Genomic DNA, 56,520 nt, shown 5'->3' on the forward strand with positions numbered 1-56,520 from the left:
TTGTCGCCGCAGGGGCTGGTCAAAACGACTACATCGGTGGAACCATCGCGATTCTTCTTCAAGCGATCGCGGTCGCTGAGCGAAAGCCGCGGCGCTTTGTCATCGATCACAGAAGTTTGGAACGGCTTTTTTCGTGTGCGCCCAGCATGGGCGCAATCTTGGAGGTGCGAGTCCTCCCGTGAGTTGACCACAGCGAACGAAGCGAAGCGCAACTGCGTGAGGGTGACCGAGCGTGGGGAGGAAGCGTGGAGCGAAGCCGCGAGCCGATGGACAAGAACCGGATAGAAGGCGGTGCCGATCAGGGCGAGCAGGCACGAAACTGCGAAGCTCTCGTGGTCAAGGATCAGGTGCTGTAGATCCGGCGGTTGTGCGGTGAAGGATTGCGTTCTTACCTGGGGAGATCTCGCCTCGTGCCTGAAAGGGCGACGGCGTCGAGTCGGAGCGAGAAGTCAGCAGAGGCCGTACTAGTCACAGGATAGGCCGGTGAGGCTSAAGCGAGTGATGAAGGGCCGAACGAGAAGGAGTGTTCAGCGTCATGTCGATGTGGCAGGCATTGCGTCAGATGCCCGTGCAAACGGGGCGAGCGGGAGTAGCGCGCGGTGAAGCTGCGCGTGTACCCGTGAGTGACGAAGCTTGCCGCCCGCGGCATGAATCCGGGAACACAGGGTCGGCGCTGCTGGAAGCGGCGTTGACGAGAGAGAACCTGAAGCAGGCGTTTAAGCGGGTACGGGCAAACAAAGGCGCTGCGGGTGTAGACGGTCTGGATATCGATCAGACCTCCCGACACCTGGTGACGGTGTGGCCTGTGATCCGCGAGCAATTGCTAAAGGGGACGTACCGGCCGAGTCCGGTACGGCGAGTGACGATYCCGAAAGCGGACGGAGGCGAGCGCGAGCTGGGCATCCCGACGGTGACGGATCGGCTGATCCAGCAAGCACTGCTGCAGGTGTTGCAGCCRATTCTGGACCCTACCTTCAGCGAGCATAGCTACGGCTTTCGGCCCGGGCGCAGTGCGCACGACGCGGTGTTAACCGCGCAGTCGTACGTGCAGTCTGGGCGGCGGGTTGTGGTGGACGTGGATCTGGAGAAGTTCTTCGACCGGGTCAATCACGAAATTCTGATCGACCGCTTACAGAAACGCCTTGGCGACGCCGGAGTCATCCAGTTGATCCGGGCGTATTTGAACAGCGGCATCATGGATGACGGGGTGGTGCAGCAAAGACATCAGGGCACGCCGCAAGGCGGGCCGCTATCACCATTGCTGGCCAACGTGCTGCTCRATGAGGTGGATCGGGAATTGGAAAGGCGGGGTCATTGCTTCGTGCGCTACGCCGACGATTCGAACGTGTATGTTCGTAGCCGCCGTGCAGGTGAACGAGTGATGGCACTGTTGCGACGCTTGTATGGTCGGCTGCGCTTGAAGGTCAACGRGACCAAGAGCGCGGTGGCGAGCGTGTTCGGCCGCAAGTTTCTGGGCTACAGCTTGTGGGTAGCTCCGGGCGGTGTAGTGAAGCGCAARGTAGCGGCCAAACCGCTCCTGGCGTTTAAGCGTCGCATTCGTGAACTGACCCGCCGTTCTGGCGGGCGCAGCATGAAGGAGGTGGTGGAACGGTTACGGCCTTACGTGTTGGGGTGGAAGGCATACTTCAGGATGGCGCAAACGCCCGGTGTGTGGTCGGCACTGGAGCAGTGGATGCGTCACCGGCTGCGCGCTATCCAGCTTAAACACTGGCGCCATGGCTTTACCATCTACCGGGAACTCCGTGCGTTGGGTGCATCCGCTGAAACAGCGCGCCAAGTGGCGGCGAATAACCGTTGCTGGTGGCGCAACAGCGACCGTGCTCTCAAACGCGTGCTYACTCTCGCCTAMTTCGATCGACTGGGGGTACCTCGTTTCTCCTAACCTCAACTTCTCGAACCGCCCGGTGCGGACCCGCATGCCGGGTGGTGTGGCAGGGGTACGGCCTCTTGGCTGTCCCCTATGCCGATTCGTCAATTTAACCGTTCGATCGCGAGCAAGGTCGTTATGCATCNTCGACTGGGGGTACCTCGTTTCTCCTAACCTCAACTTCTCGAACCGCCCGGTGCGGACCCGCATGCCGGGTGGTGTGGCAGGGGTACGGCCTCTTGGCCGTCCCCTATGCCGATTCGTCAATTTAACCGTTCGATCGCGAGCAAGGTCGTTATGCATCGCGTAAGTAACAAAACTGGCAACGCGCTGTTTCATCGTTCGAATGGATTTGGCTCTTCCAAGCAGGTAACTTAGCGGTTCAACTAGGAGGTGTTTGGTCGGGTGCTGGCTATGTATCAACCAGGTTGTTATCGAGTAAAGGTAGGCGGACCAATTACTTTTAAAACAGGATCAGCACAATGGCTTCGGACTTCGAGACTCGCGTACAAGCGGTGATTACTGATGTGCAGGGAATGACAAGCGGCGGCACAATTACAAGCGAGAAACCGCTGTTAGTTGGCAAAGCCGATCCGTTTGCGACTATCGATATATACGACGGAACAACATTGCTCGGCGTGGTTTCAGCAAATGGACAGGGCGGTTGGTCGCTTCAACTTTCCACGCCACTTTCGGATGGCGTCCACGATCTCTCCGCAGTGCAACTGAACGAATACGGCGTCAATCCCAGCACAGGTTATTTCACTATTACTGTTGATACATCGGAGAACGCGCAGCCGGCTCACAACGGTTCGTTTGAAGATCATGCATCGCGGCTATTCGATAACCATATAGACGGCAATTTGCCCTACTTCCCGCCAAATCTGTTCAAACTGCATTCCGAACCAATCACCGCGCAGGCCGCGGCGGCCGACAAGATCACGAACGGCCTTGTAGATACTTCCGATGATCCGCTGTCGTATATCAGGCAAACATCGGCTCATCTGGAGCACAGCAAAGGGCTCGACACGGTTTCGTTTGTCGGCAATCACCAAGTGCTTGATCTGAGCAACTTCACTGAACATGCATCGGCAACGTCAACGCAAAGTGTTGCGAGTTTCGATCTGGGCGGTCATCACAACGCATTAAAAGTATCCCTCGCTGACGTGCTGAGTCTGGGCAAACAAGACCTGTTTATAGACGATGGCAAACAGCAGCTGATCGTGAACGGCAAGGACGGCGATTCTGTTGATCTGACCACGTCGCACGTTGCGGGTTTGTCAGAAGGTGACTGGCAACATCATGGAACCGCCGAAGTGGGCGGCGTTCTTTACAACGTTATCGAGCATTCAACCGCGAATACTGAATTGCTCGTTGAACACGCGGTGCGAATTGAAATGCATTGATCGGTCAACAATAAAAAAGCCGTTCAAAAATCTTGAACGGCGTTATCAATTGCACGAATCGTAAAGTCTTACTTGATGCGTTGCGCCAGTTCCACTGCTTTGCCAACATAAGAACCTGGCGTCATTTCAAGCAGCAGTTTCTTGGCGTCGTCTGGAATAGCCAGCCCGTTAATGAACGTTTGCAGACCTTCACGCGTAATGCCTTTGCCGCGCGTCAATTCCTTCAACTGCTCGTAGGGATTTTCAACGCCGTATCGGCGCATGACGGTTTGAATCGGTTCAGCCAGCACTTCCCAGCAATTATCCAGGTCTTCATTCAAGCGCGCGGCGTTCACTTCCAGTTTGTCCAGTCCGCGAATCAGCGAATCGTACGACAGCAGCGAATAACCAAACGCAACGCCAATATTGCGCAACACGGTCGAATCCGTGAGGTCGCGCTGCCAGCGGGAGATCGGGAGTTTATCGGCGAGATGGCGCAGCAAGGCATTCGCTAATCCGAGGTTGCCTTCCGAATTCTCGAAGTCGATGGGATTGACCTTGTGCGGCATGGTCGATGACCCAATCTCACCCGCCTTCGTCCGCTGCTTGAAATACCCGACGGAGATATAACCCCACACATCGCGATCCAGATCCAGAAGGATTGTATTGGCGCGCGAGATGGCATCGAAAAGCTCGGCCATGTAGTCGTGCGGTTCAATCTGGATGGTGTACGGATTGAACGTTAGTTTCAGCCGATCTTCAATCACGCCTTCCGAAAACGCTTCCCAATCGAACTCCGGATACGCCGAAAGATGCGCGTTGAAATTGCCGACGGCGCCGTTCATCTTGCCGAGAACCGGCACTTCCGCGATGCGTTCAATCGCGCTCTGCAAACGCGCGGCGACATTCGCCATTTCCTTGCCGAGCGTGGTCGGGCTGGCGGGCTGTCCGTGCGTGCGCGAAAGCATGGGTTGCGCGGCGTTTGCATGAGCGAGCTTGATCAACCGGTCGTGCACTGAACGCAGCGCCGGCAGCAGCACGTGTTCACGCGCGCCCGCGATCATCATGCCGTGCGACGTGTTGTTGATATCTTCCGACGTGCACGCAAAGTGGATGAACTCACTCGCTTTTTCCAGTTCCGGCTGGCCTTTGACGGATTCCTTGAGCCAGTACTCGACGGCTTTCACGTCGTGATTCGTGACCTTTTCAATGTCCTTGATGCGCGCCGCATCGTGCGCGGTGAAGCGCTCGGCGAGTTGCAGAAGGAAGTTTTCGGATGCTTCGGAGAAGGGCGGGATTTCATCGAAACCGGCTTGCGAGAGCGCGATCAGCCAATGAATCTCGACCTTCACACGATGTTTCATGAACGCCGATTCGGACAACCAGTCCCGCAGCGCTTCGGTTTTGGCGGCATAACGGCCGTCGAGCGGCGACAGCGCGGTGAGCGCGAAAAGGGTATCGGGACGGGTATCGGACATGTGGGGGCCGCGGGAGAGACGAAAGGAGGCAGGGATTTTAACATTGGCCGCAAATCTGCTTTTCTCGTTTGGACAAGCGCGAGACGTCAGTATTCATGCTGCAGTGCTATCATGCCATTGTGCGGCTGTAAGCGATTCGACGCTCTAGCCTGCCTTATTAAAACGAATCAGCCTAATTCTTAACGTTCTTAGGTATCCCATGAGAGCAACCCTGTTAGACCCAAAAACTAGCGTGAAGGTGGTCGGTGCGAGCGGACAGATTTCGCTTGGAAAAGAATACGCCGGCCGGCAAGTGCTTGTTGAAGAACGCGAACCCGGCGTGTGGCTGGTGCGGACCGCGCTCGTGATTCCTGAGAACGAGGCATGGATGCATACAGCAACCGCTCAGCAAGATATGCAAGAGGCCTTGGTCTGGGCGGCATCAAATCCGCCTCGAGAAACTAATCCGGACGCGCTATTCAAAGAGTTGGGAAATGCCGAAGAGAAACGATCCCGTAAAACTGGATCTAAATAATCCCGTCTTCCAGCGAAACTGGGTCGCTTTGGATAAGCCGGAAGCCTCGTGTGTTCTTGCAACTGTTAAAAAACTGCTGCAGTTGACGTGGGATCAGGTTTATCTGGACCAGGGACTGAAATGGGAAAAAATCACTAGCGTACAGACACCGAGTGGCATCGAAGCGGTGTATTCGGTGCGGATCACACAAGCGCGTCGCGCGACGGCATTTCGCGACGGTGACTATCTGCGCTTCTTGACCATCGAACGGGACCATGATGCCACTTACGGAAAAAAATAGACCGCGTCTTAAGCGCAAGGTAACTACGCGCGCTGAAAATCGAGGAAGGTCGCATGCCGACCAACATGGAGGTTTCGGCACCGAGGTACATGAACGCTTTGCCGCCATCGATAGCAACGGTCTGACGCTCCCTGAGCGGATCGAACAACCCCGAATCGTCGACCTGCCGAAATGACGGTTCCAAAAGTCCCGGATGCTCAGCGCTTCCGCAACGCCCGATCCAGCGCCTCCAACTGCGCGGCCGTCCCAACATTCTCCCACCGCCCTTCGAACAACTCGCCCGTAGCGCGCCCCGCCGCGACGGTCGCCTGATAGTACGGCGTCAAAGCCCGACGCGTGTTGGGAGCGAGATCGCGGAACATGCGGGTATCGTACAAACCGATATTGCCGAACGTGTAGCGCGCCGAGCCATCGATGGAAAGCGTGCCATTGGCTTCAAGCGCAAAATCCCCGAGCGTATGAAACGGCGGGTTCGGCACCATCACCAGATGCATGGCCGGTTCGGGCGCAACTGCCATTGAAGGCGCGCGTGCTTTCAAACTCGCATAATCGAAGTCGCAGAACACGTCGCCACTGACGGCCAGGAATATCGCCGGCTCGCCTTGCGATTCCAGCAGCGGCAAGGCCTGTGCAATTCCGCCAGCCGTCTCCAGCGCGTGCATTTCATGCGAATGACGAATCTCGACGCCCCAGCGCGATCCGTTGCCGAGATTCGATTGCAGCATCCGACCAAGCCACGCGTGATTGATCACGATTGTCTCGAACCCCGCTGCCGCCAGCCGTTCAATCTGCCAGACAATCAACGCTTTACCGCCGACTTTCAAGAGCGGCTTGGGGCACGTGTCCGTCAACGGGCGCATACGCTCGCCGCGTCCGGCGGCGAAAATCATCGCAGTCTTCAATGCGCTCATCAAAAGGTATATCCCACGTCCACGGCGCGGCCTTCAAGTGTATCGAGCAATCGCGCGAACGGGCGCAACGGCCTGTAACGCTCGGACACTTTGCGTGCATAGCCGATAAACCTCGGTAAATCCGCGAGATATTGCGGCTTGCCATCGCGATGATAAATCCGCGCAAAAAGTCCCAATACCTTGATGTGGCGCTGCAATCCCATCCACTCGATCTGCCGATAGAACTCGCCGAAGTCGGCATCGACCGGAAGTCCCGCACGGCGCGCGCCTTCCCAGTAATAAACAAAACAGTCGAGCTCGAACTCTTCTTCCCAACTGATAAACGCATCGCGCAACAGCGACGCAATGTCATAGCTCAACGGTCCATAAACCGCGTCCTGGAAGTCGAGCACGCCGGGATTTGGCGTGGCGACCATCAGATTGCGCGGCATGAAGTCGCGCAGCATGAATATTTGTGGCTGGGCCAGCGCGCTTTGCACGAGCACGTTGAATGTGTCGTCGAGGACCTTGCGCTCGGATGCTTCCAGCGTGTGGCCGAGGTGCTTCGCCACGAACCACTCGGGCATGAGCTCCATTTCGCGGCGCAAGAAGGCTTCATCGAAAGCGGGCAAAACGCCTTCCCGCGATGTCACCTGGAACCTGATCAACGCATCGATCGCCGCGCGCATCAGCGGGCGCGCGTTTTTTTCATCGAGCACGGAGAGGTAGGTCGTGGTGCCGAGATCCGTGACCAGCATGAAGCCGGCGTCGAGATCGACCTCGAGAACCTGCGGCACATGGACGCCCGCATCGCGCAACAAACCTGCCACTTGCACGAACTCGCGGCACTTCTCGGGCGGTGGGGCATCGACGGCAATCAACGTGTTTCCAGACTCGCTTTGCGCAGCCAGCCGGAAATAACGCCGGAAACTGGCGTCGGTGGAAGCGGGTGCAAGCGATGAAAGATCCAGTGCGTACCGTTCGGCCACGGTTTGCAGCCAGTCGCGAAGCTGTGTAAGGCGAAAATCAGGGGTTTGGGGCGTCATAAATTCTAGGGGTGAAACGTCTTGCCATATAATACCCCACGACTTTTTTAAGCATTCCGTTTGCACCGCGTGTAACGCCCGGCGCCCCGGCCTGCAGCAAGCCTCAGCGGCTTTTTGCGGGTCAGGAGTTACCGCCCGCACTATCCATCGATCGATTCATTTTCGTTCGCAGCGAACCGACAACTCCGGTGGCGCGAGTTCCGGTGGCTGTGCCCGGCGGCTCACGCCTGCAGGCGTCGAGCGTCGAGCGCCGAGCGTGACGCGATTGAACAGCACTCAAACATGCCGCCACGACAGCTTTCCAAATTGGTTTCACCCGGCCCGTCGCGCGAATCGCGTGATCAGCGGCCACGCAGGCGGCGGCTGTTCGCAGCGCTGATCGCAGTGCCGGGCCTCATGCCGGCGCTTGCCAACGCGCAGCTATCGGGCGCGGCGGCAGACACGCAGCCGCTTGGCGACGCGTGGAGCCTGCGTCTCGCTCCGCAACTCGAAGAACGTCCGCTCAGGCAAGGCGACCAGCCGGCCACGTTCGTGCTGGGCGATCGCGCGTTGGGCACGGCGGACCAGGACATGGCCGCCAAGGGCGCGGCAGAGTTGCGCCGCAATACGTCGGTGATCAAGTCGGATGCGCTGCATTACGACCAGGACACCGACATGGCCGACGCTTACGGCAATGTCAGGATCTTCAACAACGGCAATACGTTCATTGGCCCGGAAGCGCACTTGAAGGTGGAGGCGAACGAGGGTTACATGACGAACCCGAAGTACCGCTTCAACTTGTCGAATGGCTCGGGCAGCGCCGCCCGCGCGGACCTGATCGATAACGAGCAGACCCGCGTGGACCACGGCACGTACACGGCATGTTCGTGCGAGACCGATCCGGCGTGGTACATCAAGGGCACGTCGTTTGACTTCGATACCGGCGCGAACGAAGGCGTAGCACACAACGGCGTGCTGTTCTTCCAGGGCGTGCCGGTATTCGCGAGCCCGTGGCTGTCGTTTCCGCTGACCGGCGAACGTCGCAGCGGGATCTTGCCGCCAACGGTATCGCTGAACTCAACAACTGGTTTTGAAGTCTCGCTGCCGTATTACTTCAACATTGCACCGAACCGCGACTTGCTGGTGACACCGCGCCTGATGACACGGCGCGGGATTCAGTTGCAGTCCACGTTCCGCTATCTGTCGCCTACGTATTCGGGCACGATCACCGGCGAATTCCTGCCGAACGACATGCAGACGCATACGAACCGTTATGCGATCTACATTCAGCATCAGCAGAATTTCGGCGGCGGTTTCGCGGGTTACATCAACTACAACAAGGTCTCGGACAGTCAGTATCCGGAAGACCTGGGCAACGCCGCGAACCAGTTCCTGAACGGCACGCAAGTGCTGTATCAGCAGGAAGCAGGGTTGACCTACAACAACGGCCCGTGGTCCATCATCGCTCGCGAGCAGCGCTGGCAGACCTTGCCGCCAGCGGTTGCGCCGTACGCGCGCGAGCCGCAGTTGAACGTGCTGTACAACAAGTACAACGTAGGCGGCTTCGACTACGGCGCGGAGATGGATTACACGCGCTTCACGACCACGGTCGACGATGCAACCAAGGGTCAGCGCGCCGTATTCAATCCGTACTTGAGCTACAGCGTCACGGGCCCGGGTTATTTCGTCACGCCGAAGATCCAGTACCACCTGGCGTCGTACAACCTGAGCCAGCTTGGCAGCACTGCGTCCGGCACGCCGGCGGGCCAGCCGAAGAGCCTGACGGAATCCATTCCAACTGTCAGCTTCGATACCGGCCTGGTCTTCGACCGTTCGGTCACGGTGTTCGGGCAGGATTACATCCAGACACTGGAACCGCGCCTGTACTACGTGTACACGCCGTATCGGAACCAGCAGTTCGCGCCTATCTTCGATACCGGCCAGGCCGACTTCAGCCTCGCTGAAATCTACACGCCGAATACATACGCGGGTAACGACCGCATTGCCGATGCAAACCGTCTCACGGTCGGCCTGACATCGCGTTTCATCAACCCGGCAACGGGCGACGAACGCGCGCGTTTTGTCATCGCGCAGCAGTATTATTTCCAGCCGCAGCGCGTGACGATCACGGAAGGCCAGCCGCTCGATCAGGCGAAGCACTCGGACCTGATCCTGGGCGCGTCGTTCAAGCTGGGCGCTGGTTTTTCGCAGGAAACGGCGTTCCAATATAATGCGGACAACAACCAGCTCGTGCGTTCGAGCGTCGGTTTCGGATACAGTCCCGAAGCGCGCAAGGTCCTCAATATTGGCTACCGGTACACGCGGGCGAACGAAACCACGTTGTCCACTCAACCGATCAACCAGATCCTGATTTCGGCACAGTGGCCAATCACGCGACACATTTATAGCGTCGGCCGGGTGAACTACGATCTGGCGAGCCATCGTCTCGTCGACGGGCTGCTGGGCTTCCAGTACGATGCCGACTGCTGGACGCTCGGCCTCGGCGTGCAGCGTTACGCAAACGGTGTCAATAGCACGGGCAGTAACAGCGCCGGTACTCGCGTGCTGGCTCAGATGACGTTCAAGGGTTTGTCGAACGTCGATAATGGACTCACCGCGGCATTCCGTGCCGGTGTTGCCGGTTACACGCCGCCACCGCCGCCGCCCGCGCCGCTCGCGCGTTACACCAATTACGAATGAACGCGTGAATAGAAACGGTCAGGGCAGAAAGTGCCCGTGGTACGCGCCGAGGCGTATATTTGCGGGTTCGGTGCGGTGTCACAGACACGCAGCAGCGCAAGGTAATAGGGCCGGTCATCGGCCGCAATCGATGGAGTATCTGTGTCAAACATGAACAAGTTTAAGTGGACAACGTTCGCAGCAGCCGCATGCGCAGCGGTTTTCCTGACCGGCCCGATGGCGCACGCTCAGGCGTTGACCACGGCGGGTGGCGCGCAGATAGCGGATTCCGTCGTCGCGGTCGTGAACAACGACGTGATCACCGAGCGCGAGCTCAACGACCGCAGCAATCTCATTGTGCGTCGTTTGCAGCAGCAGAACGCGCCGGTTCCTCCGGCCGCCCAGTTGCAGCGGCAGGTGCTCGACCAGATGGTGCTCGAACGCATTCAGTTGCAGAAGGCGAAGGAAGACAGCATCAATATCGACGATGCCACCGTTCAGCGTACGCTCGAACGCCTTGCGCAGCAAAACCAGATGACGCTCGATGTTTATCGTGCGCGCATCGAGGCGCAAGGCGTGCCATGGACCACGTTTCAACGCGATGCCCGCACGGAGCTGACGCTTTCGAAGCTGCGCGAGAAGGAAGTGGACAGCAAGATCACGGTGTCGGACGCGGAAGTGGCGAACTACGTGGCGAGCCAGCGCGGACCGAACGCACGCGGCGGCAACGACCTGCATCTGCAGCACATCATGTTCAAGGTGCCGGAAAATGCATCGCAGGCGGACGTTGCTGCGATCCAGGCAAAGGCGGACGCTGTGTTGAAGGACGCGCAAAGCGGCTCGGATTTCACGAAGCTTGCTAAGAACAATACCCAGGATACCGATGCAGCCAAGGGCGGCGATCTCGGTTTTCGCACGCAGTCTTCGTTGCCGGCATCGATTGTGACGGCGGTTTCTACGTTGCGTCCGAATCAGGTGAATCCGGAACTGATCCGTACCGATGGCGGCTTCGAAATCATCAAGCTGGTCGAGCGTCGTACAGGCCAGGGTCAAGCCGCCGATGCACCCAAGCTCGTGCAAACGCACGTGCGCCACATCTTGTTGCGCGTGACCGACGGCACGTCGGAACCGGCAGCGCGTCAGAAGCTGCTTGAAATCAAGGCCGACGTTGCAAAGGGCGGCGATTTCGCCAACTACGCACGGACTTATTCGTCGGACGGCTCGGCGTCGCAGGGCGGCGATCTCGGCTGGATCAGCCCGGGTGAAACCGTGCCGGAATTCGAGCGCGCCATGAACAACCTGAAAGACGGCGAAGTCAGCGATCCGGTGCGTTCCGAATACGGTTATCACTTGATCCAGGTGCTCGGACGTCGTGAAGCTGAAGGCTCGGTGCAGCAACAGCTCGATCTGGCGCGCCAGGCGATTGGCCAGCGCAAGGCGGAGCAGGCGTATTCCGACTGGCTGCGCGAACTGCGCGATACCGCGTACGTTCAGTACAAGGGCGCCGCTGCGCAGCAGGCCCTAAACCAGTAAAGGTTGTCCGAATGGAACCAGCAAGCCGCGCATTGTCGATAGCCATCACCACCGGGGAACCGGCCGGCGTTGGTCCCGAATTGACGGTGGCGGCGCTGGCTCAAGCGGCCACGCGCTGGCCCGGCGTCAGGTTCTCCGTGCTGGCTGACCGCGACCTCATGGCCGAGCGTGCGGGCGCGTCGCCCTGGCTTTCCAGCGGCGCAGCCATCGAGATTGAACACCATCCGCTGAGCGTTCCGGCACAAGCCGGCAAGCTCGACGCCGCGAACGGGCGCTACGTGCTCGGTTTGCTCGATACAGCCATCGACGGCGCGTTGAGCAAACGGTTCGACGCAATCGTCACGGCGCCGCTTCAAAAAAGCACCATCAACGACGCCGGCGTTCCCTTCACCGGCCATACCGAATATCTCGCTGAACGCACGCATACGCCGCGCGTGGTCATGATGCTCGCCGGTTCGGGCGAACGGCCGCTGCGCGTCGCGCTCGCCACCACGCATTTGCCGCTGAAAGATGTATCGGCGGCGCTGACGGTGGATGGCATTGTCGAAACGTTGAGCATCGTTCATCGTGACTTGAAGGCCATGTTCGGCTTGCCCAAGCCGCGCATTCTCGTCACCGGGCTGAATCCGCACGCGGGCGAGAACGGTTATCTCGGCCGCGAGGAAATCGATGTCATCACGCCGGCGCTGTTGCGTGCGCGTGAGTTGGGTATCGATGCGCCGGGTCCCTATCCCGCAGACACGCTGTTCCAGCCGCGCTATTTGAAAGACGCCGATTGCGTGCTCGCCATGTTCCACGATCAGGGCCTGCCGGTCCTGAAGTACGCAACCTTCGGCGAAGGCATCAATGTGACGCTCGGGCTTCCGATCGTCCGTACTTCCGTCGATCACGGCACCGCGCTTGATCTCGCCGGCACGGGCCGCGCGGATCCGGGCAGCCTGATTGTCGCCATCAATACCGCTGTTGCCATGGCGCGCCATCGTCGCGCGGCCTGATCCCTTATTTGCAGTTCCTGACCGGTTTCTCCGATGTCCATCAAGCACCAGGGCCACTTCGCGCGCAAGCGCTTCGGGCAGAACTTCCTCGTTGATCAGGGCGTGATCGATTCGATCGTCGATGTCATCGATCCCAAGCGCGGCGAGCGCATGGTCGAGATCGGGCCGGGATTGGCCGCGCTGACCGCGCCGTTGATCGAGCGGCTTTCCACGCCGGATTCGCCGTTGCACGCGGTCGAGCTGGATCGTGACCTGATTGGCCGGCTGGAAAAGCGCTTCGGCAATCTGCTGGCGCTGCACGCTGGAGACGCGCTTGCGTTCGACTTCGGCTCGCTCGCGCTGGAAGGCGACAAGCCGTCGCTGCGGATCGTGGGGAATTTGCCGTACAACATTTCCAGCCCGCTGCTGTTCCACCTGACCGCGTTCGCGCCGAAGGTCATCGACCAGCATTTCATGCTGCAGGACGAAGTGGTGGACCGGATGATCGCCGAGCCCGGCACCAAGGACTTCGGCCGGCTGACGGTGATGCTGCAATATCGTTATTCAATCGACAAACTGATCGATGTCCCGCCCGAATCGTTCAATCCGCCGCCGAAGGTGAACTCCGCGATCGTCCGCATGATTCCGTATGCGCCGAATGAACTGCCGGATGTGGATGACAAAGTGCTCGGTGAAGTCGTGCTGGCGGCTTTCTCGCAGCGGCGCAAGATGATGCGCAATACGTTGGGTGTGTATCGAGATCAGGTCGACTTCGACGCAATCGGCTTCGATCTTTCCCGGCGCGCCGAAGAAGTGCCTGTCGCTGAATTTGTGAAGCTCGCACAGGTCGTGGCGCAAGCGCGTAGCAATTAAGCCTCAATTTTATTTATTCGGTCACCCGCTTCCTTTTCCAGGCTGTTCCCCTCTTGATCCCATGCATTCCCTGCATTCTTTCGATGCAAGGAATGCACTGGAGTTAACCGTCCTCTTGCCCTCAAATTAGCGACGCGTTTCGCGCAGCCGGCTTTGCAGCCGCGAGCGTGAAACGCGTCGATGCGTGCGTATTTGATTCGCACTACGAGATTACAAAGAGACGGGAGACGCATGACTATTTTAAGAATTTCCGGGAAGAAAAGTGGCTTCGGCAACTGGTGCAAACTGAGCTTTGCTGTTTTGCCCGCGGCGCTGAGTTGTGCATCGAGCCATGCGCAGTCGAGCGTCACGCTGTATGGCGTCGCGGATGTCAGCATGCGTTATCTTTCCAACGCCAACAAGCAAGGAGACGGGAACATCGTCATGGGGCCGGGCGGCATGAGCGAGAGCCGCTGGGGCATCAAGGGCGTGGAAGATCTTGGCGGCGGCTGGTCGACCATGTTCAAGCTCGAAAACCGGTTCTTCCTGAGCAACGGCCAGAGCGATCCGACCATGCCGTTCTTCAACGAAGCGCAGATCGGCATTCAATCCACAACATATGGACAGGTTGTGGTTGGCCGTCAATACAACGTGATGATCGAAGGCATCACCATGGGCGGTTATTCCAGCAATCCCTGGATTCCATACGACTTCAGCTTCCAGCCTGAAGTCACCATGACCGGCGGTATCTGGAGCAGCAATCAGATCCAGTATCACGGCAAGTTGAAGGACTTGCGCATTTCCACCGCGTATTCGTTCAGCGGCAATGCGGGCAGGCTTGCGTACGGCAGCCAGTACGGCGTGGCTGCGGCGTATGTGCCCGGCGGTGGCCCCGTTTCGATCGGCGGTGCCTTCAAGGAAACCAAGGACTCGCTCAACGGCAGCAATGCCAAGGCGTGGACCTTCGGAGGATCGTACACGTGGGACAAGACGCGCTTCGCATTGGGATATATCGTCAATCAGAACGACAAGGGATTCACGACGTTTGCTAACGGGCCGTTCGCGGCGCCCGGGCTTGCCGCGCTGAAGTACTCGGACTTCAAGCGCCGCCGCATGATTCTCGGCGGCATAACGCAACACGTTGGAAGCACATGGCATTTTGCGGCGAACGTCTGGCGCACGCTTCAGGAGGGCAAGGCGCAATCGCAGGATGGCTCGGCGTGGCAGTATCAGCTGGTCGCTGATTACGACCTGTCAAAGCGGACCGATGTTTATATCGAAACCGATTATTCGCGCTACAAAGGCGATCTCATCGGCACGCAGTTGCAGGGCGTGAACGCCGTTGGCCTCGCGCAGAAAAGCACGCAAATTGGCTTGATGACCGGGATCCGGCATCGCTTCTGAACAAGGCTTCGAGGCATTCGGTTGAATGCCTCAGGCATCGTCAAACAAGAGTGTGGATGTTATAACCGGCCGGCATTGCATCAGGCACGAGAAACTTAGGGCTGCGTTATATATCATGCATGAGATCAATTCGCGTCGACTGGCGCACCTTGTCGCGCTCGCCGAAGAGGGCAGTTTCGCTCGCGCGGCGGAGCGCGTGCATTTGAGTCAGCCCGCGTTGAGCCGCAGCATTCAGGCGCTCGAAGACGAATTCGACATCAAGCTTTTCGATCGTGCCACGCGTGGCGTCGCGCCAACGCCCGCGGGGAAGCTACTGGTCGAGCGCGCGCGGCGCGTGCTGTTCGAAGCGCGCTGTCTTTTCCGCGATGTCGAGCTGATCCGTGCCGATGCACTCGGCGAAGTGCGCATTGGCCTCGGCGCGCATGCCGCGGATATCCTGTTTCCGGACATGCTGGTCGAGTTCGCGCGCAAATATCCGGGCATCAAGGTATCGCTGGAGATTGCCGAAGCGGGCACGTTGATGGAGCGCTTGCGTTCTGAACGCGCCGATTTCGTGATTGTCGATCGCCGGGAAACGGCCATTGCGCCCGATGTCACCATGCATCGGCTAACAGGACACGATGGCGGCTGGTTCGTGCGGCAGGCGCATCCGTTGCTTGATCGCGCGCCTGTGCCGCTTGCCGCGCTGCGGGAATATCCGCTGGTGTCGGTATCGTTGTCCGCGTTCATGCAAGACGCCGTGCGCCGGTTGCTGAAATTTCGCGCGCACGAGGAAATTCCGCTGCATCTGGAATGCAACGACATCGCCGTTTTGAAGGGTGTCGTCGCGCGCACCAATGCCGTCATGTTTTGCACGGGATCATCGGTGCAACGCGATGCGCCCGATGAGCGACTGGTGCGTGTATCGATTGTGCATCCGCGCAAACTCGGTTTGCAGTTCGCACTCGTTTGTCTCGCCGACCGCACGCAAACGGCGGCGGCCGACGGTGCACTCGCGCTTGCCGCGCAGATCATGAACGAGGCAACTCGGACGGCGCGCGCGATGGGCCGCCTCAGATAATCACGCGCGCGCCCGCGCAGCCGGCGCATTCACCAGGCCAATGCCGATCACTACCAGCGCCGCCGCCATTACGAAGCGCGTAGTCAGCGTATCGCCGAGCAGGATCACGCCGAACGCCACGCCGAAGATTGGTGTCAAGAACGAGAACACGGAAAGACGCGACGCCATGTATCGCGTGAGCAGCCAGAACCACGTGAGATAACTCAAGAACGCCACGATGATCGCCTGATACGCGAGGCTCGCAATCGCGGTCGGCGTGATCGTGCCGATGTGCGTCTGATCGAGCGCGTAGGCAAGCGCGAGCAAGACAATCGCCGATACACCCAGCTGATAGAACAGCGTCTTGCTGGCGCTTGCGCGCGCGAGCGGCGAGGCGCGGATCACGACGGTGGTCGCCGCCCAGAACACGCCGCCGAGGACGCCGAGCGCATCGCCCGCGGTGCCTTGCCATGTCGATGCCGTGCCGGGGTTCGGATGCAGGAAACCATCGGCGAACGCAATCGCAATACCGCCGAACGCCAGCGCAATGCCGATCCATTGCACACGCTTCAGCTTTTCGCCGGCCACGAAGAAGTGCAGGCCAAGCGCCATGAAACACGGCGCGGTATAGAGGAACACGACCATGCGTGTTGCGCTGGTCAGCGTCAGCCCGAGGAAAATGCACACGAACTCGCCGCCGAACAGCACGCCTGCGAGCAGTCCGGACGCGAGCGTGTCGTCGCGACGAAAGAGCGCCACGCCGCGCGAACGCGTCCACAACCACACCAGAACTGTAGCGATGGTCGAGCGGATGCCCGCCTGAAGCAGCGGCGGAAATGAGCCGTTCGCCCCTTTGATCGCGACTTGCTGAAAGCCCCATACCGCGCACAAGCCGATCATCAACAGGATGGCGGTGGCGTCGGGAGCACGTCGAACGGGAAGGGCGGTGCTCATTGGAGTGCCTTGTCTCTGGTTTTTATAGTGGTCTTGCTGACGCTCGAAAACGTCAAAGGCCCCGTAGGGCCCGTTGTTTTATCGTCGGTTTATCTCACGAGTGCTTCTCGATCAACTCGACTTTGTAGCCGTCCGGATCTTCCACGAACGCAATGACCGTCGTGCCGCCCTTCACCGGACCGGCTTCGCGCGAGACCTTGCCGCCGGCTTCGCGGATGCGGTTGCACGCGGCGGCGGCATCGTCCACTTCCAGCGCGATGTGGCCGTACGCCGAGCCCAGGTCGTACTTGTCGACGCCCCAGTTGTAGGTCAGTTCGAGCACGCTGTTTTCGCTTTCATCGCCGTAACCGACGAACGCCAGCGTGTACTTGTATTCGGTGTTCTCGCTTTGACGCAGCACTTTCATGCCGAGAATGCGCGTGTAGAAATCGATGGAACGCTGCAAGTCGCCAACGCGCAGCATGGTGTGAAGAAGTCGCATGATGGGGTCCTTTTGGGTTGTCGTCTGGAGCCATTTTGAGCGGGCCGCTAAAGCAACGGCAGCAGTTCAGGCGGGTGATGCTTGAGCGTATGTCGCGCTTCCTGGAAATCGGGATAAATAGATTCAACCGTATTCCAGAAACGCGCGCTGTGATTCATCTCGCGAAGATGCGCGAGTTCGTGCGCAACCACGTAATCGATGATGTGAACCGGAAAGTGGATCAGCCGCCAGTTGAGCCGGATCTTGCCTTCGCTGGAACAACTGCCCCAGCGTGTCGCCGCAGAAGACAACGCGTACGCCTTGTATTCAACGCCGAGCTTCGCTGCATACACGGGCAGACGCTGACCGAAGATTTCGAGCGCTTGTTTGTGCAGCCAGCGTTGCACGCGTTCGCGAATGATTTGCGGATCTGCCAGCGCAGGAAGGCCGAGCCAGAGCACGTTGGCGGTGGTATCGAAATACGGCTGCGTCGCGCGCTTACCCGCGGTGCCGGGCGCCGCCGTCATCATCACGCTGATGTTCTGCCCGAGATATGGAAGCTGCGCGCCGTCCTTCCAGTCCATGCGCGGCACGACGCGTTGTTCAACCCGCGTTTGCCACTCGTCGAGCTTATTGAAGATCCACTTTTCTTTCTCGGCGATCGCGCTTTCAATAGCGCCAATCGTCACCCAGCGCGGCGCCGTTATTGCGAGGCCCGTTCCATCGATCATGAAACCGATGGTGCGCCGCGACGAACGCTTCAAGCGGTAATCAAGCTTCTTCGCGCCGAGCATCAGTTGCCGGATGCGTGTACCGTCGGGTGCGCGCAAAGGGGGAGCCGTGGGCGCGGTTGTATCGGATGGCGTAACGTCGCCTCGCAACGTGGCGGGCATGGACGAACCCGCGGGCGAGGGCGCTTGCTCCATCGGCGCATCGAGCGGCAGATGAAGAGGCAAATCAAGTTGCGGGTTGTCGAGCGCGGCAGCTTGATGCTGTCGCCTGGGAGTCTTCTGCATCGGCTCAGCTTGGCGCACGCGGCGCAGGAATGACGAAAAAAACGAAGCTAACGAAAACATGCACCGGGATTCATGGTCCGGACTTACAACCCGGTTGTCGCGCTTTGGGATTGCGTGACAAAACGGTCGCCGGGACCATACGAATCCGGATCGATACGGCGCATTTCCGTTTCAATCCATTGCTCCACGCGCAGATTCACTTCTTCCGCGGTGAGGCCGGTTGTCTCGATCGGACGACCGATGGACATTGTGACTATACCCGCATATTTGAGAAACGATTTCCGCGGCCAGACGTGCCCTGCGTTATGCGCGATAGGCACAACAGGCGCGCCCGCCGCAACGGCGAAACGCGCGCCGCCCGACTTGTATTTGCCCTGGCTGCCAACCGACGTGCGCGTGCCTTCCGGGAACATGATCACCCACGCGCCTTCGGCCATGCGCTCACGCCCTTGCCGCGCCACCGACGCAAACGCGTCCTTCCCCTGACGCCTGTCGATATGAACCATCTTCAGCATGCCCATGGTCCAGCCGAAGAACGGCACGAACAGCAGTTCGCGCTTGAACACGTAGCACAGCGGACGCGGCATCAACGCGGGGAACGCGAGCGTTTCCCACGCGGATTGATGTTTGGAGAGGAGCACGGCGGGACCATCGGGCAAGTTCTCCATGCCTTCGATCCTGTAGCGAATGCCGATCAGATACCGCATTACCACGATGCCCGACTTGCACCAGAACGCCGCCATCCAGTAACGCTTTTCAGCGCCGAGGAACGGGAAGGTGATGAAGCACACGCACGCGTACGGCACGGTGTACACCACGAAAAAAATCATCAGCAACAACGAACGAATGAAGCGCATCGGCTTGAATGAGTTCTATGAATTCGACGAAATGCCGGCGCGTCAGTCGTGATCTTTAGCGAGGAAATCGAGCGCGAATGTGCGCAGGTCGTCGTGTACTTTTGTATTGGGCGGCAGATTCCCCGCCGCCAGCGTTTTGTGTCCCTTGCCGGTCAGCACCAGATGCGACTTGAAGCCGAGCGCGGCGCCCGCTTGCAGATCGCGCAGCGAATCGCCGACCACCGGTGTGTCCTCCGGATCGATCTCGAAACGTTCCACGATCTGCTGCAACATGCCGGGCTTGGGCTTACGGCATTCGCACTGGTCTTCCTGCGTATGCGGGCAGAAAAATACTGCATCGATACGCCCGCCTACCGCCGCCACCGCGCGGTTCATCTTTTCGTGCATGGCGTTGAGCGCGGCCATATCGAAAAGACCGCGGCCAATACCGGACTGGTTCGACGCAATCGCCACGCGATACCCGGCCTGATTCAGCCGCGCGATGGCTTCGAGACTGCCGGGAATGGCGACCCATTCGTCCGGCGACTTGATGAACGCGTCCGAGTCGACGTTTATCACGCCGTCACGATCGAGAACCACCAGCTTCTTGTTTGCGTTGGTCGGCATGGTGTGTCGCATCAGGCGGCGAGCTTCGAAATATCCGCGACGCAATTCATCTGCTGATGCAACGCGCCGAGCAGAGCCAGGCGATTGTTTCGCAGCGCGGGATCTTCGGCGTTCACCATGACGTCGTTGAAGAACGTGTCCACGGCATCGCGCAATGCGGACAACGCGGACAGCGCTTCCGTGTAGTTGCGCTCCGCGAGTTGCTTCTGCACGAGCGGTGCGACCTGTTCGAGTTGCGCGTAGAGCGCCTGCTCGGCAGCTTCCTGCAACAACGCAGGTTGCACGCTTGCTGGAACGCCTTCGGCCGACTTCTTCAGGATGTTCGAAATACGTTTGTTCGCAGCCGCGAGCGATCCGGCTTCAGGCAACGTCGCGAACTCACGCACTGCTTCCAGGCGGGCAACGATGTCGTCCAGCCGCGTGGGATTCAGGCTCAGCACGGCGTCGATTTCGACTGCGTTGAAACCGCGTTCACGCAGCACACCCCGCAAACGGTCGATGAAAAACGCGTAGATTGCATCGGTCGAATCGGCGACTTGCGGCATATCGGCGAACTGCTTTTGCGCGGTGCGCAGCAGGTCGAACAAGTCGATAGCCAGTTTCTTTTCCAGCAGGATCCGCAACACGCCAAGGGCGTGACGGCGCAGCGCGAACGGATCTTTTTCGCCCGTTGGCTGCAAGCCGATACCCCAGATGCCCACGAGCGTTTCCAGCTTGTCGGCCAAAGCCACGGCACTGCTCACGCCGTTCGACGGGGTTTCATCGCCGGAAAAACGCGGCTGGTAATGTTCCGAACACGCGAGCGCGACGTCTTCCGCTTCGCCGTCGTGGCGTGCGTAGTACGTGCCCATCGTGCCCTGCAGTTCCGGGAATTCACCAACCATGTCGGTGAGCAAATCGGCTTTGGCGAGCAGCGCGGCGCGTTTCGTGACGGCGACGTCCACGCCGATCATCGGAGCAATTTCGCCTGCCAGCGCTTCCAGGCGCTGCACGCGTTGCAGTTGCGAACCCAGCTTGTTGTGATAAACCACGTTCGCGAGCTTCGGCACGCGATCGGCGAGACGCGTCTTCTTGTCCTGCTCGAAGAAGAACTTGGCGTCGGCCAGGCGCGGACGGATGACGCGCTCATTGCCTTCCACAATATCGGCGGGCGTATCGGTTTCAATGTTCGACACAATCAGGAAACGCGAACGCAGCTTGCCGTGGTCGTCGGTCAGCGCGAAATACTTCTGATTCGTCTGCATGGTCAGGATCAGGCATTCCTGCGGCACTTGCAGGAACGATTCGTCGAAACGGCACTGATACGCGACCGGCCATTCGACCAGCGCATTCACTTCGTCCAGCAGCGATTCAGGCATCACCACGCGATCTTCACCCGCGAGCGCCAGCAATTGCGTGCGGATGGATTCGCGGCGGTCCTCGAAATTCGCGACGACACGGCCCTTCGAGCGCAGCGTTTCCGAATAGTCATCGGCGTGACTGATTGCCACGATTCCGCTCGACAGAAAACGATGACCCAGCGTGGTGTCGCCGGAGTCGATGCCAAGCGCGCTCACCGGCACGATGTCACGGCCATGCAGTGCAATCAGCCCGTGCACCGGACGCACGAACTGCACGCTGGCGCCGTCGGGCCGTTGATACGTCATGAGCTTCGGAATGGGCAACTTGCCGAGCGTTTCGGTCAGCGCGGTTTGCAGACCTTCGGCAAGCGTTGCGCCGGGCGCGGCGTAGCGCAGGAAAAACGCTTCGGCCTTGCCGTCTTGTGCGCGTTCGAGGTCTTCGATCTTGAAGTCGGGAAACCCGAGCGCCGCAAGTTTCTTCGCGAGCGGCGGCGTGGGTTGTCCGTCTTTATCGAGCGCGACGGAAACAGGCAGCACTTTCTCGCGCACTTGCCGTTCGGGCGCGATCGCGCGCACGTTCTTGATCAGCACGGCGAGACGGCGCGGCGTGGCGAATTTTTCGAAACTCGCTTCGCCTTCTATCAGGTCGCGCGCGGCGAGCCGCTGCACGATGCCTTCGGCAAACGAGGTGCCGAGACGCGCGAGCGCCTTCGGAGGCAGTTCTTCGGTGAGCAGCTCAACGAGCAGCGATGCTTGATTGATTTCGGTCATTGTTATGTCGTGCTCTGGTCAGGCCTGATCGATATTGCGCTCGACCTTCATCGCCGGCGCCCAAGCGGGCTTGGCGGCGTCTTCTGCGTCGGTGGTGAGTCCGGCGGCGGCGTGTACGGGGTTGCCCAGCATCGGGAAACCGAGCGCCTCGCGCGACTCGTAATAACCCTTCGCGACAAGACGCGAAAGATCACGAATCCGCCCGATATACGCCGCGCGCTCCGTCACCGAAATCGCGCCGCGCGCGTCCAGCAGGTTGAACGTGTGTCCGGCCTTCAGCACAAGCTCATATGCGGGCAGCGCCAGCTTTGCGTCGATCATTTTTTTCGCTTCGGCTTCGTAGCTCTTGAAGAACGTGAACAGCAAGTCGACGTTCGCGTGCTCGAAGTTGTACGTGGACTGCTCCACTTCGTTCTGGTGATACACGTCGCCGTAAGTCAGGCGCCGCGTTTCAGGACCGTTCGGGCTGTTTTCTTCCCATTCGGTCCAGACGAGGTCATAGACGTTCTCGACCTTTTGCAAATACATGGCAAGCCGTTCGAGACCGTAGGTGATTTCGCCCAGCACCGGCTTGCAATCGATACCGCCAACCTGCTGGAAGTACGTGAATTGCGTCACTTCCATGCCGTTGAGCCACACTTCCCAGCCGAGACCCCACGCGCCCAATGTCGGATTTTCCCAGTCGTCTTCCACGAACCGCACGTCGTTCTGCTTCAGATCGAAACCGAGCGCTTCGAGCGAGCCGAGGTACAAATCGAGGATGTTTTCTGGCGCGGGTTTCAGCACCACCTGATATTGGTAGTAGTGCTGCAGGCGGTTCGGGTTGTCGCCGTAACGGCCGTCCTTCGGGCGGCGCGACGGCTGCACATACGCTGCACGCCACGGTTCCGGGCCGATCGCGCGCAAGAACGTGTGCACGTGCGACGTCCCCGCGCCGACTTCCATGTCGATGGGCTGGAGAAGCGCGCAACCCTTGTTGTCCCAATAGGATTGCAGCGTCAGGATGATTTGCTGAAAAGTGAGCATGAATGCCTTTGAAGCGTGCCTTCGAGGTCGGGCCGGCGAATTGATGTAACCAGGCGTCTTTAGAAGCGCACCGGAAATTCCGACGGCCGGAGGGCTAAAACCTTGAATTTTAGCGGGAATAAGGGGCTAGCGCGACTTTTCGGGGCTGAACCGCACAGCCATAGGCCATTCGGCCGGGAAAAACGCGGGTTATGTCGCCAATCGTTTCACCATGGGCACGCAATTCATCGTCAGGCCGCGCGGCGATCGATATTGCGCGATTTCATCGCCTTCAAAACCGAGTGAACGATAAAACGGCGCGGCGTTCAGCGTGGAATCGAGCCGTAGTTTCGTGCAACCCTTGGCACGCGCGAGCGTTTCGAGATGCGCCATCATGCCCGCGCCGATGCCGCGTTTCATGTACGCGGGATCCACGAAGATTGCGTCGATCTTGCCTGTCGTGACATCGATCATGCCAGTGGCCGCAACGCGGTTGTCCACAGTCGCCACGAGGAAACGCTCTTCGACGGCATCGGCGAATGCCTTCGATGTCGCGCCGCCCGTCCATTCTTCCAGCTGACTTAGCGGATATGCGTTGATGCACCCGCTCATCACGGCGGCACGGCGAATGCGCCACGCGTCGTCGGCGTCGGCGCGCGTGGCTTTGCGAATGATGAACGCGGGCGGATGCATGAGCCGTCTTCAGGTCTCCTTGCGCCCCGGCGCGAACGCGAAGCCGAACGCCAGCAACAACAGCGAAACGAGGATCACCGTCATGTTGCCGCTCGTCACGTAAGGCGTGCGACCGGACGTGCCTTGAACGGTGGCATCGAGGGAACCGGTCGTGTAGACCGGCAGCCTTGCCACCACCGTGCCGTTCGCCGCGATCACCGCGGTCGTACCCGTGTTCGTGGAGCGCAACATGGGGCGGCCGGTTTCGATGGAACGCATGCGCGCCATCTGCAAATGCTGGTCGAGCGCAATGGTGTCGCCGAACCACGCGAGGTTCGTCGAATTCACGAGAATGCCCGCGGGCGCTTCCTGCTCGCGGATGGTCCGCGCGATTTCCTCGCCGAAAATATCTTCGTAGCAGATATCGACGGCAATCGGCTGGTTGTGCACGAAGAACGATTTCTGTACGGGCGGCCCGCGCCCGAGGTCGCCGAGCGGAATGCCCATCAACGCGACGAACCAGTGAAAACCGCTCGGCACGAATTCACCGAAAGGCACGAGATGATGTTTGTCGTAACGGTAGACGTCGTTCTGGTTCGGCGTGATGCCGAACAGGCTATTCGTGTAGTCGGTCGCGCGGCCTTCGGGCGAAACGGTCACGCCGATAGCGCCGAACAAAATGGACGAGTTGGTGCTATCGGAGAATTGACGCAACGCTAAAGCAAGATCCTGCGGCACTTGCGCGGCAAGAACGGGAAACGCGGTTTCGGGCGTCACGATCAGATCGGCCGGTTTTTCGGTGATCAGCTTCCTGTAAAGCTGAAGCGACTGATTCACGCCTTCCTGCTCGAACTTCATCTCCTGCTTGACGTTGCCTTGCAGGAGCCGCACGGTCAGCGGCGAGTTAGCGGGCAGCGTCCATTCGACCAACGACAGCAACACGCCCGATACAACCAGACCGATCGCCACGGCAAACGGTGTAAACTTCGCGCCAATCGACCCGTTGCGCCGAAGCGCATAAAAGCCCTGCACGAGCAGCGCCGCCACGAGCGCAAGCACCCAGCCGACGCCATATACGCCCGCGATAGCGCCAAATCCCGCCAGCGGGCCGTCGACCTGAGCGTAGCCGCTCGAAAGCCATGGGAAGCCGGTGAAGACCAGGCCGCGCAGCCATTCGCCGAGCGCCCAAGCGCTCGCAAATGCGAACGCGCCATGCCATGTAGGGACGAAACGCGGTTCGCCCGCGGCCGGAACGATGGAACCGTTGTCTTCGTACCGCGCGCGCCCGGCACAAAACGACCAGATAACGCCGGCAAGCGCCGGATAGATCGCGATGTACGCGGAGAACAAAACAACAGCCGCAGCCGCCAGCGGTGCCGCCATGCCGCCGTAATCGTGCATGCTCACGTAGAGCCACCAGACGCCCGTCACAAAATTGCCGAAGCCGAACGCCCAGCCTGTGATGGCTGCGCCTTTCCATCCGCTGGTTCGGGTGAGCCACGCAAAAAACAACGCGAATATGACCAGCTCGATCCAGCCGCCATGTGGCGTAGGCGCGAATGAAAGCGTATTCGCGGCGCCCAGGATTGCCGCAACGAGGTAGTGCCACAACGGCAAGGACTGGGCGTTATCGATCGGGGCAGTGCGCCGGAAGGCAAAACGGGAATCGGCCATGGATTACGAAGTCGGCTTGAAAGTTAGGGATGACGAGGCGTGACCGTCGCTCGTCATGGTGTGATCATCAGCATGAACACGTTGCGTGACAACGCGCCCATGCTGGCTTTAATCGCGGTCTTCGTCGCTGTCGCGGGAGCGGCCATCGAGCGCGGGCACGTTGGGCGCACGCCGCACGCGCAGCACGTGAATCTGGCGGGCGTCGCCGCGCAGGATCTCGAACACGAAGTCGTCGATCTTCACCTTCTCCCCGCGATGCGGCACGCGGCCAAAACGATGCGTCACCAGGCCGCCGATGGTGTCGACTTCGTCGTCGGAATAATGCGTGCCGAATTCTTCGTTGAACTGTTCTATTCCTGTCAGCGCACGCACACGATGCCGCCCGTCAGGCGTAGCGATGATGTTGCCAGCTTCTTCGTCGAAGTCGTATTCGTCTTCGATGTCGCCGACAATCTGTTCCAGCACATCTTCTATGGTGATCAATCCGGCCACGCCGCCGTATTCGTCCACCACGATTGCGATGTGGTTGCGGTTCACGCGAAAGTCGTGAAGCAGCACATTCAGGCGCTTTGATTCGGGAATGAAAACAGCCGGGCGCAGCATGCCGCGGACATCGAATTCTTCTTCGTGGTAATAGCGCAGCAAGTCTTTTGCGAGCAGCACGCCAATCACGTTGTCACGATTGCTTTCGAACACCGGATAACGCGAGTGCGCTTTTTCCAGCATGAAAGGAATGAATTGCTCCGGCGTTTCAGCAATGTTGATTGCGTCCATTTGGGCACGCGGAATCATGATGTCGCGCGCGCAGAGTTCCGAAACCTGGAACACGCCTTCGATCATGGAGAGCGAATCCGCGTCGAGCAGATTGCGTTCGTGGGCGTCCTGGAGCACTTCCAGCAATTCGTCGCGAGATTCCGGCTCGTGCGAGATGAAATCGGTCAGGCGCTCGAGCAGCGTGCGCTTTTCCGGTTTTTCAGCAGGTTTGTCGGTATATCGTCGACTGGGATAGGCGTCGTTCATAGTGGGGCGTGCGGAGTGTTCCGAACGCAAAATCACGGAAAGTTAAGAATACACCAAGGAAATTTCGCGCCGATTGATCCGGCGCGAACGCGTGCAACATCGTGTGCAAACATCGTAACTGATAAATATGGGCGCAGTATGTCGGGCGTTTGACGTTGGCCGATCGGACTATATTTTCCGAAAAACTTTATTCCTGCGATGAATCGGCGTCCTTGCAGCGCTGCAAAAGCGATTCGAGCGCACGGTCCGGCATGCCGCATTCGCGCAGCGCGGCGACCGTGCGGCTCACGTATTCGAGCGTGGTGCCGTATCGGCCGGTCGCGCAGCCAAATACGCGGCGCACGATCGGATCGCCGAGCTTGCCGGTGTAAGTGGGCGCTTCACGGCGCATGACGAATGAGAGCGCGTCGACTTTCCGGCCATCGATCAAGGTGCACGGCAGCCACGCCACGCGATACGAATTCATCGCCATTTCGCGCCGCCACAGCACTTCAAGATGTTCGTCCGCGCCTTCTGCTGCAAGGCGGAAAGCCATGCCGGAACAGGAACCACCGCGATCCAGCGCGAGCACCAGTCCCGGCTGTTCGGGCGTCCCACGATTCACGCGCGACCACAAATACAGCCCGCGATGATATCCGTGCACCTTGCTGCGCACCGTTTCCACGGCGGGCAAACCCGGATTCCAGATCAGCGAGCCATAGCCGAACAGCCATAGATCGGTCTTCCGGTCCCAATGCGCCAAAGCTTTTTCACGCGATGCCAGCAGTTCTGCGTCGGTGAGAAGACGCGACTCCGCGAAGACCGGCGGATAGTCGTAGTCCGCGGGCGGCAGTTCAGGAAGCGGGGAGAGATCGTCGGTCACGGCTTAATCGGCGGGCAACGGCAAGTAAGGATCGGTGAAACCGAGTTTCTGCATGATGCCGGTTTCGATCGATTCCATTTCATCCGCCTCGGCGGAATCTTCGTGATCGTAGCCTTGAGCATGCAGCGTGCCGTGCACGATCAAATGCGCGTAATGCGCGGCGAGCGGCTTGTTCTGCTCGCGCGCCTCGCGCTCCACAACGGGACAGCACAAAATCAGGTCGCCGGAAACCGGATCGTCTTCCGATTCGGCGTACGCGAACGTCAGCACGTTCGTGGCGTAATCCTTGTTCCGATACGACCGGTTGAGCGTGCGGCCTTCATCGGTATCGACGAAACGCACCGTCAGTTCCGCGTCCGCGAAGAGCGACGCCTTGATCCAGTTCGCGACCGTCGCACGCGGCAACAGCGCCTTGTGCTCCGGATACGCCTTTGCAGCGGGAAATTGCAGCGTCAATGCAAGTTTCGGCATGGCCTTGATGGAAGCTTATTTTGCGGCGGCTGCGTCGGAATCGCGCTGTTGCTGCGCGTCGTACGCTTCCACAATGCGCGCGACCAGCGGATGGCGCACCACGTCCACGCTGGTGAAACGCGTCATGGCAATACCGCGCACGTCCGCGAGCACGTGCTGCGCTTCGATCAGCCCGCTCTTGTGGCCGCGCGGCAAATCGACCTGCGTGGTGTCGCCGGTGACCACGGCCTTCGAGCCAAAACCAATACGCGTCAGGAACATCTTCATCTGCTCGGGCGTGGTGTTCTGCGCCTCGTCCAGGATGATGAACGCGTGATTCAGCGTCCGGCCGCGCATGTACGCGAGCGGCGCGATCTCGATCATCTGGCGCTCGAACATTTTCGCGGTTTTATCGAAGCCGAGGAGGTCGTAGAGCGCGTCGTACAACGGACGCAGATACGGATCCACTTTCTGCGCGAGATCGCCGGGGAGGAAACCCAGGCGTTCACCCGCTTCCACCGCCGGACGCGTCAGGACGATGCGCTTCACCTGATCGCGCTCGAGCGCATCGACCGCGCACGCCACCGCCAGATACGTTTTGCCCGTACCCGCCGGGCCAATGCCGAACGTCACGTCGTGCGCGATGATCTGCTTCAGATAATCGCGCTGCATGGGCGTGCGCCCGCGCAGGTCGGCGCGTCGCGTGTAGAGCTTCGGGCCCGGATCTTCCTCTTCGCCCAGGTCGATGGTTACGTTGGGTTCATCGAACGGATGATCGGGGTCGCCACGGAAACGCGGATCGACAGGTTCCGAATTCAGATTGTTCGATGGCTTCGCGGCATTCAACCCGCGCCGCGCCGCATTGCGCGCTTCGACAAGCGCCAGCTGAATGTCGTCCACCGACAGCGACTCCTTCGCGCGGTTGTAGAAATTCTCGAGCGCCGTGAGCGCCACTTTCGCGCCGCGTCCACGAATGGTGATCTTGTGACCACGGCGCGTGAGCGTCACGTCGAGCGCCTGCTCGATCTGCCGCAGGTTTTCGTCGAGCGGGCCACACAGGTTGGCGAGCCGCGCGTTGTCGTCGCGCGGTGCGGTGAATTCCATATGCTGCTGAGCGGTCTTCAAGGCGAGAGTTGGAGTCCTGTCGAAGCTTCAGTTTAGTGAGTCGTGGCCGGCGTCAAAATCAGTTCGCCGCGCAACGAGTGAGGATATGCCACGTTGATTTCCACGTCGACCATCTGGCCAATCAGCCGTTTGTGCGACGAAATCGGCGCGGGGAAATTCACCACGCGATTGTTTTCCGTGCGCCCGGCCAGTTCGCTCGGATCCTTGCGCGACGGGCCTTCCACCAGAATACGCTGGACCGATCCCAACATGGAATTGCTGATTTTCGCAACGTTCGCCTCGATGGTCGCCTGCAAATGCTGCAAACGCTTGAGCTTGACTTCGCGCGGCGTGTCGTCGTGCAGGTTCGCGGCGGGCGTGCCGGGACGCGGGCTGTAGATGAACGAGAAACTCGTGTCGTAACTCATTTCGTCGATGAGCTTCATCATTTTCTGGAAGTCGTCTTCGGTCTCGCCGGGGAAACCGACGATCATGTCCGTGGACAACGACAAATCCGGACGGATTGCGCGCAGTTTGCGGATCACCGACTTGTATTCGAGCACCGTATAACCGCGCTTCATGGCCATCAAAATGCGGTCGGAGCCGTGCTGCACGGGCAAATGCAAGTGGCTAACCAGCTTTGGCACTTTCGCGTAGGTATCGATCAGCCGCTGCGTAAATTCCTTCGGATGCGACGTGGTGTAGCGGATCCGTTCTATACCGGGAATCTCCGCCACGTATTCAATCAGCGTCGCAAAATCCGCAATGTCCGTGGAATGCTGTGTCACCGGCCCGCGATACGCATTCACGTTCTGCCCGAGCATGGTGACTTCGCGCACGCCCTGATCGGCGAGTCCGGCGATTTCGGTGAGCACGTCGTCGAGCGGCCGCGATACTTCCTCGCCGCGCGTGTAGGGCACGACGCAATAGCTGCAGTACTTGCTGCAGCCTTCCATGATCGATACAAACGCGCTCGGGCCATCCACGCGCGCTGGCGGCAAGTGGTCGAACTTTTCGATTTCGGGAAACGAGATATCGACTTGCGAGCGTCCGCTGGACCGCCGTTTCGCAATCATCTCCGGTAGCCGGTGCAAGGTTTGCGGCCCAAACACGAGATCCACGTAAGGCGCACGCGAAACGATCGCCGCGCCTTCCTGGCTCGCCACGCAACCGCCCACGCCAATGATCAGGTTCGGATTCGCTTCCTTCAATTCACGCACGCGGCCGAGGTCCGAGAAGACTTTTTCCTGCGCTTTTTCGCGCACGGAGCACGTGTTGAAGAGGATTACGTCCGCGTCTTCGGGCGTATTTGTCTGGGTGAGGCCGTTCGCTGCGTTGAGTACGTCGACCATTTTGTCGGAGTCGTACTCGTTCATCTGGCAGCCGAAGGTCTTTACATACACTTTCTTGGTCATGAATTTCGCCGGTCGCAGTGATTAGTCTGGGGGCGCGGTTTTTAATGCGTTGATGGGATTCTTCTGCAATTTTAAGCGCTCGTTTAGCCTTGTCAGGCCGAATTTGGCGCATTGCGTAGCCCAATATTATAGCGCCCGCTCGACTTCTCGCCCGGGCTGGCCGGGAGGATAGGCGAGGTCGCCGAGCAATTCCTCCGTCGCGCGGGCGAAGCGTTCGGTGAGGAAATCCAGTAGCACGCGCACGCGCGGCGCCATATACCGGTTCGCGTGAAAGAGCGCGTGGACCGCCGCCTCGTGGGAACACCAGTCGGCCAATAACATTTTCAGCGCGCCCGAATGGACATCGGCGGCGATATCCCATATCGATTTATGCGCAATGCCTTGCCCGGCCAGCGCCCACGCGCGGGACAAGGCGCCGTCGTTGGTTTCCCACGCGTCGGCGAGCGGGATGATGTGGGTGTATCGCTCATCGCCTCGCACGAAGTTGATTTCGTTGAGCGTGGCAGTCGATGTCACCAGTACCGAGAACGAATGTCCTGCGAGATCGGCGGGCGATTTGGGTTCGCCGTGTTTTGCCAGATATTCCGGCGACGCGCACAACACGCGCCGGTTTGGCGCCAGGCGGCGCGCGACGAGGCTGGCGTCGGGCGGAAGTCCAAAACGAATCGCCAGGTCGATGTCCTCGCGCAGCAGATTCGATACCGAATCGGCCAACGTCAGCGCGAAGCTGACGTCCGGATGAATCCGGCTGAATTCATCGAGCCAATGGCACAGCAGGTTGCGCCCGAAATCCGATGTCGCCGAAATCCGCACCTTGCCGCGCACGAGGTTTTGGCCGGCGTGCAGCGCGGCTTCACCGTCTTCTATGGCCTGCAGCGCGATCTGGCAATGCCTCAAGTAAAGCTGACCTTCGTCGGTGAGGCGCAACTGCCGCGTGGTGCGCTCGAAAAGCCGCGCCGTTAGCGATTTCTCCAGCTTGAGCAACCGCGCGCTGGCCGCAGCTGGCGATAACCCCAGCTTCCTTCCCGCCGCCGACAAACTCCCAAGCGCCGCAGCTTCTACGAACAGACGCATATCGCCGAGTCGATCCATCGTGATTTTCAAATGCGATTTGATAATGGTTCAAATGCTACGCCAATTATCAAAACACATCTAAGCGCGGAAAATTTGCCGCATTGCAGCGAACGAGGTTGATATGAAGCTGGATCACGCCACGATTGTTACGCCCGACTGCGAGCCGATGCGCCGTTTTTTCACCGATATCGCCGGCATGTCGGTCGGCCCGCGTCCGCCTTTCGGCATTGGCGGCTGTTGGCTTTATCTCGATGGCTCGCCGGTCGTGCATCTGATAGAAAGCGGCTCGGTTCTGGCCGCGCCGGCGGGTGCGCGGGCGGCGACGCGTATCGACCACATCGCGCTGCGCGTAACCGATGAAGCCGAATGGCAGGCGCTCCTCGCGCGTTTGAGCGCGCACGCCGTTCCCTTTTCCGAAGCCGATGTTCCCGTCTCCGGCGAACGGCAGTTGTTCGTGCAACTCGCGCCCGGCGTTGTTATCGAGTTCGTCATTCGGCATTTCTAAACCAAGCCAAGGACTTTTCCATGCCTATTCCACTTTTAGCGCTCGCCATCAGCGCATTTGCCATCGGCACGACCGAGTTCGTGATCATGGGACTGTTGCCGGACGTGGCCCGCGATCTGGCTGTATCGATACCGTCTGCCGGGTTCCTCGTCACCGGTTATGCGCTCGGCGTGGCCGTCGGCGCGCCGCTGCTCGCCGTACTCACCGCGAAATTGCCACGCAAGCTATCGCTCCAATTGCTGATGGGCGTGTTCATTGTCGGCAACGTGATGTGCGCCGTCGCGCCCGGATATTCCATGCTGATGGTCGCGCGGGTGGTGACGTCGTTCGCGCATGGCTCGTTTTTCGGCATCGGCGCGGTGGTCGCGGCGTCGCTCGTTCCGGCTGAAAAGCGGGCGAGCGCGATTGCGTTGATGTTCACCGGGCTCACCCTGGCAAACGTGCTGGGCGTGCCGTTCGGGACGTTTATCGGGCAGCAGTTCGGATGGCGCGCGACGTTCTGGGTGGTATCGGCGCTCGGGCTGTTGTCGTTGATCGGCGTGGCTGCGCTCGTTCCGAACAAGCACGACTCGGGGCCATCGAACTTCGGTCACGAGTTGCGCGTGCTGAGAGAGCCGCAAGTCTGGCTGGCGCTTGCCATGACGGTGCTCGGCTTTGGCGGCGTGTTCGTGGTGTTCACCTACATTGCGCCGATCCTCGAGCAGGTCAGCGGTTTCGGGCCGCATGGCGTGACGCTCGTGCTGGTGCTGTTTGGTATTGGATTGACGATCGGCAACACGATTGGCGGCAAGCTCGCCGACCGCGCGCTGATGCCTTCGCTGATGGGCATTCTCGTCGCGCTCGCCATCATCATGGTCGTGTTCGCGAAGACCAGTCATAGCCAGATCCTCGCCGCGATCACGATTTTCATCTGGGGCATCGCCGCGTTTGCGACCGTGCCGCCGCTTCAAACGCGTGTGGTGGAGAAGGCGAAACACGCGCCGAATCTGGCATCGACGTTGAATATCGGCGCGTTCAATCTGGGCAACGCCGGCGGCGCGTGGCTTGGCGGCGTGGTGTTGCAGCAAGGACATCCGCTGGATTCGCTGCCGTGGGTCGCGGCGGTCGTGGCAATCGTGGCGCTGGCCGTGACGTGGTACGCCGCGCGACTCGATAACCGTCGCGAAAGCGCCGGCGCCCGTGCGGCGGATGCTGTTTGATTCTCATCGGCCGGGCCAACTGCATTGACCCGGCGACCTCAACCGACTAGCGTGTCGTGCGCGCCGCGATCAGTCACACTCGCGGCTGATCGCTTCAATCCGCGATTCAATCCGCGACAATCCGCGCTTCAACACGCTTTCGACCGAGGTTTTATGGAAGACATCACGCTGAGCCAATGCCTGAGAGGCGCATGGCGCGACGCCGCCCAGTCCATTCGACGCATGCCCACTTTATTCTTGCTGGCGTTCGTCCTGATCCTCGCCACGGGCATCGCCGGATATCAGCAACAGCTTTCGGAGCCGCCATCGGCCAGTCCTTTTTCTTCTATAACCGATGGCAGCGCCACTCACGGCGCCGCACTGGGTCATTCGCTGACATCGCTCGGACTGGCGTTTTTGCAATCGCTCGTGATCGCCGTGCTGGCCGTCCAGGTGATCCGTTTTTCGATGGCGCTCCACGCCGAGCCCGGCGTGGCTGGCTCCAAGGCGCAACCCACACGTTTATGGGATGCAGGTTTTCGCCGCTATTTCGTGCTCTGCATTGCGCTGGTCGCGGCGTATGTCGGCGCGACGATCGTCGTTGTGATCGCGTGGATCCTGATGCGGTTGGCGGGGTTGACGAGCGGGACATCGGCGGCAGGCACCGCGACGCTCGCCGTGCTCGCGCTTTGCGGAATGAGTTACGTATCGGGGCGTCTCGCACTGCTCTTTCCTCACACGGCGGCGGGCGGTCAGCTTGCGTGGCGCGCCGCATGGGAGGATTCGCGCGGGCATTTCTGGGCGATTGCATCGACGGCCGTGGTCGCCATCCTGCCTATCGTGGCGATCGCGACGGTGTTCACCGTGATCACGGACATGCTGGCGACCACCGGTTCCATCGATAGTCTGAGCGTGGGACTGCTGGTCGTGCAAAGCGTCGTCACGCTGCTTTATACGGCGACGACAGCTACGTGTTCGGTATGGCTTTACAGAAAATTCGGGGCAGTTTTGAAAGCGAAGCCTTGAGCTTTAGGCGATAAAAAAACGCGGCCTCTTCGGCCGCGTTCCCTACCGGTTCAGCCTTAAACCGTTTCCTCAGCCGTTTGAGCTTCCTTCGCGGTCTCGCGTGCTTGATCGCGTGCTTCAGCCAGTGCAACCCGGAAATCGGCCAGTTCGGCGATTGTCAGCACCGGGATATTCCGTTCCTTCACAAAAGCATCGATCTGCGCGCCGCGCGCCATCGTTCCGTCCGGGTTCATCAATTCGCACAGCACGCCGGCGGGTTTCAGCCCGGCGAGAATTGCGAGATCGACCGTTCCTTCCGTATGTCCGCGACGCGTCAGCACGCCGCCGGGCTGCGCGCGCAGCGGGAACACATGACCCGGACTGACGATGTCACCCGGCTTCGCACCATCGGCGATAGCCGCGCGAATGGTCGTCAGCCGGTCCACCGCCGATACCCCCGTGGTCACGCCTTCACGCGCTTCTATCGATACCGTGAAAGCCGTGCCGTACTTGCTGCCGTTGTCGGCGACCATGGGCGGGAGGTGAAGCGCGCGAACGGCGTCGTCCGGCAGGCACAGGCACACGATGCCGCTGCATTCGCGGATCATCAGCGCCATGCCTTCGACGCTGAGTTTTTCAGCCGCATAGATCAGATCGGCTTCGTTTTCGCGGTCGTCGTCATCGAGCAGCGCGACGGCGCGGCCTTCACGCAGGGCCTGCAAAGCAGCGGCGATTCGGGGAGGAATCTGGAGGGAGTTTTCGCCTGAACGCAGTTGTTCGAAATCGGCGAATGCGTCGGGAACGGGACGGTTGAGGCTGGAAGCTTCGGACATGAATGAAACGCTCTCGCAAAAGGAATGGGCGAAAAACGTTTCAGGGCATTGCAAACAGACAGAACGGCACACGGATTGACGCGAACGCAAAACGTCGCGATCAACACGCGATACGGACATGACCATCTGCACATCTTCTCTCATCCGGACTATGACCGTCGGCTCTGGCATCGCACCAGATCTGCTGACCCCGTGATTTGATTCGTGAAGATCACGATCAAAACTCACGGGCGCTCGCGGGCTCGCGTCGGTCATGGAAACCCAACGCATACCGCCGGTGGGGAATTACACCCCGCCCTGAAGACGTACTGATTTGTCGCTGAACACTTAAAACCGCGACTAATTTCAGGATACAACAAGCCAGCCAATGTTGCAGCGCCGCTGAGCATCGGCGCGTTGGCTGACGAACCTAACTCGTTTCTTCGACACGGCGCGAATCCGCCGGCACATGCCAGCGCGGCGGCGTTTCCGCGTTCACCGTGACCTGATACGCGCGCGCTTCCGTGCTGCCCGGATTGCGCAGCGCGTGGGGCTGATCGGCGTCGAACACAATGGCGTCGCCGGTGCCGAGCAACTGCGTGCGATCGTGCACGCGCAGTTCGAGTGTGCCGTCGCTGACGACCAGATTGACCGTGGTGCCCGGCGGCCGCGGACTACCCGTTTCCGTATGCAGCGGCGCGATGCGCAACTCATGGAATTCCGCCGATGCAGGCGCGCTCGACGGAAAAAGCGGCCGCGCCGAAAAGCGTCCATTCGATGTCACCAGCCGCGTCGCTTGATCGGCCGCGAGAAATTCGATTCCATTGGTTGCGTGACGTCGCAAAAACGCCGCGACCGACACCTTCAGCGCCCCGGCGATCTTGTGCAGCACCTTGATGGACGGCACGCTGCGCGCCGATTCGATCTGCGCGAGCATGGCCCGGGAAACGCCGGAAGCGCGGGCGAGGGCATCGAGCGAAAGTTGCCGCTCGGCGCGCAAGCGCGCCAGATTCACGCCGACCAGATATTCGAGCGCGTCGTTCGCTTCCGGCGCGCTCGTCTGAGGAATCCGCTCCTCACGGTGAATTTCCGCCGATGCCGCCCGCGATGCGTCTGCGCGTTCGTCTGGCACGCGTGCATCGTACGATTCGCGCACAAGTTCCAGCGATGAATAAGCCGGTGCAACCATGATGAGCCTCCATTCGGACATGCCGCGCAGAATGCCGCGCAGACCGGCGCGGCATCGGTTACGGAAAGACTAGCATCGGCCCAAGTTGCATCAAACGAAGATATCGTCACACCGTTATCAGGCGCGGCAGGATAGTTTTTTACACAGCGGTGCGCGATGAAACCTGCGGCGCGACTTGCGGCGGAGCCGTCTGCGCAAACCATCCGTCGATACGACGTGTCACGTCGTCCAGCGATCCGCGTTCCATGTGCAGGCCGAGTTTCGAGCGACGCCACAGGACATCGTCGGCGCAGGTCGCCCATTCGTTGTCGCGCAAATAGCGCACTTCCGCTTCGTAAAGGCCGGGCGCGACGGCTTCACCCAGATCGGCCAGCGACGCCGCGTTGCCAAGCAGGCGGTCAACGCGCGTACCGTAAGCGCGTGCATATCGATGCGCGAGGTCGGCGGACAGCCAGGGCTTGTTGTGCTTCAGCGTTGCCAGGAATTTGTCGAAGTTTGCATTGGCGATGTCACCACCCGGCAGCGGTGAGCCCGCCGTCCACGTCTTGCTTTTAGCAGAGGACTGGAGAGCGTCGCCGAGTTTATCGACGGCTTCTTCGGCCAGCTTTCGGAAGGTCGTGATCTTCCCGCCGAACACCGATAACAGCGGCGCCTGGTTCGCGGGGGTATCGAGTTCGAGCAGATAGTCGCGCGTGACCGCCGACGCGTTCTCGGCGTTCTCGTCCTCGAGCAAGCCGCGTACGCCCGAGTAACTCCAGCAAACGTCGTCCGGGCCAATGTGTTTCTTGAAATACCGGTTGATCGACTCGCACAGATAAGCGGTCTCTTCCGGACTGATGGTCACCTTCGACGTATCGCCGTGATACTCAAGATCCGTGGTCCCGATCAACGTGTAGTCGTGCTCGTACGGGATCGCGAAGATGATCCGCTTGTCCGGATTCTGGAAGATGTACGCGTGATCGTGCTCGAAGAGCCGCTTCGTGACGATGTGGCTGCCCTTGACGAGCCTTACCGTGTGACGCGTGTGCGTGCCGTTACCAAGTGATCCTTTGAGCAATTCGCTGACCCAGGGACCGGCCGCGTTCGCAATCGAACGCGCCTTTACGTCGAACGTCGCGCCGTGGGTATCGAGGAGCGTCGCGTGCCACAAACCGTCTTTGCGCTCTGCGCTGATGAGCCGCGTGCGCGTCCTGATCACCGCGCCGTGTTCCTGCGCATCGACCGCGTTCAGCACGACCAGCCGTGCGTCGTCCACCCAGCCGTCCGAATAGACAAAACCACGTTTGATCGAATCGATAAGCGGCGCGCCGGCGGGGTGCGTGCGCATATCGATACCCTTCGACCCCGGCAGCAACTTGCGGCGCGCGAGATGATCGTAAAGGAACAGGCCGGCGCGGATCATCCAGGCGGGACGCAGATTCGGCATGTGCGGCATCACGAAACGCAGCGGCCACATGATATGCGGCGCCGCGCGCAGCAGGACTTCGCGCTCCTGCAGCGCCTTGCGCACAAGCGAATATTCGCCGTATTCAAGGTACCGAAGCCCGCCGTGAATGAGCTTGGTGCTCGATGACGACGTATGCGAGGCCAGGTCGTCCTTCTCGCACAACAACACGCTCAAGCCCCGGCCCGAGGCGTCGCGCGCGATGCCTGTGCCATTGACCCCGCCGCCTACGACGAGCACATCGAAAAGATCACCTTGCATCGCTTATTCGCCCCATGGCCGCTAAACCCGCTCCAACAGAACCTAAATGTTCGAATTCGAAATTTAACGAACAAAAACGAAAATGTAAAGTCGGCTGATTGGCTAACGCGCGGTTTTGGCGAAAAACATTGGGTTTGGACGGGATTTAAAGCTTTTTGAACCAATAGGCCGTTTAGCTGAGTGGCGCGAAGGCGTCGGCAGACTGATACTGTGGGCAGTGATTTTGCCGACGAACAAGGAGTGACTACGATGCGAAAGTTGCTGGTGGCGGGCGCGGTAAGCGCGTTGATGTTGGGCGGATGCGTGTCTACACCCGATATGTCGGGCTCCATGGGCGCGCCTTCGCTAAGCGCGTTGCAGTCCATGTGCGGGACGGCCATGGTCGATTACGGCGCGGATGGGCAAAGCGTGTATTCGGCTTTATACGACGCCTATGTGGCACAGAAACGCGGTGGCTTATCGAAGGAGCAGTTTTGCTCGTTCCAGGCGGGTATTGCCGGCCAGCACTCGGCGTTCACGGCGAACCGCACGACCGAAGCGCAAAGCGCATGGGCGACGTTCTTCGCCAATCAGCGGGCACAGGCGCTCAGCTGGCGCGCAGCCGTCGATCCGACGTTGCGCGCAGGCTGATTTGCGGGAAAAGGTGCGTGGAGCGTGATGATGCTTACGAGTACCGCTTCATTGCTTTCATGGTGGAATCGCCCGTGGCCGTGAGGCTCCAGAGCTGGCGTCCCGAAGCGAGATTCTCGAGTTGCACGAGCTGACGCTCTAGGAGGGCGTCGAGTTCGTCGCGAACCATTTCCATCTGGTTGGGCGCGTCTTGTAGCAGGAGCAGCGTGGCAAATTCATGCGGACTGAGCATCGTGTTCTCCATGACGATCGAACGGCACTTTGACCGGTCGGCGACCGGTGCTCGTACTTCGTAACGTTGCGCGAGGCAGGAACTTCGAGCCGGCAGACCTATGGCGAACCGCCGCTTCCGAGTCTCTGGAAGTCGGCGCTGCGTTGCCGGGATTTGATTGTATGCAAGCAGCAGGCGAGTGCCAAACGCTTGCGGAAAATATTGGGTTTGACTTTTGAGAGGCGCGAAAGCGGTTCGGCGCGAGCCGGGAAACGTAGAAATTACCTGAGGTTCGTGTCGCAGCGCACACAGGAATTTGCGTTTCGTTTTAAGAAGCGTTATTCAGCTATGTACACCTGCGTGTTCGCGGCGGTAAGCGTTTCTGCCATCTCGGGGGGCGTGGGGGCATCGGTGAAAAGTGCGTCGATCTGGTTCAGATGACCGAGGCGCACGAGCGCAGGTCGTCCGAATTTCGAATGATCCGCAGCGAGAAAAACGGTGCGCGCGTGGTTGATGATCGCTTCGGCAACGCGGACCTCGCGGGTATCGAAATCGCGCAGCGTACCGTCGGGCTCGATACTCGACGCCCCGATGATCGCGAAGTCGACCTTGAACTGGCGGATGAAATCGATTGCGAGCTCACCCACGATGCCCTTGTCCCAGGGCCGGACAATGCCGCCGGTGATCAGCACCTCGCAATCGGGGTAGCCGCTCATCATGCCGGCCACGTTGAGGTTGTTCGTGATCACGTGCAATCCGCGATGGCGGTTGAGCGCCCGGGCAACTTCTTCGGTCGTGGTGCCCAGGTTGATGAAGAGCGACGCCTGATCGGGAATGTGCGAGGCAACCAATGTGGCGATGCGGCGCTTTTCGTCGTGGAACATGCGCTGGCGCGCTGTGTACGAAACGTTCTCGGAGCTTGTAGGAAGACTCGCGCCGCCGTGATAGCGACGCAGCAGATTCATGTCGGAGAGCCAGTTGACGTCGCGGCGAATGGTCTGCGGCGTGACGTCGAAATGCGCGGCGAGGTCCTCGACGGTCACGAAGCCATCGCGTTGCACCCAGTCGAGCAGCTCTTGCTGTCGTGCGTTCAAGGTGATGCGGGGATCTCGAGTCATGGCGTCTGTGCGTGCGCTTCAATGTCGTGAGGTGGCGGTATTGTAAGGGAAAGGCCGGGCAGACTGGACAACGCGGGCGGCGCAGTCTAGACATCCGTACAACGAAACTCGTGAGGATGGCAAAGTTGATGGCCGGGTGAACGTATCCATACCCTTCCATCGAGCTGATTCGTTTTTACAACCGGCCAGTTCGCTCGTGCGAGGATAACAGCGGCTTTGTACACTGCCGAAATCCGCTTGTAAGCCGGGTCGTGGCGTCAGGCTTGCGCGTGATCAAGCTACGCCCAATCGCTCGGTATGATTTGTGCTGAATTCAGCAGTGTCCGGAACTGACCTATGAGTTGAATGGTCTCTCTTCGTGTCTGCAGCTTCGCTATAACCCGGCTAATATGCAGGCTCTAAGAAGTCTTCAACCACATGAGAACGCCATGACTTGATTGGTCACGGCGTTGCCTGATTTTCGGCCGGTTTGGCTGACGGCGCGTTCAATACTGATTGGGAGCGCGATATTTATGCACACTGATAGTACCCATGTGATGCCTTGGCGGATCGAAGATATCGATCTGTCGCGGATCGATCGTCGCAAGGCGGCGTCCAACGAACATTTGCTTTTGCTGCTGTGCGCGGCCTCGTTCATTGAAAGCGGCACCGATCTCTACACGAGCAACCTGAGCACCTATTTCAACGACGACCCCGAAGTCTCCTCCTGGCTCAACACCGAGTGGGAACCGGAGGAAATGCAGCACGGGCGCGCGTTGAAGACTTACATCAATCACGTGTGGCCAGAGTTCGATTGGGATACGGCCTTCAAGAACTTCTTTGCCGAATACTCGCTGACCTGTTCGGTCGAGGACTTCGAGAAAACGCGAGCCCTAGAAATGGTCGCGCGTTGCGTGGTCGAGACCGGCACGGCAACCTTGTATCGCGCCATCAACGAATGCTCGGACGAGCCGGTGCTGAAGCAACTCACCGACAACATCCGCACCGACGAAGTCCGCCATTACAAGCACTTCTTCCGCTTCTTCAAGAAGTACAACAAGATTGAAGGAAACGGCCGGTTTGCCGTTCTCGGCGCTCTGCTGCGGCGCGTGATGGAGATCAAGAACGAGGATTCCGAGATCGCGCTGCGCCACGTTTTCGCCATCCGTTATCCGGATCGCGCGAACGATACAGCGCACAACCGCGAACTGGCGGCGCGTGTGAATGCACTGGTTCGCCGCAATTTATCGGCGGATATGTGCGTCAAGATGTTGCTCAAGCCGCTCGATTTGCCGGTGCGGATTCAGCCGAGCGTTCACTATCCGATCGCCAAGATTACACAGCACGTTTTCTTCCGCTGAAGTCGCTGAAACTTACGGCGGCGCGACCAGCATGACGCTTTGATCGATGGCCCGCTTTCGCGGGCCATCGTGCGTTCGAGGAGTTTGATATGAGTGATTCATCGGCATCGGGTCCGCGCAACATCGAACACGGCACGTTCGACGAATGGCCGTCGTCGTTGCGTACGCTTTTCGATGGCACGTCGATCGAAACGAAGACGGGATTCACGGCATCACTGCTTGCCGCCGATGAAGGCCGCATCCGGACGTCGTTGCTGAGCGTCGGCGAGTTGTTCGCGCCCGACCCGGGCAGCGTGTGTTTCTCGCTGTGGCCGCAGGCGAGGGCGGCGCGGGTAATATCGAAGACGGGTTTGGCCACGCTGACTTTCGTATTCGATGAAGCGTTTTTCCAGGTGCAACTCCAGGCCAAGGTCGTGCCGCTGACGGACTTGCCGGTGACGTGTTTTATCGCGACGATCGAAAGCGGCGAGTGGCAAAAAGTTGCTTATGCGCGGCTCGTGCACGGAATTGGATTTGCTTTTGCCGCGCGACAGGAGAACGCCGTGCTTGAACGATGGCTTCATCAAGTAGAAGGACTGAAGCGGGCCGCGAGCGCTGCCGCCTGAAACGAAAACAGCGGAGCCAAATGACTCCGCTGTCTGAAACCTCACAACAACTCAATCAACGTCCGCGTTGTCCAGTGCGCGGCGTATCACGCCGGCCTGCGCCGCCGCCTTCAGTACGCGGCTTCCCGCCGAGCAATGCTCCAGCCGGTCGAGCGCCTTCTGGCTTGCGCGGAGCGCCGCCATTGCCGCCGGTCTTGGCTGCAACCGGCTTCGGCGCACGTGAACCGTTCCCACCACCGCCGTTACCATTTCCAGCGCCATGCGCGGGCTTGGCTGGCCCACGGCCACCACCATTCGCCTGCTTCGGCGCGCCCTGACGCGGCGACCCTTGACGCGCACCGCCGCCGCCCTGGCTGCGTCGGAGGATCGGTTCCGGTTTCTGCGTCGGATCGGGCTCGAATCCCGCGATCACTTCCTGCGGAATCGGGCGCTTGATCAGCCGTTCGATGTCCTTGAGCAACTGATGTTCATCGACGCAAACCAGCGATACCGCTTCGCCCGTGGCTCCAGCGCGCCCGGTACGGCCAATGCGGTGAACATAGTCCTCCGGCACGTTGGGCAAATCGAAATTGACCACGTGCGGCAACTGGTCGATATCGATACCGCGCGCCGCAATATCCGTTGCCACGAGCACTTGCAGCGTGTTGTCCTTGAATTCGGCCAACGCACGTGTCCGCGCCGACTGGCTCTTGTTGCCATGAATGGCGAGCGCGCTGATGCCGTCCTTCGTCAACTGCTCGGCCAACCGGTTCGCGCCATGTTTCGTACGCGAGAAGACCAGCACCTGGAACCAGTTGTTCTGCCGGATCAGATGCGTAAGCAACTCGCGCTTTTTATCGCGATCGACCGGGTGGATCTTTTGCGCGATCGCTTCGACCGTTGAATTGCGGCGCGCCACTTCGATCAGCGCGGGTTTATCGAGCAGGCTGTCGGCAAGCGTCTTGATTTCGTCGGAGAACGTCGCCGAGAACAGCAGGTTCTGACGCTTCGGCGGCAATTTGGCGAGCACGCGCTTGATGTCGTGAATGAAACCCATGTCGAGCATGCGGTCGGCTTCATCAAGCACGAGAATCTCGAGTTTCGACAAATCGATCGTCTTCTGCTGCATGTGATCGAGCAGCCGTCCTGGCGTTGCCACGACAATATCTACGCCGCGCCGCAACGCATCGATTTGCGGATTGATGCCGACGCCGCCGAACATCACCGTCGATTTCAGCTTTAGGTACTTGCCGTACGTACGCACGCTTTCTTCGACTTGCGCGGCGAGTTCGCGCGTGGGCGTCAGGATCAGCGCGCGAACCGGGCGCCGCGCACCGGCCGCAGGCGCTGCGGCTTCGGACAAACGCTGCAGGATAGGCAACGTGAAACCAGCCGTCTTGCCTGTGCCGGTTTGCGCGCCTGCGAGCAGATCGCCGCCGTTCAGCACGGCGGGAATCGCCTGCGACTGGATGGGCGTAGGAGTGGTGTAACCCTGTTCGATAACAGCGCGAAGCAAGGGTTCGGACAAGCCGAGGGAATCAAAAGACATAAGTGTTCACAGATTCTGTATGCCGATCGACGTTGTCGCAGAGCCTTGAGTCAAGGTGCGCGCGTACGACGATCGAGGAAATCGGGCGGCATGACGATCGGGGCGCTTGCTGAATTAAAGCAATAACGCCGAGAAAGTTGCCGCGAAGATCAACGCGCTATCAAGACACGCTGACTGGCTTTAAGTTGCATTTGAAGCGCACGCGCTTCAAAACATCAGGCATTGAGTGCCGATCAAAGCAGGCTCACGCAACATAGCGCGCAATGCTGACGAATTGACACAAGCTGCCGCCCAACACGAACAGGTGCCAGATGCCATGGCCGTGCCGGATGCGCTCGTCGTTGATGAAAAAGTAAATGCCGGCGCTGTAGATCAAGCCGCCTGCCAGCAGCCACGCCGTGCCGGCGGGCGGTAATGCTGTAACGAGAGGACGGATGGCTACGAGCGCGAGCCAGCCCATCATCACGTAAATCACCATCGATACACTGCGGGTTCGGCGCCCGAGCGTCAGTTCCTGAATGATGCCAAGAGCAGCGAGCCCCCAGCTTACCCCGAATAACGACCAGCCCCACGGACCGCGCAACGTGACGAGCGTGAACGGCGTATAGCTTCCGGCGATCAGCAAGTAGATGGCCGAATGGTCGCATTTCTGCAAAACAGCTTTGAGCCGCGGGCTTCGGACCCAGTGATAGAGCGTCGAGATTGCATACAGGGCGAGCAACATTGCGCCATATACGGCAAAGCTCACGATCTTGTACGGATCGCGTTCCAGCGATGCCATGGTCACGAGCGTTGCAAGACCCGCCACGGACAGTACGGTGCCGACAAGATGGGTAACGCTGTTGAACCGCTCACCAACGTGCATCGAAGAACATCCTCACTGCCTGCGCTGCCTTGTATCGCCTTACTGCGTGCAACGCCTTGCTCACCCGCTACGAAGAATCCGTGAATCACACGCATTTTACCGCGAGACGGGCCGCTCATTTTTTCAGATCCCGAGTCGCTTGATTACGCACAAAAGCCAAACTCAAAAAGAAGAAGGGCGCCGCCCCGACTGCGAGGCCTGCGCCCTTCACTGCATTTTACGCTACTACGTGGACCGTTTCTTTCGATCAGTCCAGCGGCGCCGAACGCAGGTTACTCACTTGTTGCGGCGACACCGGCGTACCGTGATTGCCCCACGACATACGAATGTACGTCACAACCGCAGCCACTTCCGTATCCGACAAGGCTTGCGCAAACGGCGGCATGCCATACGGATGCGGATTGCCATCCGTGCTCGGCGGATAACCACCGTTGAGCGTCATGCGGATCGGGTTGACGGCCGATTGCATCTGGATGGACTGGTTGTTGGCGAGCGGCGGGTAAGCCGGCGGCTTGCCGAGACCGTTCTCCGCGTGGCACTTCGCGCAGTTTTCCGTATAGATCTTTTTGCCCTGGACTAGCAACTCGCCACCGAATTTCTCCGATGTCTCGAACTGCATGGTTTCCGGCGCTTCCTTCTTTTGCGGAATCGACTTAAGGTACGTGGTCATTGCACTGATGTCGGCGTCCGTCATGTATTGCAGGCTGTTGTGAACCACTTCGGCCATTGGGCCAAATACGGCGCCACGCTGCGATACACCCGTCTTAAGCAAGTCGTTGATGTCCTTCGCGTCCCAGTCGCCAAGACCTGCTTCCTTGTTCGACGTCAACGACGGCGCGTACCAGTTCTGCAGCGGAATCAGGCCGCCGCCGAAGGCTGCGGAGCTGACCGGGCCGCCGAGCGGGTTGATCGATGTATGGCACATGCTGCAATGGCCAAGACCTTCGATCAGGTAAGCACCACGGTTCCATTCCACCGACTTCGTGGGATCCGGCTTGAACTCGCCTTCGCGGAAGAACAGCACGCGCCAGCCAATCAGCATGTTGCGCTGGTTGAACGGGAAGCGCAGTTCGTGCGGACGGCTGGGTTCGTTCACCGGCGGAACCGAGCGCATGTACGCGAACATGGCGTCCGAATCGGCGCGCGTCACCTTGGTATAAGCCGTAAACGGCATGGCCGGATAAAGCAGGCTGCCGTCTTTCGAGCGGCCGTTATGGATTGACCGGTAGAAATCGTCCGATGTCCATTTGCCAATGCCGTATTGATCGTCCGGCGTGATGTTCGGTGTATACATGGTGCCGAACGGCGTCAGCATGGGCAGGCCGCCCGCGAACGTCTTGCCGCCACGAACCGTGTGGCAGGCAATACAGTCGCCGGCGCGCGCCAGATATTCGCCGCGCTTGATCAACTCGGTCTGGTCGGCGGGCACCGCAGCGACCGCGCCGCCCGAATGGAATGCGTCGCCACCCGACCAGAGGGCGGCAGCGGCTGCGGCGGCCGTAAGGACAACAACCGCCGAAAGTGCGAACAGGGACTTGCGTTTCATATTCTTATCGCTCCTCGCGCCTTATTGCGGTTCGCTGCCGCAAACGAGCGGCATCTTGCGTGAGCCAGCGGGCGCGGGTACCGGATTAGCCGGTGCGGTTTGCGTGGAAAGCCAGGCGGCGACAGCGGTTACGTCGTCATCGGTCAGGCGGGATGCAATCTGTTGCATGCAATCAGGCGCTTTCGCGTGACGCGAGCCCGCACGCCAGGCGCCGAGCTGCGCGCTGATGTAGTCCGAATGCAATCCCACGAGACCCGGAATGGCAGGTTCCATACCGGTGAGCGTCGCGCCGTGGCAGGCCGCGCAAGCCGGAATGTTCCGGCTCGGGTCGCCATTCAGCACGATCTGCTGGCCCTTCGTTACAGTCGATGCTGACACCGTCGGCTTGGCCGGCTGCGGATACGGCGGACGCTGTTGCGAGAAATACGTGGCGATCTGGTGAAGGTAGTCGTCGGAGAGATACGTGACGAGGTAATTCATTGGCGGATACTTCCGGCGGCCTTCACGGAAGTTCTGCAACTGGTTATAGAGATAGTCGGCCGGTTTGCCGGCAAGACGTGGGAAATAATCGTTGTCCGTGCCTTCGCCATGAACGCCGTGGCATGCCGTGCAACCCTGCACGCGTGCTGCCATGGTGTCCGGCGCGACAGGCTGGGCGGCTTGAGCTTCGGCGGCGCGAGCCGTGACGCTTGCAGTGCCGAATGCGGCGCCTACGAGCACCAGCGCCATTAGCGGGGCGAGCAACGGACGAAAGATGCGTCTTGAAGACACGCGACACTCCATGAATTTCGAGGACCTGCCGAGCTTCGTTCGGCCCGGTGCGAATATGTGGTGAACCATTGCCACATTGGCTCTGCGAGCCTCTGATGCGACGCGGCATTCTATCATCGTTGCCTGATGATGACTATTTGTGCCTTGGCCTGTTCCGTCTGGCTTTCAACCTCTACGCGACAATATGCCGCGCGACTGATCGACAGGGGTTTTTGAAACTCTTTAACCATTGGCGGAGCGTTGCGTTCGACAAACCATCGACTCGGATTTAACCGTTTCTTGCAATTTGCCGCGCCCGTCCTGCTCGTGCATTCCACGTGCCCGTTCCAGTAGACTCGCGTTCCTGATGCTCATTCCATCGCCATTCACCAATACTTTATGTATCCCTTGCTTGCTTTCAGCATGACGCAAATTTCGCAGGTGCGTACGTGAACGGCGATCCACTTTGGCTCGCTCAGGTCGTGATTGCAGCGATCGCCGATATCGCTTTCGCCTGCACGCTCGGTGCGGGAATGCTGAGCGTGTGGTTATCGAAGGAAAACGCGGTTGAGGCCAAATCGCCTGCGCACGCCGGCTGGCAAAAGGCGCGGCGCTTGAGTATCGGCGGCGCGGTCACGCTGGCGATTGCGGATCTCGTGCTCGTCTGGTTGCAAGCCGCTTCGATGAGCGGCGCGCTTTTGTTCGAGGCGTTTTCATCGGTGATGGCCGTGGTGACGGGAACGCACGCGGGCATTGGCTGGGCGATTGCATTTGGCGGCAGCGTGCTGCTCTTGATCGCGATGTTGTCGGCGAACGCGAAGGGCGCGCCGCGGCTCGGCTTGTTTGCGATGGGCGCGATCGTGGCTGCGGCGGGCAAGGCATCGATTGGCCATGCAGCCGATGCCGGCGCGTTTTCGCTGGCCGAAGGTGTGCAGACCGTGCATTTGCTGGCGACCGCGTTGTGGGGCGGCGTGGTGTTCGCCGGGGCGTGGCGCGTGTTGTCGGCGTTGGGGACATCGCTTGCACGGGCGTTCTTGATTCGTGTCGCCGGGAAGATATCGACCCTGTCCGTGATCGCTGTATCGCTCGTGGTAGCGACCGGGATTTACAATGCGTGGCGCGGCCTGGGTGGATCGGCGGAAGCGTTGCAAGCAAGCGCGTGGGGTCAGGCGCTGGTCGTGAAAGCCGTGCTGGTCGCAACCGCGTTGCTGCTCGGCGCGATGAACCGATGGTCCGTATTGCCGCGATTGCAGCGCACGGCATCGACAGTCGATGCACGCACGTTCACCGGTGTAATGCGTGTGGAAGCGGTGTTGATCGTGGCGGTGTTTGTCGCGGCCGCCGTGCTGTCGCACAGCGTGCCGGGGTTTGCATCGGCGGGATAAAGCGTTGGCGGGCGATTATTCGTAGCCGAGTTTATGACTCACGATAGGCGCACAGAACAGCGCCAGCGCGCAGCCAATCGCCTTGCCCTGCAGTTCGATGAAAGCCTTGTGCGACATCGGCGATGAGAACAGGACATCGGCGAATTGCGGCAGGCAAAACAGCACCGCGGCGCCAATGAAGCACTTCGTGACGACCGTCAAACGCCAGTTGTGCTGCGCGCCCATCGCGGCGCAGATCACGCGAAGCACGCCGAACAGCACGAGCGCGCCAACGGCCATTTGCGTGCGGATGTATTCATCTGGAAGTGTGTACATGCTGGACTCTTTCGCTTTATCGTCGCGCTCTTCCCGGGCGCATGGGTCGGAACATCAGTACACGAGATAATGCAAGACGCGGGCCAGGCTTCGGTTATGCAACAAAGCCTTGCCGTGAAAGGGTTTTTCGGACATTCCGATCGCCCTTTTTAAACGACGTAACGCGCTGAAAGAGCATGGCTCAACAGCGCGTTACGTAACAACTCCATAGCAACATCAAGACGATCAGCTGTCTCGATAAACCGTATTCTACGATGCCTAAGGCAACCGTATCGTACGGTGCGCCGCAATTCTCAGATCACCATTCTGCAACGCTGCCATCGGCGTGACGCCACACCGGATTGCGCCAGCGGTGTCCGACCTTCGCCATCTCGCGCACCTTCTCCTCGTTCACCTCGATACCCAAGCCCGGCCCTTGCGGAATCATCACCATGCCGTCTTCGTATTTGAAGACTTCGGGATTCTTGATGTAGTCGAGCAGGTCGTTGCCCTTGTTGTAGTGGATCCCGAGACTTTGCTCCTGGATGAACGCGTTGTAGCTGACGGCATCGATTTGCAGGCAAGTTGCAAGCGCAATCGGACCGAGCGGGCAATGCAGGGCGAGGGCGACGTCGTAGGCTTCGGCCATCGATGCAATCTTGCGGCATTCCGTGATCCCGCCCGCGTGCGATGCGTCCGGCTGGATGATGTCCACGTAACCGCCGGCCAGGATGTGCTTGAAATCCCAGCGCGAATACAGGCGCTCGCCGAGTGCGATCGGCGTGCTCGTCTGATTCACGATATCTCGCAACGCTTCGACGTTCTCCGACAACACCGGCTCTTCGATAAACAGCAGCTTGAACGGATCCAGTTCCTTCGCGAGGACCTTCGCCATCGGCTTGTGCACGCGGCCGTGGAAGTCCACGCCGATGCCAATATTCGGTCCCACCGCTTCACGCACGGCCGCGACGTTGTTGATGACGGCTTGAACTTTGTCGAAGGTATCGATGATCTGAAGTTCTTCCGAACCGTTCATCTTCACTGCCTTGAAACCGCGCTCCACGACCGCGCGCGCGTTGTTCGCGACATCGCTCGGACGATCGCCGCCAATCCACGAATACACCTTGATACGGTCGCGCACCTGGCCGCCGAGCAGCGCGTGAATGGGCACGCCATGATGCTTGCCCTTGATGTCCCACAGCGCCTGATCAACGCCCGCGATCGCGCTCATGCCAATCGGGCCGCCGCGATAAAACCCCGCGCGATACATCACCTGCCAGTGATCCTCGATCAACAGCGGGTCCTTGCCGATCAGGTAATCCGAGAGTTCATCGACCGCTGCCGCGACCGTATGCGCGCGGCCTTCGACCACCGGTTCGCCCCAGCCGACGATGCCTTCGTCCGTCGTGATCTTCAGAAAACACCAGCGCGGCGGAACGATAAAAGTTTCGAGTTTCGTGATTTTCATGCTGGCGTCTCCTGGTTTTTTCGATGAGTTAAGAACAAGGGTTTCAATGCTATCAAATTTTGCTTCCTTGTGTATATTAATAGTACTATTGACCGGAAAGCCTTGATGGGAAAGGCGCTGCTCGCAAACCCGTATAATCGCGTCATTTTTTTCAAAGGGGAAAGTCATCCAGCACGATCTGCACGGACGCGTCGCGTACGACCTCGGTACCGAAATCCTGCGCGGCGATTTCGCGCCCGCGACCACCTTGCCGCGCGAAGCCGAGCTCATGGAGCGCTTTGGCGTCAGCCGGACCGTGTTGCGCGAGGCGTTGCGGACGCTGACATCGAAGGGATTGCTCGAATCGCGGCCCAAGATCGGCACGCGCGTGCGGCCGCGAGACGCGTGGAATCTGCTCGATGCCGACGTGCTCGAGTGGTACTCGCGCGTTGCCAAGCCGATGCAGTTCGCGCTCAAGCTGCAGGAAATGCGCGAGATGATCGAGCCTTATGCGGCGGCTTTGGCCGCTGCGAATCATGACGAACATGCGTTGGCACATTTAGCCGAAGCACATCAGGCAATGCTCGATGCACGCAACGTCGATGAATGGGTGCGCGCCGATCTGCGCTTTCATTTGAGCGTGCTGAACGCGTGCAGCAACGAACTGCTCGTGCCGTTGGGAACGCTGATCGAGCGCACGCTCGAAGCGCAATTGCAGTTGAACGCGCGGCGCGCGGACGTTTTCAATGCATCGATGGCCGAACACACGGCCGTTTTCGATGCCATCGCCACGAGGAATTCAGCCGCCGCGCGTGACGCAATGGCCGGTTTGCTCGGCGTGACGCGGGCGCGGATCGAAGGTTGACAAGCGCGTGCTAACGCTTCTGTAAGCCCGGCGATAGTTTCCATTTCGCGATAAAGTTGCGGGTCCGGGCGCGGTTTTGTTGATATCAGTCAAAGAGTAACTATCCAGAACGTGCGCTCTGCACTCATCGCGAGGAGCACGATCTTGCCGCACGTTCCGATCTCCCTTGTGTCGTCCTGGGGCGCGTGGGCTGTGTTCGTCAGCGTGCTCGCCACGCAGCTCGGCGTGCCTATTCCGGCCGCGCCCATGCTCGTCCTCGCCGGCACGTTGGTCGCGGCCGGGCTGGCTTCGTTCTGGCACATGTTGGCTGCCGCGGTGATCGCGGTCGTTATCGCCGACTCTCTCTGGTTCGCTGCCGGACGGCTGTATGGCCGACGGTTTCTGAACTCGCTCGTGCGCTTCTCCCTTTCCCTCGATACCACCTTGCGTACCGCCCGCCGTTGGTTCGAGCGCTTCGGCGTGCCTTTGCTTGCGTTGTCCAAATTCGTGCCGGGGCTTGGACTGGTTTCATCGCCGTTGCTTGGAACCACGCAGATCGATGTGCGCGTGTTCGTGTTCTGGGATTTGGTGGGCGCGAGTCTTTGGGCATCGGCATGGATGCTGGGCGGCGCGATCCTGCAGGCTGAGGTCGCACGGTTGCTCGTGTTCGTGCGCACGTATGGGCTGACCGCGCTCGACGTGCTCGGCATGGCCGCGGGCGCGTTCCTGGTGTATCGGTGGATACGCCGTTTGCAATTTCGCCGATGGCTCGCGAAGTATCGGATATCGCCCGAACAACTCGATGAAATGATGCGCTCCGACGCGCCGCCCGTTATTTTCGATGCCCGGCCTGAAGAGATTCGGCGCAAGGAGGCGCACAGGATCAAGGGTGCGTTGCCGCTGGATCTGGAGGCGTCCGGGAAAATCGATGAGATGTTTCGCGAGCGCGAGGTGGTTGTTTATTGCGTGTGTCCGAACGAGGCAACGGCTAAGCAGATCGTGCGGCAGTTGAAGGCCAAGGGATTTACGAATGTGCGGCCGCTGAAGGGCGGGCTCGATGCTTGGGAAAAGAAGGGGTTTCCGGTGGAGGCGATTCCTTCGAGCGGTGGCCGTGCTGCTGATCTTGAGGATGCTGCGTTCGACGATCACCACGCTATGGACGATATGGTCACCGTTCGGGCTACCGCGCCGGAGTGAAATTTGGGTCGTCCGTTAATTTGATAATTGGAGTTGCATCGGATGACGCTGTTGGATGGGGTGGATCCCTCGCAACTTTTTGGCTTGCCCATGCCCGATGTGGCCACGCTCGATCACGGCGTGCAAGTGCCTTTTGTACAGACCGGGCATGAGCATCTGGAGGTAATGCTGTTTATTCACGGTTCGCTTTGCGACTTTCGATACTGGAAGCCGCAGTTGGGGCCGCTTGGGAAGCGGTATCGATGTGTCGCGCCGAGTCTCTCGCATTATTGGCCATCGGGGAGGGCGGGAGCGCTTGGCGTGGCGGGGGATTTACGGCCGTTTAGCTGGGACGCGCATGTGGATGAGATGGGGCAATTCATCGAGCGGCTTGGGGTGGGCGCGGTGAATGTAGTTGGGCATTCGAGAGGCGGATGTGTGGCGTTTCATCTTGCTGGCCGATATCCGGAGTTGGTGAAGTCGCTGGTGCTGGCTGATCCGGGTGGGGCGGTGGCTCGGGCTGGTTCTGACTCCATGTCGCGGACGGTGCTGCCTGCGCCGGTGAATGCGCTGAGGGCGAAGGCGGCGGAGTTGATTGCTGCGGGTGAGGTCGATGCGGGCTTGGAGCTGTTTGTGGATTCGGTGAGTCGGCCCGGGTTCTGGGCGCGGAGTCCGAAAGAGTTTCGGGCCATGGCGATGGATAACGCCGATACGCTCGCGCTGCAGTTTCGCGATCCGTTGCCGGCGTACGATGCGAGCGCGGCGGCAAGGGTGCGACGCCTTACGCTGCTTATCGAAGGAGAGAAGAGCCCGAAGATGTTTCGGGATGCGGTGGGGGCGTTGGAAGGGTGGATCGATGGGGCGCGGAGGGTGACGATTGAAGGGGCGTCGCATGGGATGAACGTGACGCATGCGGGGGTGTTTAATCGGATGCTAGGCGAGGCGATTGCGCCGCTATGGGAGCCTCGCTAGAACAGCAAAAAGCCGCCACTTCTTTCGAAGCAGCGGCTTTCTTTACAACTTGGTGGCGAATCAGGGATTCGAACCCCGGACCTGCGGATTATGATTCCGTCGCTCTAACCGGCTGAGCTAATTCGCCAAGAGATCGAGATTATGAAGAGGGTTGCAAAACCTGTCAACCCCTTCCAAGCCGATTCTTATCGACAATCCAGGCGATCACGGCCGATCAATCCGAGTCATAAACCGCCGTCCCACGGGTCTCCTTCACGAACAGCATGCCGATCACGAACGCGGCCACCGCGATCACAATCGGATACCACAACCCCGAGAAAATATTCCCCTTCGCCGCCACGATAGCGAACGCCGTAGCCGGCAAAAACCCGCCGAACCAGCCATTCCCAATGTGATACGGCAGCGACATCGACGTGTACCGAATCCGCGCCGGGAACATCTCGACGAGCATCGCGGCAATCGGGCCATAAACCATCGTCACGTAGATCATCATGATGGTCAGGATCACGATAGCCATCGGCCAGTTGATCAGCGCCGGATCAGCCTTCGCCGGATAACCCGCCGACTTCAGCGTGCCCGCCAGCGTCTTGTCGAACGTGGCGCCCTGGGCTTTTGCATCGGCGGCCTTGCCGTCATACGTATTCACTACCGTCTCGCCCACCTTGATCTGCGCGACCGTTCCGGCCGGCGCGGCCACGTTTTCGTAGTTCAAACCGGCCTTCGACAACGCGCTCTTGGCAATATCGCAGGAGCTCGTGAACTTCGATGTACCCACCGGGTTGAACTGGAACGAGCACTCGTCGGGATTGGCAATGACGGTGATCGGCGACTTCATGGTCGCGGCTTCGAGCGTCGGGTTCGTGTAGTGAGCCAGCGCGTGGAAGAGCGGGAAGTACGTCAGCGCGGCGATCAGGCAGCCGGCCATGATGATCGGCTTGCGGCCAATCTTGTCGGACAGCGACCCGAAGAACAGGAAGAACGGCGTGCCGATCAACAACGCTACCGCGACCATGATATTGGCGCTGGTGCCATCGACCTTGAGCGTCTGCGTCAGGAAAAACAGCGTGTAAAACTGGCCCGTGTACCAGACCACGGCTTGTCCCATCGTCAGGCCGAAGAGCGCGAGCAATACGATCTTCAGGTTTTTCCATTGACCAAACGCTTCGGTCAGCGGTGCCTTCGACGTTTTGCCTTCCGCCTTGATACGCTCGAAAACCGGCGATTCATGCAGCTTCAAGCGGATCCAGACGGATACGGCGAGCAGCAGGATCGAGACAAGGAATGGAATGCGCCATGCCCACGCGCCGAATTTTTCATCGCCCACCGCGGTGCGCACAACGAGGATCACGATCAGCGAGATGAATAGGCCGAGCGTGGCTGTCGTCTGGATCCACGCCGTCCATGCGCCGCGTTTGTTCGAGGGCGCATGTTCCGCGACGTAGGTCGCCGCGCCGCCGTATTCGCCGCCGAGCGCCAGGCCTTGCAGCAGCCGCATCGCGATAAACAGCACGGGCGCCGCTATCCCTATGGATGCGTATCCGGGCAGCAAGCCGACCACGAACGTCGACAAACCCATGATCACGATGGTCACGAGGAACGTGTATTTGCGGCCGACCATATCGCCGAGACGCCCGAACACGATCGCGCCGAACGGACGCACGGCAAAACCCGCCGCGAAGCCGAGCAAGGTGAAGATGAAAGCGGCCGTCGGGTTGACGCCGGAGAAGAAGGTCTTGCTGATATAGATGGCGAGCGAGCCCGCCAGGTAGAAGTCATACCACTCGAACACCGTGCCCAGCGATGACGCGAAAATCACGCGCCGTTCTTCGCTGGTCATCGGCGCGTGGGAAATGCGCCCCTCGATCGTCGCCATGAATCGTCTCCAGATCTTGATCTTTGAATGTGGCCCCGCGGATGGCGGCACCGTGCACCGATTATTGGAGCGAAAACTTACGGCGTTCTGACTTGATTACGGTGTGTGGTTTTTTGTGTTCCTGTGGACGTACGACTCTAACGTCGCCCAATCAACGGTCTACTTTCAACTAGTCACGTCTAAAATTGAGGAAGCCGATAAATCCGCATGGTTATCCAAAGCAATTTCTCAGGGTTTGTCCCGGGCAGGATAAACCCGCTGTAACCCAACTCTGACAAGCGTTCCCGCCTGGCGGGGCGCTTCTCCGTACAGGTGATCTTCAATGTCGAGCGTGCCGCGATGCATGGTCACGATCTCGCGCACGATGGCCAATCCCAATCCGCTGCCTTCTCCTTCGCGTCCCAGGATCCGATAAAACCGCTCGATCACTCGCGTTCTCTCCGCTGCCGGGATGCCCAATCCCGTATCCTCTACTTCGAGGAAAACGCGGCGCGTGTCCGAATCCTCAGTGCGCACGCGGACCGTTATGCGGCCGCCTGGCGGGGTATAACGGATGGCGTTATCGATAAGATTCGACAGCATCTCGCGCAGCATCACCACGTTGCCCTCGACTTCGACCGGATGCGGCGGCTCTTCATATCCGATATCCATGCGCTTCGCCAACGCCGCCTGCACCCAGTCGCGCACGGCGAGTCGCGCGAGATCGGTGAGTTCGACGCGCGAGAAAATCTGGCCGGTCATCCGGTTTTCGGCGCGCGCCAAAGCGAGCAGTTGCGTGACGAGTCGCGCCGCGTGTTCGGAACTCGTCGCGATCTGTTCGAGCGAGCGCTGCACCTCGGCGGGCACGTCCTGCCGCAGCGCCAGTTCGGCTTGCGTGCGCAAACCCGCGAGCGGCGTTTTCATCTGATGCGCGGCGTCGGCTATGAAGCGTTTTTGCAGCTCCATGTTCTGCTCGAGCCGGTTCAACAAATCATTAAACGATGCCACAAGCGGCGCGATTTCCGGCGGCGCGCGACTGGCTTCGAGCGGCGAAAGATCGTCCGGCCGACGCGCGCGGATATTCGATTGCAGCGCGTGCAGCGGCGCAAGCCCGCGCGAAAGCCCGAACCACACCAGCACGATCGCCAGCGGCAAAATTACGAATTGCGGCAGGATCACGCCCTTGATGATGTCGTTGGCCAACTGGCTGCGTTTATCGAGCGTTTCGGCCACCTGGACGAGCACCGGTTGCGGCAATGAAGGTAATTCGACCGTCGTATAGGCGACGCGGATGTCGTTACCGCGCAGTACGTCGTCACGGAATTCCACGATGCCTGGTTGCGGGCGGTCATCGTCATGGGGAAGGGGCATGTCCGCGTCACCGCCCACCAGTTCGCCTCGCGTGCCAAGTATCTGGAAGAAGACGCTATCGACGTTATCCGCTCTCAGAAAGTCGCGCGTGGCGTTCGGCAAACGCAATTCGGCTACGCCATTGACGGGCTGGATTTGCCGGGCGAGCACGTAGGCGTCGGTTTCGAGCGCGCGGTCGAACGGCCCGTTGGCAATCGACTTCGCGACCAAGTACGTCACGGCGATGCTCATCGGCCAAAGCAAAAGCAACGGCGCAAGCATCCAGTCGAGAATCTCGCCGAACAGCGAACGTGGCGCCGGTTCGCCGTCGGGTTCGAGCTCATCCGGCGGCGCGAACGGGTTGGCGTAACGCGCGTCACGAGACACGTCGGGGTCTGCGATGGGTGCATCGAGCAGATCTGGCGACGGGTGCGGCGACTCGCGCAACGCCTGGGCGGCACGCTTGGATGTAGCGGGCGAGCCCATAGCGTGGTTACTTATAGTGAGGGCTGGATGGCACCGCTGAGCCAGCTTCCGCGGATCCTGAGATGACGGACGCGGCCGCAGGTGCAACGGCTTTTTCAAGGCTATAGCCTAACCCGCGAACGGTTATGATTCGCGCCCCGCCGGGCTCGATTTTTTTTCTTAGCCGATGGACATAGACCTCGATCGCGTTATTGCTGACTTCTTCGCCCCACTCGCAAAGGTGGTTGACGAGCTGTTCCTTCGACACCAGCCGGCCAACCCGCTGCAGCAGCACTTCGAGCACGCCGAGTTCGCGCGCCGATAACTCGATGACCTGGTCGTTGATGAATGCAATGCGCCCGACTTGATCGAACGAAAGCGCGCCGTGTTTGACAACCGTCGGGCCGCCTCCCGCGCCGCGCCGGGTAAGGGCGCGCACGCGGGCTTCGAGTTCGTTGAGCGCGAACGGCTTGGCCATGTAGTCGTCGGCGCCGAGGTCGAGGCCCTTGACACGTTCGTCCACGCTG

General features: G+C 59.9%; 53 protein-coding genes, 1 tRNA gene and 1 riboswitch (1 of these 55 only partly in view). Of the genes, 21 read left to right on the forward strand and 33 right to left on the reverse strand.

Annotated elements, in window-relative coordinates:
- The 3 genes from ASG35_RS32020 to ASG35_RS00010 form a co-directional block, all read left to right on the forward strand.
- Nucleotides 1-182, forward strand: a 182-nt coding sequence (locus ASG35_RS32020; protein WP_235527413.1) for a hypothetical protein, incomplete at its 5' end; no start/stop codon positions are given.
- Between the two features lie 353 nt (nt 183-535).
- Entirely contained in the window at nt 536-1,903 is a 1,368-nt protein-coding gene (gene ltrA / locus ASG35_RS00005) for a group II intron reverse transcriptase/maturase (RefSeq protein WP_056351315.1), read from the forward strand.
- 467 nt (nt 1,904-2,370) lie between these two features.
- The gene (locus tag ASG35_RS00010) at nt 2,371-3,294 is read left to right on the forward strand and encodes an Ig-like domain-containing protein (protein WP_056351318.1); all 924 of its coding nucleotides are present in this window, start codon (nt 2,371-2,373) and stop codon (nt 3,292-3,294) included.
- A gap of 68 nt (nt 3,295-3,362) precedes the next feature.
- Here the strand turns inward: ASG35_RS00010 and purB are convergent, their stop codons facing one another.
- On the reverse strand, nt 3,363-4,751 hold the full coding sequence (purB, locus tag ASG35_RS00015; RefSeq protein ID WP_056351319.1) for an adenylosuccinate lyase: 1,389 nt from the start codon (nt 4,749-4,751) through the stop codon (nt 3,363-3,365).
- A 199-nt stretch (nt 4,752-4,950) separates the two neighbouring features.
- Here purB and ASG35_RS00020 point away from each other — a divergent pair, with 199 nt between their 5' ends.
- Together ASG35_RS00020 and ASG35_RS00025 are read left to right on the forward strand one after the other, a co-directional pair.
- Nucleotides 4,951-5,265, forward strand: coding sequence for a hypothetical protein (locus ASG35_RS00020; protein WP_056351322.1), 315 nt, complete (start codon nt 4,951-4,953; stop codon nt 5,263-5,265).
- Nucleotides 5,225-5,545, forward strand: a complete 321-nt coding sequence (locus tag ASG35_RS00025) for a hypothetical protein (protein WP_056351324.1) — start codon at nt 5,225-5,227, stop codon at nt 5,543-5,545. The genes ASG35_RS00020 and ASG35_RS00025 overlap by 41 nt, the downstream gene beginning before the upstream one ends.
- A gap of 197 nt (nt 5,546-5,742) precedes the next feature.
- Here the strand turns inward: ASG35_RS00025 and murU are convergent, their stop codons facing one another.
- A complete protein-coding gene (gene murU, locus ASG35_RS00030) occupies nt 5,743-6,456 on the reverse strand; it encodes an N-acetylmuramate alpha-1-phosphate uridylyltransferase MurU (protein ID WP_442854788.1) in 714 nt (237 codons plus the stop codon).
- Nucleotides 6,456-7,481: an aminoglycoside phosphotransferase family protein gene (locus ASG35_RS00035; RefSeq protein ID WP_056351329.1), complete on the reverse strand. Its 1,026-nt coding sequence runs from the start codon at nt 7,479-7,481 to the stop codon at nt 6,456-6,458. Before ASG35_RS00035 ends, murU begins: the two co-directional genes overlap by 1 nt.
- Before the next feature lie 282 nt (nt 7,482-7,763).
- On the opposite strand from ASG35_RS00035, the gene ASG35_RS00040 reads away from it, so the two are divergent.
- From ASG35_RS00040 to ASG35_RS00065, 6 genes are all read left to right on the forward strand, one after another.
- On the forward strand, nt 7,764-10,160 hold the full coding sequence (locus ASG35_RS00040; protein ID WP_056351334.1) for an LPS-assembly protein LptD: 2,397 nt from the start codon (nt 7,764-7,766) through the stop codon (nt 10,158-10,160).
- A 150-nt stretch (nt 10,161-10,310) separates the two neighbouring features.
- The gene (locus ASG35_RS00045) at nt 10,311-11,672 is read left to right on the forward strand and encodes a peptidylprolyl isomerase (protein ID WP_442854789.1); all 1,362 of its coding nucleotides are present in this window, start codon (nt 10,311-10,313) and stop codon (nt 11,670-11,672) included.
- Nucleotides 11,673-11,683: 11 nt separating this feature from the next.
- On the forward strand, nt 11,684-12,667 hold the full coding sequence (gene pdxA / locus ASG35_RS00050) for a 4-hydroxythreonine-4-phosphate dehydrogenase PdxA (protein WP_056351340.1): 984 nt from the start codon (nt 11,684-11,686) through the stop codon (nt 12,665-12,667).
- 33 nt (nt 12,668-12,700) lie between these two features.
- A complete protein-coding gene (gene rsmA / locus ASG35_RS00055) occupies nt 12,701-13,519 on the forward strand; it encodes a 16S rRNA (adenine(1518)-N(6)/adenine(1519)-N(6))-dimethyltransferase RsmA (RefSeq protein WP_056351343.1) in 819 nt (272 codons plus the stop codon).
- Nucleotides 13,520-13,750: 231 nt separating this feature from the next.
- Nucleotides 13,751-14,902, forward strand: a complete 1,152-nt coding sequence (locus ASG35_RS00060) for a porin (protein ID WP_082508163.1) — start codon at nt 13,751-13,753, stop codon at nt 14,900-14,902.
- Between the two features lie 115 nt (nt 14,903-15,017).
- Complete coding sequence (locus tag ASG35_RS00065; RefSeq protein WP_056351346.1) at nt 15,018-15,962, forward strand: LysR family transcriptional regulator; 945 nt, start codon at nt 15,018-15,020, stop codon at nt 15,960-15,962.
- Here ASG35_RS00065 and ASG35_RS00070 read toward each other — a convergent pair whose 3' ends face one another.
- The 15 genes from ASG35_RS00070 to ASG35_RS00140 form a co-directional block, all read right to left on the reverse strand.
- On the reverse strand, nt 15,963-16,895 hold the full coding sequence (locus ASG35_RS00070; RefSeq protein ID WP_056351349.1) for a DMT family transporter: 933 nt from the start codon (nt 16,893-16,895) through the stop codon (nt 15,963-15,965). It abuts the gene before it with no gap.
- Nucleotides 16,896-16,989: 94 nt separating this feature from the next.
- Nucleotides 16,990-17,376 (reverse strand): lactoylglutathione lyase, encoded by a 387-nt coding sequence (gloA, locus tag ASG35_RS00075; protein WP_056351352.1) that lies wholly within the window; start codon nt 17,374-17,376, stop codon nt 16,990-16,992.
- 47 nt (nt 17,377-17,423) lie between these two features.
- On the reverse strand, nt 17,424-18,371 hold the full coding sequence (locus ASG35_RS00080; RefSeq protein WP_056352781.1) for a M48 family metallopeptidase: 948 nt from the start codon (nt 18,369-18,371) through the stop codon (nt 17,424-17,426).
- 83 nt (nt 18,372-18,454) lie between these two features.
- Nucleotides 18,455-19,228, reverse strand: a complete 774-nt coding sequence (locus ASG35_RS00085) for a lysophospholipid acyltransferase family protein (RefSeq protein WP_056351354.1) — start codon at nt 19,226-19,228, stop codon at nt 18,455-18,457.
- A gap of 42 nt (nt 19,229-19,270) precedes the next feature.
- A complete protein-coding gene (gmhB, locus tag ASG35_RS00090) occupies nt 19,271-19,834 on the reverse strand; it encodes a D-glycero-beta-D-manno-heptose 1,7-bisphosphate 7-phosphatase (protein WP_056352782.1) in 564 nt (187 codons plus the stop codon).
- A gap of 11 nt (nt 19,835-19,845) precedes the next feature.
- Nucleotides 19,846-21,945, reverse strand: coding sequence for a glycine--tRNA ligase subunit beta (gene glyS / locus ASG35_RS00095; RefSeq protein ID WP_056351357.1), 2,100 nt, complete (start codon nt 21,943-21,945; stop codon nt 19,846-19,848).
- Between the two features lie 18 nt (nt 21,946-21,963).
- Nucleotides 21,964-22,971: a glycine--tRNA ligase subunit alpha gene (gene glyQ / locus ASG35_RS00100; protein ID WP_082508166.1), complete on the reverse strand. Its 1,008-nt coding sequence runs from the start codon at nt 22,969-22,971 to the stop codon at nt 21,964-21,966.
- Nucleotides 22,972-23,160: 189 nt separating this feature from the next.
- The gene (locus ASG35_RS00105) at nt 23,161-23,643 is read right to left on the reverse strand and encodes a GNAT family N-acetyltransferase (RefSeq protein ID WP_056351360.1); all 483 of its coding nucleotides are present in this window, start codon (nt 23,641-23,643) and stop codon (nt 23,161-23,163) included.
- A gap of 9 nt (nt 23,644-23,652) precedes the next feature.
- On the reverse strand, nt 23,653-25,296 hold the full coding sequence (gene lnt, locus ASG35_RS00110; RefSeq protein WP_056351363.1) for an apolipoprotein N-acyltransferase: 1,644 nt from the start codon (nt 25,294-25,296) through the stop codon (nt 23,653-23,655).
- A 108-nt stretch (nt 25,297-25,404) separates the two neighbouring features.
- Nucleotides 25,405-26,316 (reverse strand): HlyC/CorC family transporter, encoded by a 912-nt coding sequence (locus ASG35_RS00115; RefSeq protein WP_056351368.1) that lies wholly within the window; start codon nt 26,314-26,316, stop codon nt 25,405-25,407.
- A gap of 187 nt (nt 26,317-26,503) precedes the next feature.
- Nucleotides 26,504-27,178, reverse strand: coding sequence for a gamma-glutamylcyclotransferase (locus tag ASG35_RS00120; protein WP_056351371.1), 675 nt, complete (start codon nt 27,176-27,178; stop codon nt 26,504-26,506).
- Nucleotides 27,179-27,181: 3 nt separating this feature from the next.
- Nucleotides 27,182-27,658 carry an rRNA maturation RNase YbeY gene (gene ybeY, locus ASG35_RS00125; protein ID WP_156392924.1) on the reverse strand — a complete coding sequence of 159 codons (477 nt, stop codon included), beginning with the start codon at nt 27,656-27,658 and terminating at the stop codon, nt 27,182-27,184.
- Between the two features lie 6 nt (nt 27,659-27,664).
- The gene (locus ASG35_RS00130; protein WP_056351377.1) at nt 27,665-28,753 is read right to left on the reverse strand and encodes a PhoH family protein; all 1,089 of its coding nucleotides are present in this window, start codon (nt 28,751-28,753) and stop codon (nt 27,665-27,667) included.
- A 32-nt stretch (nt 28,754-28,785) separates the two neighbouring features.
- Nucleotides 28,786-30,147: a tRNA (N6-isopentenyl adenosine(37)-C2)-methylthiotransferase MiaB gene (gene miaB / locus ASG35_RS00135; protein ID WP_056351380.1), complete on the reverse strand. Its 1,362-nt coding sequence runs from the start codon at nt 30,145-30,147 to the stop codon at nt 28,786-28,788.
- A gap of 126 nt (nt 30,148-30,273) precedes the next feature.
- A complete protein-coding gene (locus ASG35_RS00140) occupies nt 30,274-31,239 on the reverse strand; it encodes a LysR family transcriptional regulator (RefSeq protein WP_056351381.1) in 966 nt (321 codons plus the stop codon).
- Nucleotides 31,240-31,342: 103 nt separating this feature from the next.
- Here ASG35_RS00140 and ASG35_RS00145 point away from each other — a divergent pair, with 103 nt between their 5' ends.
- The 3 genes from ASG35_RS00145 (at nt 31,343) to ASG35_RS00155 (ending at nt 33,930) form a co-directional block, all read left to right on the forward strand.
- On the forward strand, nt 31,343-31,726 hold the full coding sequence (locus ASG35_RS00145; protein WP_056351383.1) for a VOC family protein: 384 nt from the start codon (nt 31,343-31,345) through the stop codon (nt 31,724-31,726).
- Nucleotides 31,727-31,746: 20 nt separating this feature from the next.
- Nucleotides 31,747-32,925 (forward strand): MFS transporter, encoded by a 1,179-nt coding sequence (locus ASG35_RS00150; protein WP_056351386.1) that lies wholly within the window; start codon nt 31,747-31,749, stop codon nt 32,923-32,925.
- A gap of 153 nt (nt 32,926-33,078) precedes the next feature.
- Complete coding sequence (locus ASG35_RS00155; RefSeq protein ID WP_056351389.1) at nt 33,079-33,930, forward strand: hypothetical protein; 852 nt, start codon at nt 33,079-33,081, stop codon at nt 33,928-33,930.
- 56 nt (nt 33,931-33,986) lie between these two features.
- Here the strand turns inward: ASG35_RS00155 and ribB are convergent, their stop codons facing one another.
- The 3 genes from ribB to glpD form a co-directional block, all read right to left on the reverse strand.
- Entirely contained in the window at nt 33,987-34,742 is a 756-nt protein-coding gene (ribB, locus tag ASG35_RS00160) for a 3,4-dihydroxy-2-butanone-4-phosphate synthase (RefSeq protein ID WP_056351392.1), read from the reverse strand.
- A gap of 128 nt (nt 34,743-34,870) precedes the next feature.
- A riboswitch (FMN riboswitch) is annotated at nt 34,871-35,051 on the reverse strand.
- A gap of 100 nt (nt 35,052-35,151) precedes the next feature.
- Nucleotides 35,152-35,910, reverse strand: a complete 759-nt coding sequence (locus tag ASG35_RS00165; RefSeq protein WP_082508202.1) for a helix-turn-helix domain-containing protein — start codon at nt 35,908-35,910, stop codon at nt 35,152-35,154.
- A 139-nt stretch (nt 35,911-36,049) separates the two neighbouring features.
- Nucleotides 36,050-37,615, reverse strand: coding sequence for a glycerol-3-phosphate dehydrogenase (gene glpD, locus ASG35_RS00170; RefSeq protein WP_056351395.1), 1,566 nt, complete (start codon nt 37,613-37,615; stop codon nt 36,050-36,052).
- A gap of 249 nt (nt 37,616-37,864) precedes the next feature.
- On the opposite strand from glpD, the gene ASG35_RS00175 reads away from it, so the two are divergent.
- Nucleotides 37,865-38,245, forward strand: coding sequence for a hypothetical protein (locus tag ASG35_RS00175; protein WP_056351399.1), 381 nt, complete (start codon nt 37,865-37,867; stop codon nt 38,243-38,245).
- Nucleotides 38,246-38,279: 34 nt separating this feature from the next.
- On the opposite strand, the gene ASG35_RS00180 is transcribed toward ASG35_RS00175, so the two are convergent.
- Nucleotides 38,280-38,477, reverse strand: coding sequence for a hypothetical protein (locus ASG35_RS00180; protein ID WP_056352785.1), 198 nt, complete (start codon nt 38,475-38,477; stop codon nt 38,280-38,282).
- A gap of 317 nt (nt 38,478-38,794) precedes the next feature.
- The gene (locus ASG35_RS00185) at nt 38,795-39,574 is read right to left on the reverse strand and encodes a DeoR/GlpR family DNA-binding transcription regulator (protein ID WP_056351402.1); all 780 of its coding nucleotides are present in this window, start codon (nt 39,572-39,574) and stop codon (nt 38,795-38,797) included.
- A gap of 512 nt (nt 39,575-40,086) precedes the next feature.
- Here ASG35_RS00185 and ASG35_RS00190 point away from each other — a divergent pair.
- Nucleotides 40,087-40,914: a ferritin-like domain-containing protein gene (locus tag ASG35_RS00190; protein WP_056352787.1), complete on the forward strand. Its 828-nt coding sequence runs from the start codon at nt 40,087-40,089 to the stop codon at nt 40,912-40,914.
- 89 nt (nt 40,915-41,003) lie between these two features.
- Complete coding sequence (locus ASG35_RS00195) at nt 41,004-41,519, forward strand: hypothetical protein (RefSeq protein WP_056351404.1); 516 nt, start codon at nt 41,004-41,006, stop codon at nt 41,517-41,519.
- Nucleotides 41,520-41,574: 55 nt separating this feature from the next.
- Here ASG35_RS00195 and ASG35_RS00200 read toward each other — a convergent pair whose 3' ends face one another.
- From ASG35_RS00200 to ASG35_RS00215, 4 genes are all read right to left on the reverse strand, one after another.
- A complete protein-coding gene (locus ASG35_RS00200) occupies nt 41,575-43,047 on the reverse strand; it encodes a DEAD/DEAH box helicase (protein ID WP_056351407.1) in 1,473 nt (490 codons plus the stop codon).
- 244 nt (nt 43,048-43,291) lie between these two features.
- Nucleotides 43,292-43,912 carry a PAQR family membrane homeostasis protein TrhA gene (trhA, locus tag ASG35_RS00205; RefSeq protein ID WP_056351410.1) on the reverse strand — a complete coding sequence of 207 codons (621 nt, stop codon included), beginning with the start codon at nt 43,910-43,912 and terminating at the stop codon, nt 43,292-43,294.
- A 247-nt stretch (nt 43,913-44,159) separates the two neighbouring features.
- Nucleotides 44,160-45,458, reverse strand: coding sequence for a c-type cytochrome (locus ASG35_RS00210; RefSeq protein WP_056351413.1), 1,299 nt, complete (start codon nt 45,456-45,458; stop codon nt 44,160-44,162).
- Between the two features lie 21 nt (nt 45,459-45,479).
- On the reverse strand, nt 45,480-46,241 hold the full coding sequence (locus ASG35_RS00215; RefSeq protein WP_056351415.1) for a c-type cytochrome: 762 nt from the start codon (nt 46,239-46,241) through the stop codon (nt 45,480-45,482).
- Nucleotides 46,242-46,657: 416 nt separating this feature from the next.
- Here ASG35_RS00215 and ASG35_RS00220 point away from each other — a divergent pair, with 416 nt between their 5' ends.
- A complete protein-coding gene (locus tag ASG35_RS00220) occupies nt 46,658-47,593 on the forward strand; it encodes a CopD family protein (RefSeq protein WP_056351417.1) in 936 nt (311 codons plus the stop codon).
- A gap of 15 nt (nt 47,594-47,608) precedes the next feature.
- Here ASG35_RS00220 and ASG35_RS00225 read toward each other — a convergent pair whose 3' ends face one another.
- Together ASG35_RS00225 and dgoD are read right to left on the reverse strand one after the other, a co-directional pair.
- On the reverse strand, nt 47,609-47,908 hold the full coding sequence (locus tag ASG35_RS00225; RefSeq protein ID WP_056351419.1) for a hypothetical protein: 300 nt from the start codon (nt 47,906-47,908) through the stop codon (nt 47,609-47,611).
- 298 nt (nt 47,909-48,206) lie between these two features.
- A complete protein-coding gene (gene dgoD, locus ASG35_RS00230; protein ID WP_056351421.1) occupies nt 48,207-49,355 on the reverse strand; it encodes a galactonate dehydratase in 1,149 nt (382 codons plus the stop codon).
- Nucleotides 49,356-49,491: 136 nt separating this feature from the next.
- Between dgoD and ASG35_RS00235 the strand changes: the two genes are divergently transcribed.
- The 3 genes from ASG35_RS00235 to ASG35_RS00245 all read left to right on the forward strand — a co-directional run bounded on the left by ASG35_RS00235 (nt 49,492) and on the right by ASG35_RS00245 (nt 52,326).
- Entirely contained in the window at nt 49,492-50,199 is a 708-nt protein-coding gene (locus ASG35_RS00235) for a FadR/GntR family transcriptional regulator (protein WP_056351425.1), read from the forward strand.
- A 144-nt stretch (nt 50,200-50,343) separates the two neighbouring features.
- Entirely contained in the window at nt 50,344-51,375 is a 1,032-nt protein-coding gene (locus ASG35_RS00240) for a DedA family protein/thiosulfate sulfurtransferase GlpE (RefSeq protein WP_056351429.1), read from the forward strand.
- Between the two features lie 42 nt (nt 51,376-51,417).
- Nucleotides 51,418-52,326, forward strand: a complete 909-nt coding sequence (locus ASG35_RS00245) for an alpha/beta fold hydrolase (RefSeq protein WP_056351432.1) — start codon at nt 51,418-51,420, stop codon at nt 52,324-52,326.
- A 50-nt stretch (nt 52,327-52,376) separates the two neighbouring features.
- On the opposite strand, the gene ASG35_RS00250 is transcribed toward ASG35_RS00245, so the two are convergent.
- The 4 genes from ASG35_RS00250 to ASG35_RS00265 form a co-directional block, all read right to left on the reverse strand.
- Nucleotides 52,377-52,453: transfer RNA gene (locus ASG35_RS00250), tRNA-Met, on the reverse strand.
- A gap of 87 nt (nt 52,454-52,540) precedes the next feature.
- The gene (locus tag ASG35_RS00255) at nt 52,541-54,199 is read right to left on the reverse strand and encodes an MFS transporter (protein ID WP_056351434.1); all 1,659 of its coding nucleotides are present in this window, start codon (nt 54,197-54,199) and stop codon (nt 52,541-52,543) included.
- Nucleotides 54,200-54,427: 228 nt separating this feature from the next.
- Entirely contained in the window at nt 54,428-56,014 is a 1,587-nt protein-coding gene (locus tag ASG35_RS00260; protein WP_082508167.1) for a sensor histidine kinase N-terminal domain-containing protein, read from the reverse strand.
- A 7-nt stretch (nt 56,015-56,021) separates the two neighbouring features.
- On the reverse strand, nt 56,022-56,520 hold the 3' portion of the coding sequence (locus tag ASG35_RS00265) for a response regulator (protein WP_056352792.1). It continues 245 nt past the right edge of the window; only the last 499 of its 744 coding nucleotides appear in the window; the start codon falls outside the window, past its right edge; the stop codon is at nt 56,022-56,024.

Origin of the sequence: Burkholderia sp. Leaf177, assembly GCF_001424345.1 — a bacterium.
Taxonomy (GTDB): Bacteria; Pseudomonadota; Gammaproteobacteria; order Burkholderiales; family Burkholderiaceae; genus Caballeronia.

What these genes read in the sequence shown, in the direction of transcription:
- ASG35_RS00010 (WP_056351318.1), top strand. Translation starts at nt 2,371, where the DNA reads ATGGCTTCGGACTTCGAGACTCGCGTACAAGCGGTGATTACTGATGTG.
- purB (WP_056351319.1), bottom strand. Translation starts at nt 4,751, where the DNA reads ATGTCCGATACCCGTCCCGATACCCTTTTCGCGCTCACCGCGCTGTCG.
- ASG35_RS00020 (WP_056351322.1), top strand. Translation starts at nt 4,951, where the DNA reads ATGAGAGCAACCCTGTTAGACCCAAAAACTAGCGTGAAGGTGGTCGGT.
- ASG35_RS00025 (WP_056351324.1), top strand. Translation starts at nt 5,225, where the DNA reads ATGCCGAAGAGAAACGATCCCGTAAAACTGGATCTAAATAATCCCGTC.
- murU (WP_442854788.1), bottom strand. Translation starts at nt 6,456, where the DNA reads ATGAGCGCATTGAAGACTGCGATGATTTTCGCCGCCGGACGCGGCGAG.
- ASG35_RS00035 (WP_056351329.1), bottom strand. Translation starts at nt 7,481, where the DNA reads ATGACGCCCCAAACCCCTGATTTTCGCCTTACACAGCTTCGCGACTGG.
- ASG35_RS00040 (WP_056351334.1), top strand. Translation starts at nt 7,764, where the DNA reads ATGCCGCCACGACAGCTTTCCAAATTGGTTTCACCCGGCCCGTCGCGC.
- ASG35_RS00045 (WP_442854789.1), top strand. Translation starts at nt 10,311, where the DNA reads ATGAACAAGTTTAAGTGGACAACGTTCGCAGCAGCCGCATGCGCAGCG.
- pdxA (WP_056351340.1), top strand. Translation starts at nt 11,684, where the DNA reads ATGGAACCAGCAAGCCGCGCATTGTCGATAGCCATCACCACCGGGGAA.
- rsmA (WP_056351343.1), top strand. Translation starts at nt 12,701, where the DNA reads ATGTCCATCAAGCACCAGGGCCACTTCGCGCGCAAGCGCTTCGGGCAG.
- ASG35_RS00060 (WP_082508163.1), top strand. Translation starts at nt 13,751, where the DNA reads ATGACTATTTTAAGAATTTCCGGGAAGAAAAGTGGCTTCGGCAACTGG.
- ASG35_RS00065 (WP_056351346.1), top strand. Translation starts at nt 15,018, where the DNA reads ATGCATGAGATCAATTCGCGTCGACTGGCGCACCTTGTCGCGCTCGCC.
- ASG35_RS00070 (WP_056351349.1), bottom strand. Translation starts at nt 16,895, where the DNA reads ATGAGCACCGCCCTTCCCGTTCGACGTGCTCCCGACGCCACCGCCATC.
- gloA (WP_056351352.1), bottom strand. Translation starts at nt 17,376, where the DNA reads ATGCGACTTCTTCACACCATGCTGCGCGTTGGCGACTTGCAGCGTTCC.
- ASG35_RS00080 (WP_056352781.1), bottom strand. Translation starts at nt 18,371, where the DNA reads ATGCAGAAGACTCCCAGGCGACAGCATCAAGCTGCCGCGCTCGACAAC.
- ASG35_RS00085 (WP_056351354.1), bottom strand. Translation starts at nt 19,228, where the DNA reads ATGCGCTTCATTCGTTCGTTGTTGCTGATGATTTTTTTCGTGGTGTAC.
- gmhB (WP_056352782.1), bottom strand. Translation starts at nt 19,834, where the DNA reads ATGCCGACCAACGCAAACAAGAAGCTGGTGGTTCTCGATCGTGACGGC.
- glyS (WP_056351357.1), bottom strand. Translation starts at nt 21,945, where the DNA reads ATGACCGAAATCAATCAAGCATCGCTGCTCGTTGAGCTGCTCACCGAA.
- glyQ (WP_082508166.1), bottom strand. Translation starts at nt 22,971, where the DNA reads ATGCTCACTTTTCAGCAAATCATCCTGACGCTGCAATCCTATTGGGAC.
- ASG35_RS00105 (WP_056351360.1), bottom strand. Translation starts at nt 23,643, where the DNA reads ATGCATCCGCCCGCGTTCATCATTCGCAAAGCCACGCGCGCCGACGCC.
- lnt (WP_056351363.1), bottom strand. Translation starts at nt 25,296, where the DNA reads ATGGCCGATTCCCGTTTTGCCTTCCGGCGCACTGCCCCGATCGATAAC.
- ASG35_RS00115 (WP_056351368.1), bottom strand. Translation starts at nt 26,316, where the DNA reads ATGAACGACGCCTATCCCAGTCGACGATATACCGACAAACCTGCTGAA.
- miaB (WP_056351380.1), bottom strand. Translation starts at nt 30,147, where the DNA reads ATGACCAAGAAAGTGTATGTAAAGACCTTCGGCTGCCAGATGAACGAG.
- ASG35_RS00140 (WP_056351381.1), bottom strand. Translation starts at nt 31,239, where the DNA reads ATGGATCGACTCGGCGATATGCGTCTGTTCGTAGAAGCTGCGGCGCTT.
- ASG35_RS00145 (WP_056351383.1), top strand. Translation starts at nt 31,343, where the DNA reads ATGAAGCTGGATCACGCCACGATTGTTACGCCCGACTGCGAGCCGATG.
- ASG35_RS00150 (WP_056351386.1), top strand. Translation starts at nt 31,747, where the DNA reads ATGCCTATTCCACTTTTAGCGCTCGCCATCAGCGCATTTGCCATCGGC.
- ASG35_RS00155 (WP_056351389.1), top strand. Translation starts at nt 33,079, where the DNA reads ATGGAAGACATCACGCTGAGCCAATGCCTGAGAGGCGCATGGCGCGAC.
- ribB (WP_056351392.1), bottom strand. Translation starts at nt 34,742, where the DNA reads ATGTCCGAAGCTTCCAGCCTCAACCGTCCCGTTCCCGACGCATTCGCC.
- ASG35_RS00165 (WP_082508202.1), bottom strand. Translation starts at nt 35,910, where the DNA reads ATGGTTGCACCGGCTTATTCATCGCTGGAACTTGTGCGCGAATCGTAC.
- glpD (WP_056351395.1), bottom strand. Translation starts at nt 37,615, where the DNA reads ATGCAAGGTGATCTTTTCGATGTGCTCGTCGTAGGCGGCGGGGTCAAT.
- ASG35_RS00175 (WP_056351399.1), top strand. Translation starts at nt 37,865, where the DNA reads ATGCGAAAGTTGCTGGTGGCGGGCGCGGTAAGCGCGTTGATGTTGGGC.
- ASG35_RS00180 (WP_056352785.1), bottom strand. Translation starts at nt 38,477, where the DNA reads ATGCTCAGTCCGCATGAATTTGCCACGCTGCTCCTGCTACAAGACGCG.
- ASG35_RS00185 (WP_056351402.1), bottom strand. Translation starts at nt 39,574, where the DNA reads ATGACTCGAGATCCCCGCATCACCTTGAACGCACGACAGCAAGAGCTG.
- ASG35_RS00190 (WP_056352787.1), top strand. Translation starts at nt 40,087, where the DNA reads ATGCACACTGATAGTACCCATGTGATGCCTTGGCGGATCGAAGATATC.
- ASG35_RS00195 (WP_056351404.1), top strand. Translation starts at nt 41,004, where the DNA reads ATGAGTGATTCATCGGCATCGGGTCCGCGCAACATCGAACACGGCACG.
- ASG35_RS00200 (WP_056351407.1), bottom strand. Translation starts at nt 43,047, where the DNA reads ATGTCTTTTGATTCCCTCGGCTTGTCCGAACCCTTGCTTCGCGCTGTT.
- trhA (WP_056351410.1), bottom strand. Translation starts at nt 43,912, where the DNA reads ATGCACGTTGGTGAGCGGTTCAACAGCGTTACCCATCTTGTCGGCACC.
- ASG35_RS00210 (WP_056351413.1), bottom strand. Translation starts at nt 45,458, where the DNA reads ATGAAACGCAAGTCCCTGTTCGCACTTTCGGCGGTTGTTGTCCTTACG.
- ASG35_RS00215 (WP_056351415.1), bottom strand. Translation starts at nt 46,241, where the DNA reads ATGGAGTGTCGCGTGTCTTCAAGACGCATCTTTCGTCCGTTGCTCGCC.
- ASG35_RS00225 (WP_056351419.1), bottom strand. Translation starts at nt 47,908, where the DNA reads ATGTACACACTTCCAGATGAATACATCCGCACGCAAATGGCCGTTGGC.
- dgoD (WP_056351421.1), bottom strand. Translation starts at nt 49,355, where the DNA reads ATGAAAATCACGAAACTCGAAACTTTTATCGTTCCGCCGCGCTGGTGT.
- ASG35_RS00245 (WP_056351432.1), top strand. Translation starts at nt 51,418, where the DNA reads ATGACGCTGTTGGATGGGGTGGATCCCTCGCAACTTTTTGGCTTGCCC.
- ASG35_RS00255 (WP_056351434.1), bottom strand. Translation starts at nt 54,199, where the DNA reads ATGGCGACGATCGAGGGGCGCATTTCCCACGCGCCGATGACCAGCGAA.
- ASG35_RS00260 (WP_082508167.1), bottom strand. Translation starts at nt 56,014, where the DNA reads ATGGGCTCGCCCGCTACATCCAAGCGTGCCGCCCAGGCGTTGCGCGAG.